Source organism: Hoyosella levis (assembly GCF_026008515.1).
GTDB classification, from domain to species: Bacteria; Actinomycetota; Actinomycetes; order Mycobacteriales; family Mycobacteriaceae; genus Lolliginicoccus; species Lolliginicoccus levis.
This window is the reverse complement of sequence record NZ_BQYM01000016.1, coordinates 1-57671: the sequence shown is the minus strand read 5'-3', so window position 1 is coordinate 57671 and position 57671 is coordinate 1. Positions and strand designations below refer to the sequence as shown.

The 57671-nt window shown below is 67.3% G+C and carries 51 protein-coding genes and 1 tRNA gene (1 of these 52 running past the window's edge); 33 read left to right on the top strand and 19 right to left on the bottom strand.

Annotation, left to right across the window (positions count from 1 at the left end):
* The 5 genes from QC765_RS15500 to QC765_RS15480 form a co-directional block, all read right to left on the bottom strand.
* A protein-coding gene (locus QC765_RS15500) for a multifunctional oxoglutarate decarboxylase/oxoglutarate dehydrogenase thiamine pyrophosphate-binding subunit/dihydrolipoyllysine-residue succinyltransferase subunit (RefSeq protein WP_278315338.1) crosses the window boundary here: on the bottom strand, positions 1 to 1959 show its 5' portion. It extends 1707 nt beyond the left edge of the window; the window shows 1959 of its 3666 coding nt (coding positions 1-1959); it begins with the start codon at positions 1957 to 1959; the stop codon falls past the left edge of the window.
* Between the two features lie 131 nt (positions 1960 to 2090).
* Positions 2091 to 5825 carry an ABC transporter ATP-binding protein gene (locus QC765_RS15495; protein WP_278315337.1) on the bottom strand — a complete coding sequence of 1245 codons (3735 nt, stop codon included), beginning with the start codon at positions 5823 to 5825 and terminating at the stop codon, positions 2091 to 2093.
* A 53-nt stretch (positions 5826 to 5878) separates the two neighbouring features.
* Positions 5879 to 6895 (bottom strand): glutathione S-transferase family protein, encoded by a 1017-nt coding sequence (locus QC765_RS15490; RefSeq protein ID WP_373876775.1) that lies wholly within the window; start codon positions 6893 to 6895, stop codon positions 5879 to 5881.
* Between the two features lie 123 nt (positions 6896 to 7018).
* A complete protein-coding gene (locus tag QC765_RS15485) occupies positions 7019 to 7726 on the bottom strand; it encodes a GNAT family N-acetyltransferase (RefSeq protein WP_278315335.1) in 708 nt (235 codons plus the stop codon).
* 13 nt (positions 7727 to 7739) lie between these two features.
* On the bottom strand, positions 7740 to 8885 hold the full coding sequence (locus tag QC765_RS15480) for an acyl-CoA dehydrogenase family protein (protein ID WP_278315334.1): 1146 nt from the start codon (positions 8883 to 8885) through the stop codon (positions 7740 to 7742).
* A 61-nt stretch (positions 8886 to 8946) separates the two neighbouring features.
* Between QC765_RS15480 and QC765_RS15475 the strand changes: the two genes are divergently transcribed.
* Positions 8947 to 9750, top strand: coding sequence for an enoyl-CoA hydratase/isomerase family protein (locus QC765_RS15475; RefSeq protein WP_278315333.1), 804 nt, complete (start codon positions 8947 to 8949; stop codon positions 9748 to 9750).
* On the opposite strand, the gene QC765_RS15470 is transcribed toward QC765_RS15475, so the two are convergent.
* From QC765_RS15470 to QC765_RS15455, 4 genes are all read right to left on the bottom strand, one after another.
* On the bottom strand, positions 9733 to 10521 hold the full coding sequence (locus QC765_RS15470; protein WP_278315332.1) for a hypothetical protein: 789 nt from the start codon (positions 10519 to 10521) through the stop codon (positions 9733 to 9735). The two genes, QC765_RS15475 and QC765_RS15470, sit on opposite strands and share 18 nt — an antisense overlap.
* Positions 10522 to 10625: 104 nt before the next feature.
* The gene (locus QC765_RS15465) at positions 10626 to 11555 is read right to left on the bottom strand and encodes a patatin-like phospholipase family protein (RefSeq protein WP_278315331.1); all 930 of its coding nucleotides are present in this window, start codon (positions 11553 to 11555) and stop codon (positions 10626 to 10628) included.
* Between the two features lie 110 nt (positions 11556 to 11665).
* On the bottom strand, positions 11666 to 12331 hold the full coding sequence (locus QC765_RS15460) for a phosphoribosyltransferase (protein ID WP_278315330.1): 666 nt from the start codon (positions 12329 to 12331) through the stop codon (positions 11666 to 11668).
* Between the two features lie 116 nt (positions 12332 to 12447).
* Positions 12448 to 13203 (bottom strand): DUF8548 family protein, encoded by a 756-nt coding sequence (locus QC765_RS15455; RefSeq protein WP_278315329.1) that lies wholly within the window; start codon positions 13201 to 13203, stop codon positions 12448 to 12450.
* Between the two features lie 202 nt (positions 13204 to 13405).
* On the opposite strand from QC765_RS15455, the gene QC765_RS15450 reads away from it, so the two are divergent.
* Positions 13406 to 15163 carry a DEAD/DEAH box helicase gene (locus QC765_RS15450; RefSeq protein ID WP_278315328.1) on the top strand — a complete coding sequence of 586 codons (1758 nt, stop codon included), beginning with the start codon at positions 13406 to 13408 and terminating at the stop codon, positions 15161 to 15163.
* Between the two features lie 37 nt (positions 15164 to 15200).
* On the opposite strand, the gene QC765_RS15445 is transcribed toward QC765_RS15450, so the two are convergent.
* Both QC765_RS15445 and QC765_RS15440 read right to left on the bottom strand, forming a co-directional pair.
* A complete protein-coding gene (locus QC765_RS15445) occupies positions 15201 to 16340 on the bottom strand; it encodes a glycosyltransferase (RefSeq protein WP_278315351.1) in 1140 nt (379 codons plus the stop codon).
* Positions 16341 to 16429: 89 nt separating this feature from the next.
* On the bottom strand, positions 16430 to 17212 hold the full coding sequence (locus QC765_RS15440; protein ID WP_278315327.1) for a DUF8548 family protein: 783 nt from the start codon (positions 17210 to 17212) through the stop codon (positions 16430 to 16432).
* Positions 17213 to 17365: 153 nt separating this feature from the next.
* Here QC765_RS15440 and QC765_RS15435 point away from each other — a divergent pair, with 153 nt between their 5' ends.
* Positions 17366 to 19060, top strand: coding sequence for a cell wall-binding repeat-containing protein (locus QC765_RS15435; RefSeq protein ID WP_278315326.1), 1695 nt, complete (start codon positions 17366 to 17368; stop codon positions 19058 to 19060).
* Positions 19061 to 19125: 65 nt separating this feature from the next.
* Here the strand turns inward: QC765_RS15435 and QC765_RS15430 are convergent, their stop codons facing one another.
* The 3 genes from QC765_RS15430 to QC765_RS15420 all read right to left on the bottom strand — a co-directional run bounded on the left by QC765_RS15430 (position 19126) and on the right by QC765_RS15420 (position 21448).
* Positions 19126 to 19788, bottom strand: coding sequence for a Type 1 glutamine amidotransferase-like domain-containing protein (locus QC765_RS15430; RefSeq protein ID WP_278315325.1), 663 nt, complete (start codon positions 19786 to 19788; stop codon positions 19126 to 19128).
* A 3-nt stretch (positions 19789 to 19791) separates the two neighbouring features.
* Positions 19792 to 20508, bottom strand: coding sequence for an AMIN-like domain-containing (lipo)protein (locus QC765_RS15425; protein ID WP_278315324.1), 717 nt, complete (start codon positions 20506 to 20508; stop codon positions 19792 to 19794).
* A 76-nt stretch (positions 20509 to 20584) separates the two neighbouring features.
* The gene (locus tag QC765_RS15420) at positions 20585 to 21448 is read right to left on the bottom strand and encodes a DUF4349 domain-containing protein (protein ID WP_278315323.1); all 864 of its coding nucleotides are present in this window, start codon (positions 21446 to 21448) and stop codon (positions 20585 to 20587) included.
* A gap of 106 nt (positions 21449 to 21554) precedes the next feature.
* Between QC765_RS15420 and QC765_RS15415 the strand changes: the two genes are divergently transcribed.
* From QC765_RS15415 to QC765_RS15385, 7 genes are all read left to right on the top strand, one after another.
* Entirely contained in the window at positions 21555 to 22619 is a 1065-nt protein-coding gene (locus QC765_RS15415; protein ID WP_278315322.1) for a CobW family GTP-binding protein, read from the top strand.
* Entirely contained in the window at positions 22616 to 24136 is a 1521-nt protein-coding gene (locus QC765_RS15410; protein WP_278315321.1) for a hypothetical protein, read from the top strand. Before QC765_RS15415 ends, QC765_RS15410 begins: the two co-directional genes overlap by 4 nt.
* 550 nt (positions 24137 to 24686) lie before the next feature.
* Positions 24687 to 25022 (top strand): hypothetical protein, encoded by a 336-nt coding sequence (locus QC765_RS15405; RefSeq protein ID WP_278315320.1) that lies wholly within the window; start codon positions 24687 to 24689, stop codon positions 25020 to 25022.
* 249 nt (positions 25023 to 25271) lie between these two features.
* Positions 25272 to 26405, top strand: coding sequence for a Re/Si-specific NAD(P)(+) transhydrogenase subunit alpha (locus tag QC765_RS15400; RefSeq protein ID WP_278315319.1), 1134 nt, complete (start codon positions 25272 to 25274; stop codon positions 26403 to 26405).
* Positions 26406 to 26418: 13 nt separating this feature from the next.
* Entirely contained in the window at positions 26419 to 26736 is a 318-nt protein-coding gene (locus tag QC765_RS15395; RefSeq protein ID WP_149361983.1) for an NAD(P) transhydrogenase subunit alpha part 2, read from the top strand.
* Complete coding sequence (locus QC765_RS15390) at positions 26736 to 28169, top strand: NAD(P)(+) transhydrogenase (Re/Si-specific) subunit beta (RefSeq protein WP_278315318.1); 1434 nt, start codon at positions 26736 to 26738, stop codon at positions 28167 to 28169. Before QC765_RS15395 ends, QC765_RS15390 begins: the two co-directional genes overlap by 1 nt.
* Before the next feature lie 40 nt (positions 28170 to 28209).
* The gene (locus tag QC765_RS15385; RefSeq protein ID WP_309297310.1) at positions 28210 to 29469 is read left to right on the top strand and encodes an MFS transporter; all 1260 of its coding nucleotides are present in this window, start codon (positions 28210 to 28212) and stop codon (positions 29467 to 29469) included.
* A 27-nt stretch (positions 29470 to 29496) separates the two neighbouring features.
* Here the strand turns inward: QC765_RS15385 and QC765_RS15380 are convergent.
* The 3 genes from QC765_RS15380 to QC765_RS15370 all read right to left on the bottom strand — a co-directional run bounded on the left by QC765_RS15380 (position 29497) and on the right by QC765_RS15370 (position 31304).
* A tRNA-Arg gene (locus QC765_RS15380) sits at positions 29497 to 29569 on the bottom strand.
* A 116-nt stretch (positions 29570 to 29685) separates the two neighbouring features.
* Positions 29686 to 30378 (bottom strand): DUF305 domain-containing protein, encoded by a 693-nt coding sequence (locus QC765_RS15375; RefSeq protein WP_278315317.1) that lies wholly within the window; start codon positions 30376 to 30378, stop codon positions 29686 to 29688.
* On the bottom strand, positions 30375 to 31304 hold the full coding sequence (locus QC765_RS15370) for a thioredoxin-like domain-containing protein (RefSeq protein ID WP_278315316.1): 930 nt from the start codon (positions 31302 to 31304) through the stop codon (positions 30375 to 30377). The genes QC765_RS15375 and QC765_RS15370 overlap by 4 nt, the downstream gene beginning before the upstream one ends.
* A gap of 243 nt (positions 31305 to 31547) precedes the next feature.
* Between QC765_RS15370 and argS the strand changes: the two genes are divergently transcribed.
* The 8 genes from argS (at position 31548) to prfA (ending at position 42029) form a co-directional block, all read left to right on the top strand.
* Positions 31548 to 33200, top strand: coding sequence for an arginine--tRNA ligase (argS, locus tag QC765_RS15365; RefSeq protein WP_278315315.1), 1653 nt, complete (start codon positions 31548 to 31550; stop codon positions 33198 to 33200).
* Complete coding sequence (gene lysA / locus QC765_RS15360) at positions 33197 to 34618, top strand: diaminopimelate decarboxylase (protein ID WP_278315314.1); 1422 nt, start codon at positions 33197 to 33199, stop codon at positions 34616 to 34618. The genes argS and lysA overlap by 4 nt, the downstream gene beginning before the upstream one ends.
* Positions 34615 to 35943, top strand: coding sequence for a homoserine dehydrogenase (locus tag QC765_RS15355; protein WP_278315313.1), 1329 nt, complete (start codon positions 34615 to 34617; stop codon positions 35941 to 35943). The genes lysA and QC765_RS15355 overlap by 4 nt, the downstream gene beginning before the upstream one ends.
* Positions 35943 to 37043: a threonine synthase gene (thrC, locus tag QC765_RS15350; RefSeq protein WP_278315312.1), complete on the top strand. Its 1101-nt coding sequence runs from the start codon at positions 35943 to 35945 to the stop codon at positions 37041 to 37043. The genes QC765_RS15355 and thrC overlap by 1 nt, the downstream gene beginning before the upstream one ends.
* Before the next feature lie 8 nt (positions 37044 to 37051).
* Positions 37052 to 37999: a homoserine kinase gene (gene thrB, locus QC765_RS15345; protein WP_278315311.1), complete on the top strand. Its 948-nt coding sequence runs from the start codon at positions 37052 to 37054 to the stop codon at positions 37997 to 37999.
* 393 nt (positions 38000 to 38392) lie between these two features.
* The gene (gene rho, locus QC765_RS15340; RefSeq protein ID WP_278315310.1) at positions 38393 to 40471 is read left to right on the top strand and encodes a transcription termination factor Rho; all 2079 of its coding nucleotides are present in this window, start codon (positions 38393 to 38395) and stop codon (positions 40469 to 40471) included.
* A gap of 130 nt (positions 40472 to 40601) precedes the next feature.
* Positions 40602 to 40829: a 50S ribosomal protein L31 gene (rpmE, locus tag QC765_RS15335; RefSeq protein ID WP_278315309.1), complete on the top strand. Its 228-nt coding sequence runs from the start codon at positions 40602 to 40604 to the stop codon at positions 40827 to 40829.
* Between the two features lie 120 nt (positions 40830 to 40949).
* A complete protein-coding gene (gene prfA / locus QC765_RS15330; RefSeq protein WP_278315308.1) occupies positions 40950 to 42029 on the top strand; it encodes a peptide chain release factor 1 in 1080 nt (359 codons plus the stop codon).
* Positions 42030 to 42208: 179 nt separating this feature from the next.
* Here prfA and QC765_RS15325 read toward each other — a convergent pair whose 3' ends face one another.
* Entirely contained in the window at positions 42209 to 42691 is a 483-nt protein-coding gene (locus QC765_RS15325) for a hypothetical protein (RefSeq protein ID WP_278315307.1), read from the bottom strand.
* Positions 42692 to 42799: 108 nt separating this feature from the next.
* Here QC765_RS15325 and prmC point away from each other — a divergent pair, with 108 nt between their 5' ends.
* The 14 genes from prmC to QC765_RS15255 all read left to right on the top strand — a co-directional run bounded on the left by prmC (position 42800) and on the right by QC765_RS15255 (position 55442).
* Positions 42800 to 43684, top strand: a complete 885-nt coding sequence (gene prmC, locus QC765_RS15320) for a peptide chain release factor N(5)-glutamine methyltransferase (RefSeq protein ID WP_278315306.1) — start codon at positions 42800 to 42802, stop codon at positions 43682 to 43684.
* A gap of 50 nt (positions 43685 to 43734) precedes the next feature.
* Positions 43735 to 44400, top strand: a complete 666-nt coding sequence (locus QC765_RS15315) for an L-threonylcarbamoyladenylate synthase (RefSeq protein ID WP_278315305.1) — start codon at positions 43735 to 43737, stop codon at positions 44398 to 44400.
* A 16-nt stretch (positions 44401 to 44416) separates the two neighbouring features.
* Positions 44417 to 45736, top strand: a complete 1320-nt coding sequence (gene glyA / locus QC765_RS15310; protein ID WP_278315304.1) for a serine hydroxymethyltransferase — start codon at positions 44417 to 44419, stop codon at positions 45734 to 45736.
* A gap of 26 nt (positions 45737 to 45762) precedes the next feature.
* A complete protein-coding gene (locus QC765_RS15305) occupies positions 45763 to 46929 on the top strand; it encodes a glycosyltransferase family 4 protein (RefSeq protein WP_278315303.1) in 1167 nt (388 codons plus the stop codon).
* Between the two features lie 43 nt (positions 46930 to 46972).
* Positions 46973 to 47518, top strand: coding sequence for a Cg1360 family ATP-synthase-associated protein (locus tag QC765_RS15300; RefSeq protein ID WP_309297309.1), 546 nt, complete (start codon positions 46973 to 46975; stop codon positions 47516 to 47518).
* A 291-nt stretch (positions 47519 to 47809) separates the two neighbouring features.
* Entirely contained in the window at positions 47810 to 48595 is a 786-nt protein-coding gene (gene atpB, locus QC765_RS15295) for a F0F1 ATP synthase subunit A (protein ID WP_278315302.1), read from the top strand.
* 99 nt (positions 48596 to 48694) lie between these two features.
* Positions 48695 to 48937 carry an ATP synthase F0 subunit C gene (locus tag QC765_RS15290; protein ID WP_192040335.1) on the top strand — a complete coding sequence of 81 codons (243 nt, stop codon included), beginning with the start codon at positions 48695 to 48697 and terminating at the stop codon, positions 48935 to 48937.
* Between the two features lie 2 nt (positions 48938 to 48939).
* Complete coding sequence (locus QC765_RS15285) at positions 48940 to 49500, top strand: F0F1 ATP synthase subunit B (protein ID WP_278315301.1); 561 nt, start codon at positions 48940 to 48942, stop codon at positions 49498 to 49500.
* Between the two features lie 5 nt (positions 49501 to 49505).
* Positions 49506 to 50324 (top strand): F0F1 ATP synthase subunit delta, encoded by an 819-nt coding sequence (locus QC765_RS15280; RefSeq protein ID WP_278315300.1) that lies wholly within the window; start codon positions 49506 to 49508, stop codon positions 50322 to 50324.
* Positions 50325 to 50436: 112 nt separating this feature from the next.
* Positions 50437 to 52077 (top strand): F0F1 ATP synthase subunit alpha, encoded by a 1641-nt coding sequence (gene atpA / locus QC765_RS15275; protein ID WP_278315299.1) that lies wholly within the window; start codon positions 50437 to 50439, stop codon positions 52075 to 52077.
* Between the two features lie 47 nt (positions 52078 to 52124).
* Positions 52125 to 53099, top strand: coding sequence for a F0F1 ATP synthase subunit gamma (locus QC765_RS15270; RefSeq protein WP_278315298.1), 975 nt, complete (start codon positions 52125 to 52127; stop codon positions 53097 to 53099).
* A 5-nt stretch (positions 53100 to 53104) separates the two neighbouring features.
* Positions 53105 to 54553 (top strand): F0F1 ATP synthase subunit beta, encoded by a 1449-nt coding sequence (atpD, locus tag QC765_RS15265; protein WP_278315297.1) that lies wholly within the window; start codon positions 53105 to 53107, stop codon positions 54551 to 54553.
* A 6-nt stretch (positions 54554 to 54559) separates the two neighbouring features.
* Positions 54560 to 54928, top strand: coding sequence for a F0F1 ATP synthase subunit epsilon (locus QC765_RS15260; protein ID WP_278315296.1), 369 nt, complete (start codon positions 54560 to 54562; stop codon positions 54926 to 54928).
* 67 nt (positions 54929 to 54995) lie between these two features.
* Positions 54996 to 55442: a DUF2550 domain-containing protein gene (locus QC765_RS15255; RefSeq protein ID WP_278315295.1), complete on the top strand. Its 447-nt coding sequence runs from the start codon at positions 54996 to 54998 to the stop codon at positions 55440 to 55442.
* Positions 55443 to 55445: 3 nt separating this feature from the next.
* Here the strand turns inward: QC765_RS15255 and QC765_RS15250 are convergent, their stop codons facing one another.
* Positions 55446 to 56060 carry a cob(I)yrinic acid a,c-diamide adenosyltransferase gene (locus QC765_RS15250; protein WP_278315294.1) on the bottom strand — a complete coding sequence of 205 codons (615 nt, stop codon included), beginning with the start codon at positions 56058 to 56060 and terminating at the stop codon, positions 55446 to 55448.
* A 50-nt stretch (positions 56061 to 56110) separates the two neighbouring features.
* On the opposite strand from QC765_RS15250, the gene murA reads away from it, so the two are divergent.
* The gene (murA, locus tag QC765_RS15245; RefSeq protein ID WP_278315293.1) at positions 56111 to 57367 is read left to right on the top strand and encodes a UDP-N-acetylglucosamine 1-carboxyvinyltransferase; all 1257 of its coding nucleotides are present in this window, start codon (positions 56111 to 56113) and stop codon (positions 57365 to 57367) included.
* The last annotated feature ends 304 nt before the right edge of the window (positions 57368 to 57671 follow it).

The window sequence follows — 57671 nt, the reverse complement described above, 5'->3', positions numbered from 1 at the left end:
AGTTTCCGCCACGACACCCTGGCCAGCGAAAGCGGCATCGCCGTGGAGCATCAGCGGCACGACGGAGAAATTGTCCGACGACTCGCCCCCATTGATCAGGTCCTGCTTCGCTCGCACGATGCCCTCTACCACGGGGTTCACCGCTTCGAGGTGCGAGGGGTTCGCGGTGAGGGAGACGGTGATGTCGTTCTCGCCGAACATCTGGATGTAGGTGCCTGATGCGCCGAGGTGGTACTTCACATCGCCGGAGCCGTGCGCCTGCGCGGGGTTCATGTTGCCCTCGAACTCGGTGAAGATCTTCGAGTAGGGCTTGCCGACGATGTTGGCGAGGACGTTGAGCCGACCGCGGTGCGGCATGCCGACAACGACCTCGTCGAGCGCGTGCTCCGCGGACTGATCGATCACCGCGTCCATCATCGGGATCACCGACTCGGCGCCCTCGAGGGAGAAGCGCTTCTGGCCGACGTACTTGGTCTGCAGGAATGTCTCGAATGCCTCGGCGGCATTGAGCTTCGACAGGATGTATTTCTGCTCGGCGACCGAAGGCTTCTGGTGCTTGATCTCCACGCGGTCCTGCAGCCACTGCATCTGGTCGGGCTCGAGGATGTGCATGTACTCGACGCCGATCTTGCGGCAGTACGAGTCGCGCAGCACCCCGAGGACCTCGCGGAGCTTCATCTTCTCCTTGCCGGCGAACCCGCCGACAGTGAAGTCCCGGTCAAGGTCCCACAGGGTGAGGCCGTGGGTGCGCACGTTGAGGTCGGGGTGGCTCTCGAGCGACTCGACGTTGTAGCGCAGCGGATCGGTATCGGCCATCAGGTGCCCGCGATGCCGGTAGGCGCCGATCAGCTGCAGCACGCGGGTGTTCTTGTCGATCGCGCCGGGCGGGATGTCGCGGCTCCACCGTACCGGCTCGTACGGGATGCCGAGCGAGGTGAAGATCTCGTCGTAGAACTCGTCGGCGAGCATCAGATGGTGGATCTTCCGCAGGAACTCGCCGGATTCGGCGCCCTGGATGATCCGGTGATCGTAGGTGGAGGTCAGTGTCATCAGCTTGCCGACACCGACCTCGGCGATCTTCTCCTCGCTGGCGCCCTGGAACTCCGCCGGGTACTCCATCGCGCCGGCGCCGATGATCGCGCCCTGGCCCTCCATGAGGCGTGGTACCGAGTGCACGGTGCCGATGCCGCCCGGGTTGGTCAGCGAGATCGTGACGCCCTGGAAGTCCTCGGCGGTGAGCTTGCCGTCCCTGGCGCGCCGTACGAGATCCTCGTACGCATGCCAGAACTGCAGGAAGTTCATCGTCTCGCACTTCTTGATCGCCGCGACGACGAGGGTGCGGTTGCCATCCTTGCCGGGCAGGTCGATGGCAAGGCCGAGGTTCGTGTGCGCCGGAGTGACCAGGTTCGGCTTGCCGTCGGTCTCCTCGTAATGGCGGTTCATGCTCGGGTAGCTCTTGACCGCCTGGATGATGGCGTAGCCGAGCAGGTGCGTGAAGGAGATCTTGCCACCGCGGGTGCGGGCGAGATGATTGTTGATCACCAGGCGGTTATCGATCATCGCCTTGGCCGGCACCGCGCGCACGCTCGTGGCGGTCGGCATCGTCAGCGAGGAGTTCATGTTGCGCGCCACGGCTGCCGCGGCGCCACGCAGGGGCTTGGTCTCCGGTCCGGACTCGGAGGGCTTCGACGCAGCTGGCTTGGATGCGGCGGGCTTCTTCGACTCTGTCTTCTTCGGCTCGGCGGGCTTCGAGGGAGCGGGCTTGGCTGGCTTGGAGGGAGCCGGGGACGAGCTGCTGGAGGAGCTTGGTGCGTCCTTGTTGTTGTCGCCTGGCTTGTAGTCCTTGAGGATGTCATGCCAGGCCGGGTCGACCGAGGAGGGATCGTCCTGGAATCGCTGGTACATCTCCTCGACCAACCACTCGTTCTGGCCGAACTGTGATAGTGAACTGCTGGTCACGGCCGTGCTCGCCTCGTTTCCCTTGTGATCGCCGAACTCGTCGCCCCCTGTATGGAGGGTAGTACCTTGCCGGGGCGCCTGCCCGATGGGCCCGCTGTTCGTGCCGTGCTGCGCACGCTAGTCCTTCCGTGCTACGCCGGGGTTACCGACTCCTCGATCGCATTGTCGTCTGCTGGTGAGCTTCGTGCGGTTGAATGCGCGGATTGCCAAAGATCAGCGTAGTAGCCATTCCCCTGCAGGAGTTCGTGGTGGGTACCGGACTCGACGATCCGTCCGTCGTGGATCACCACGATCCGGTCCGCTCGCGCGGCTGTCTCGAGGCGGTGCGCCACGATGACGGATGTCCTCTCCGAGGTTAGCTGCTTGCTCGCAGTGATGACGAGGTGTTCGCTCGCTGGATCGAGGGAGGCGGTGGCTTCGTCGAGCAGCATCAGGTCGGGCCGGGCGAGGGCCGCGCGGGCGAGCGCGAGCAACTGCCGCTCTCCGGCCGATAGCCCGCGCCCCCGCTCGCCCACGGGCTCGCGCATGCCGCGGGGCAAGGTAGAGATGAAGCCGAGCGCGCCGACCTCCGCGGCAGCTGCCTCGATCTCCGCCGAGGATGCCCCAGGCCGCGCGAACGCGATATTGGCGGCGATGTCCCCGGCGAACAGGTGTGGTTCCTGGGGGACGATCCCGATCCGCGACCGGTACTCGGTGGCATCGAACTCGCGGATGCTGGTGCCGCTGGCGCGCACCGTGCCCGTGGTGGGGTCATGGAACCGCGCGAGCAGCTTGACGATCGTGGACTTGCCCGCGCCCGTGGGACCGACCAGCGCCACGGTGGAGCCGGGGGCGATCGCGAGGTCGATATCGTGGAGGACCTCGATGGGAGGATCGCTGCCGCTGTAGGAGAAGCTCGCATGATCTAGCTCGAGGGCGCCCGCCAGGGCCCGCCCGACAGGCCGCGCCTGTCCGGGTGATCGCATCGGCACCGACGGCACGGTGGCCAGCAGGTCCCGGATGCGCAGGAGGCCCACGCGAGCCTGCTGGTAGCTATCGAACACCTGCGACAGTTGCTGGATCGGCCCGAACAGCAGGTTGAGGTACAGCACGAAAGCGGCGAGCGCGCCCGCGCTGAGGCTGGCGTCGGCAACGCGCTGCGCCCCGACGAGCAGGACCACGGCGAGCGCGATATCGCTGAGGAAGGCGATGCCGGGGAAGTAGGTGGCGATGGCCCGCTGCGCACGCATGCGCGACTCCACGTAGGCCCGCGACGACTGCTCGAACCGGGCGGCGGCAGCTTCCTCCTGCTGGTATGCCTGCGCGGTGCGGATGCCCATGATGTTCTCCTGGAACTCCGCATTGACCCGGGCGATGCGCTCCCGCGAGACGCTGTACGCGGCGGAGGAGATGCGCCGGAACACGACCGTCGCGGCGATCACCACGGGAAGGACGAGCAGCACGAGCCCAGCGAGCGAGGCGTCCGTGAGCACCAGCGCTACCGAGACCCCGCCGAGGGTCAGCAGGCTGACCGCCGCGGTGACCAGGCTCGTCTGCAGGAACGAGGAGAGCGCATCGATATCAGTGGTCATGCGGGTCATGATCCGGCCGGAGCGCTCCCGCTCGTAGAAGTCGAGCCCGAGCCGCTGCAAGTGCGCGTAGCTCCGTACCCGCAGCCCATAGAGCACGCTTTCCCCGGCCCGTGCAGCGAGCCGGGCGACCGCGTGCCCGGCAGCCCAGCCGATGCCCACGAGCACGGATGCCGCGAGCGCGATGGCCAGCACCGTGGATGTGCTGCCCGCGATGATGCCCTCGTCGATGGTCAGCCGGGCGACTGTCGGCAGCAGCATCGTCGCTGCCGAATCGACAGCGAGGGCGACCGCGGCCGCGGCGAGCAGCCACTGCACAGGCTTGAGCTGGTTCGCCAGGCGGAACGGGGGCTCCGTCGCGGTCACCTCGCCCAGCTGGGCCGGGAGCGGGGGTGGCGGGTCGGTGGCGGGCGGCAGCGTGGCGAGCGCGGAGGCGAGCTCGGGCCGGATGCGCGTGGTCTCCGCGCCGATGATCGGTTCGGGCCAGAGCTGGTGGTCGCGGGAGGGGCTGCTCGGCTCGTCGGCCAGCTCATGCGCCATGAGCTGGCGATAGCGGGCGCAGCGGGCCTCGAGCTCCGCGGTGGTGCCCACGTCGAGCAGCCGACCCTGATCCAGCACCGCTATGCGGTCGGCGAGGCGCAGCGAGGAGCGTCGGTGCGTGATCGTCACCACGGTCCGCTGGCTGCCCCTGGTGTCGAGCTGGTCGAGGATCTCCCGCTCGGTGACGGCATCCACGGCAGAGAGCGCGTCATCGAGGACGAGGATGCGGGGCTTCGCGAGGAGCGCGCGGGCGAGAGCGATGCGCTGGCGCTGCCCGCCGGAGAGGGTGAGCCCGCGCTCGCCGATGGTGGTGCCGTAGCCCTCCGGTAGCTCCCGGATGAACGCGTCGGCCCTCGCGAGCCGCGCGGCGGCGATGATGTCCTCGTCGGAGGCTTCAGGATCGCCCAGGCCGATATTGCGACCGACCGTGTCGGAGAACAGGAAGGGCTCATCGAACACGATCGCCATGCGCTCGCGGAGATCGCTCGTGGCGACCTCCGTCAGCCTGGCTCCCTGCTCATCCGAGCCGATCAGCGTGATGGCGCCACTAGTGGGGTCGTAGAACCGTGGCAGCAGGGCGGCAAGCGCGGACTTGCCCGAGCCCGAGGCGCCGATGATCGCGAGGGTCTCGCCGGGCCTGGCGTCCAGGGTGATGCCGTGCAGCACCGGCCGCCGGGGATCGAAGCCAAACGTCACCCCCTCCATCCTGATGCCGAGGGGGCCGTCGGGAAGCGGCACGGGCCGCTCGGGCTCCACGACGTGGGGCGCGGTATCGATGACGTCGAGCACGCGCTCGATGGCGGCGCGGGAGAGATGGACCATCACGAGGAAGCCGCCGAGCAAGCGCGCGATGCCCGCGAGCGCGGAGAGGTATGCGGCGAAGGCGATGAGGGTGCCGATGGTGAGCGCTCCCGTGGCCGCTAGCAGGCCGCCGACCGCGAGCACCGCGACCAGCCCGAGCTGCGGGATCGCGGCGACGGTGGGGGAGAGGCGCGCGTTGAGCCGGGCCGCCCGCATCCGTTCGCCGTAGAGCTGGCCACTGATGCCGCGGAGCTCGTCGACCATGCGTTGTTCCTGGCCGAAGCCCTTGACGACACGGACCCCGGTGACGGTCTCCTCGACGTGCTGGGCCACGTCGGCGGCGCGCTGCTGGGCCGACCATGTCGCCGCGTAGAGCCGCAGCCGGTAGGCGCGGATGGCCAGCCAGGTCGCGGGCAGGATCGCGACTGCCACGAGCGTGAGGGGGATGGAGAGGTAGACCATCGCGCCGATCGAGAGGACGAGCTGCAGGAGCGCCCCGCCGGAGAGCGGTGCCATCGCGAGCAGCCCCTGCACCTGCTGGAGATCGCTGATCGAGCGGGAGACGAGCTGGCCCGTGCGGACCTCGTCCTGGCGCTTGCCGTCGAAGCGCTGGATGCTGCCGAGCAGATCACGGCGGAAGTCCTGCTGGACCTCCAGCGACAGGCGGCCGGCGAGCACCCGGCGGACGAACTGGGCGGCGAAGCGGACAGTGGCGAGCAGCAGCAGCGCCACGACGAACGTGCCCAGCATCGCCACCGTGCCATCGACGGCACGATCAATGACGGTCTTGGCCACGAGGGGCACCGCGACCTCGATGGCGGTGGAGATAGCGGTGGCAGCGACCGCGCCCGCGACCAGGCGCGGATGCTCGAGGCACTGGCGCAGCAGGCGCCGCAGCCAGCCGGGGACAGCGCCGGGCGCGGTGCCGCGCGCGGGGGGTGCAGTTGTGGTGCCCATGTCTGGATCAAGGCTATCGGGGAGGGCTGACATTCCCCGCGTGCCGAGAATGCCTAGCCGATTGCCGGAACGCGCTCGGCCGCGCGTGGCGGTGGCGGCGGGGTGCCATCGCCGAAGGGACGGCCGCCGAGCTGCTCGCGGTGGTGCGGCGACAGCCAGGAAGCCAGCTCGGGCCCCTTCGGAACGATCCGGGTGGGATTGATGTCGGAGTGGACGATGTAGTAGTGATCCTTGATCTGGCCAAAATCGATGGTGTCGCCGAAGCCGGGGGTCTGGAAGAGGTCTCGCGTGTATGCCCACAGGGCGGGCATCTCGGTGAGCTTGCTGCGGTTGCACTTGAAGTGCCCGTGGTAGACGGGATCGAAGCGAACGAGCGTGGTGAATAGCCGCACGTCGGCTTCGGTGATGGTGTCGCCCACGAGGTAGCGCTGCCGCGCCAGGCGGTCCTCGAGCCAGTCGAGGCGGGCGAACAGGCGATCATAGGCCTTGTCATAGGCTTCCTGCGTGCCGGCGAAGCCACTGCGATAGACGCCGTTGTTGACGTCGCGGAAGACGAGATCCATGACTTCCTCGAGCTCGTCCGCGCGCGCGGCGGGCAGCAGGTCGGGAGCCCCTTCGCGGTGGTGGGCCGTCCATTCGCGGGAGAAGTCGAGGGTGATGGTGGGGAAGTCGTTGGTGACGACCTGGCCACTGGTGGTGTCGACGATGGCGGGGACGGTGATGCCCCGGTCGTAGTCGGGATAGCGCGCGAAATAGGCTTCCTGGAGCCGCTCGATGCCGAGCACGGGGTCGATGCCGCCGGGGTCGAGATCGAAGGTCCAGCTGCGGGCGTCGTGGGTGGGGCCGCACAGGCCGAGGGAGAGCGCGTCCTCGAGGCCGAGGAGGCGGCGCACGATGATGGCGCGGTTTGCCCAGGGGCACGCTCGTGCGGCGACGAGCCGGTAGCGCCCGGGCTCGACGGGGTATCCGCTGCTTCCATCGGCGGTGATGCGCGTGGCGATGTAGCGCATGTCGCGGCTGAACTCCTGGCCATCGACGACGTATGTCGCGGCTGGTTCGTCGGTGTGCATCGAGGTGCTGGCTGGTTCCGTACCCATTGCTGGACCTCTAACTGGTTGAGCGGTCAACTAATTGAATGGTACTAGGGAACCCGCCACGACGTCGACCCTCGAGCCTTGCCTCGCGCCCTTCGGCTAGCCCAGCTCGACGGTTGCCAGCGTCCCGAACTTGTCGTAGCCGAGCGCCTCGGCAAGATGCCATGCGTTCGCGTTGGTCCGGTGCGCGCGCCATTGCGGCACGAGCCCAGCATCGAGCGCCACGTTCGTCGCGATCAACGACACCGTCTTGCTATAGCCACGCTGCCGGGCCTCAGGGATGGTCAGCGACGTCATGTTGGCCACGAAGCCCTGCCACTCCTCGTATGCCGCGCACGAGACGGGGTTCATCTCGTTGTCGAGCAACGTGAACCATTCCGAATGCTCGGAGAGCTCGGCTGCCTCGACGTCATCCGGCGGGCACGCCCGCACGACCTCGTTCACCATCTCCCGATCGCGCGAGATCAATGGCGCCTCGCTCGGATGCATCGGCGGTGGCGGCAGGTAGTCCGGCGTGAACAGCAGGGTCTCCGCCCGTGCGCGCCGCGCCCCGCGATCCTTCGCGATCGACAACATGCCCCGTTCGCTGCCAAGCTGCTCGTCGCTGAGCCCGCGGGCCCGCTCGACAGCCCATTCCGGGCCGAGGAAGACGCTCTCCCCGAACACCGAGAGGAACGTCAAGGATTTGGTGCCCGATGGCAGTGCGACATGCTCGCGCCCGGGCGCGAGATCGCGATCACCGATGCCCAGCGATCGCGCCCACGCCACTTTCAGGATCGAGGCAACGTGTGCAGAGGTAGCGTCCATTGCTTCCATATGATCACAACCCGATGTCCCGTCCGATGAGTTCCTTCATGATCTCGTTGGTCCCGGCCCAGATCTTCGTGACGCGCGCATCCATCCACGCCCGCGCCACCCGATACTCGCGCATGAACCCGTACCCACCGTACAACTGCACGCAGTGATCGAGGACCTCGTTCTGGATTTCCGCCGACCACCACTTCGCCTTCGCCGCATCGATCGGCGTCAGCTCGCGCCGGGTATGCGCGTCCACGCAGGAATCCACGAACGCCTGGGTGACCTCCAGCTTCGTGGTGATCTCCGCGAGCAGGAACTTGTTGTGCTGGAAATGCCCGATTGGCTGCCCGAACGCCTTGCGCTCCTTGACATACTCCAGGGTCTCGTCATAGATGCCCTTGGCGTGCGCGGTGTTGCACACCGCCGCGCTCAGCCGTTCCTGCGGCAGCAACTGCATCATGTGGATGAAGCCATTGTCGACCTCGCCGATGACGTTCGCCGACGGCACTCGCACATTGTCGAAGAAAAGCTCCGCGGTATCGGACTCGGCCTGTCCCACCTTGTCGAGCTTGCGGCCTCGCTCGAATCCCGCCATTCCCGACTCCACGCCGAACAAAGTGATGCCGCGCGCCTTTTTCTCCGGGCTTGTCCGCGCTGCCACGATCACCAGGTCCGCGCTGTAGCCATTGGTGATGAAGGTCTTCGAGCCGTTGACGATCCAGTCATCGCCATCGCGCACGGCAGTGGTCTTCAGCGCCGCGAGATCCGAGCCACCCGAGGGCTCCGTCATGCCGATCGCCGTCACCATCTCGCCCGTGCAGAACCGAGGCAGCCAGCGCTCCTTCTGCTCATCGGTGGTCAGCTCCACCAGGTACGGCGCGCAGATATCGGAGTGGATCCCGAAGCACGAGGCCATCGCCGCGCTATGCCGGCTCAGCTCCTCGCCCAGGACCGCGTTGAAGCGGAAATCGCCCGCCTCGCCGCCGCCGTACTGCTCCGGCACCTCGAGGCCCAGCAGACCGGCCTTGCCCGCCTCGAGCCACATCTCCCGCGGGATGGCCTTGTTCTCGATGAGCTCCTCGCTGCGAGGCTGGACATGGCGGGCCACGAACTCCCGCGCTGACTCGCGGAAAGCCTGATGGTCCTCGTTATAGATCGTGCGCTTCATCTGAGTCCTCCGTGCGGCTATGCTGCCGCCCACTCTACCCAAGGCGTGCGACGATCAAGCGATGAGTGATCATTCCCCGCAGCCCGGAGTCCGGCTGACGATCGAGCACACCGCGCACGGCGCGCCCGTCGCCGTGCTGTTCCTCGACAACCCGCCCCTCAACCTGTTCTCGCAGCAGGTTTTCGACGACCTCGCGGCACACATCGCGCAGCTCGCCGCCAGCCCGCCCCGAGCCGTCCTCATCCATGCCGAGGGCAAGGTCGTCTCCGCTGGGGTGGACGTGCACCTGTTCGACGGACTGTCGCCGGACGAGGCCGAGCAGCTCTGGACCCGTAGCTTCGCCAGGCTCTCGGCGCCGCTCGAGGCGCTGCCGTGCCCCGTGGTGTTCTGCGCCCACGGGCTCACCCTTACCGCAGCGTTCGAGATCGCGCTCGCCTGCGACCTCATCGTCGCGGGCCCGCGCGCGAAGTTCGGCCTCGTCGAGAAGGTCGTGGGCCTCACCCCCTCGATGGGCGGACCGCAGCGCATCGCGGAGCGTGCCGGATCCGGTCGTGCCCGCGAGCTCGTCATGACCGGCGATCTCTACCCCGCGGCGACGCTCGCCGACTGGGGCGTGGTGAACATCATCGACGAGGACCCGCTACAGCGTGCCCGCGAGCTCGCGCACCAGCTCGCCGACGGCCCCACCCGCGCGCATGCAGCGACCAAGCAGATCATTGCTGCCTGGCGCGACCGCGGCCTCGAGCACGCCGACGCTGTCACCCCGCGAGTCTCGGGGGAGCTGTTCGCGACCACGGACCTGCGCTCAGCCGTGCGCAGCTTCCTCGAGGAGGGGCCGGGAAAGGCGTCATTCGTCGGCGAGTAGCTCCTTGAGCGCCTCGTCGTCCACGTCCTCCATATCGATCACCACGTCGCCGGGGGGCGAAGGCCAGTGGCGCGGTGCCGCGCCGAAAGCGCGATGCGCGTGCACCACCAGCGATTTGCCGAGCGTCCGGTTCGTTGCCGCGCCGATCGCTGCACCGATGCCGAAGGGCGCGACGCGGCCGATCGTCATGAAGCCCCGCGTCTGCGCGAGGCGCAGCAGCAGCCGCCGCGCCAGCGCCGCGTTGAGCTTCCCGATCGACGGGGCCGGGATGTAGTTCGCCACCGAGTCCGCCCACGAGCGGCCCTTGCGGACCGCCGCCTTCTCCGCGAGGACCGAGGACGTATTGCCCAGCGCGATGCTCATCACCAGCGCGCGGCGCCGCTCGATGTCCTCGATCGGCATGCCGTGCACCTCCGCGAGCGCGAGCGTGTAGAAGGCGCTCGTCGCGAAGAACACCGCTGTCTCCCCGCCCGCGGCGGCCAGGGCGGCGATAGTGCCTACCCCGGGAACGGCCGCCGTCGCGCCCACGGCAGCGCCGGTGCCTGTCACCGTCCGCAGATAGTGCCGGTCTATCCTGCCGATGATCTGCGCGGGGGTCTCCTCGGGATGCCGCTTGCGCAGGGAATTGACGAAGCTGGTCACCACAGGCCCCGGGACGTGCACGCCCTTGTCGACGACCTTCATGGCGATGCGCCCCGTGATTCCGTCCGGCTTCCCCGGCGGCTCGATCGCATCGGGCAGGCGATCAGTGCGATCAGCACGGTCTCTCACCGTTGCTGCTCCTTCCATCCCAGGCCATCACCAGCAGTGCCTACACGGTATGCCAGCGCTTGCGTTGCCGCGAGCAGAACTGTCGCGCGGCAGCTCCGCCCGGCTCAAGCGCTCGGAGGTCCAGCGGCCGTGGAGTCCGCTCCAGCCCGTTCCGGGGCGGTCGGCTCGGTAGTGCTCGGCCCCGCGATGCCCGCGAGCGCCCGGATCTCATCCGCGACAGCCTCGGTGGCCTCCCGGCCCGCAGCGATCAACGCGGGCACCCCTGCGGCCTTCCATCGCGAGAACTTCGTTGTATCTGGCATGATCAAAACGTCTGGTACCTCGTCGTCGAAGCCGCCCATCGCCTGCCGCAGCAACGCCATCGGCCGCATCGTGCGTTCCGGGGTCAGGCGCACCGTGATCACCCGGTCCGCGCCAAGGAGCCGGGCGCCCCAGGTTGGCACGTTCGAGCTGAATGCACCGTCGATCAGCAGCGCCTCCCCGGCCCGTACCGGCGGGAACAGGCCGGGAACAGCAATGGTGGCCAACAGCGCCGTAGGCACCGGACCGGTATCGAGCAGATACGGGGCGAGCGTGCGCAGGTCCGTCGCCACGGCGGCGAAGCGTCGGGGCAGCGCCTCGATGTCGCGGTCCTCGGCGAAGCGCGCAATGGTGCGCTCGAGCACCTCCGGATCGAGGACGCCAAGCTTGCGGGGCACCGTGACCCGGCCGAAGTCCCGCCAGACCGCGCTGCGGATGATCTTGTCGATCACTGACACCGGCAGGCCTGCCGCGTAGCCCGCGCCGATCAGTGCCCCCGCGCTCGTGCCCACGACCACATCGATCTGCACGCCCATGTCCTCGAGCGCGGCGAGGACCCCGACGTGCGCTGCCCCGAAAGCGGCTCCGCCACCGAGCGCGAGGCCGATCACCGGGGCGGAACCGGGGGATCGCGCTGCCGCGCGATGCGGCACGGTGCGCGGCAGCGCGGCCCGGTGCGAGCGCTCGGCGGCGCCAAACGGTGCCGGCCAGGCCGCAGGGATCGGATCGCTCATGGTGGTTTCTTGCCTGTCCAGGTCGGGGGTTCGGACTGGCCACCCCGCTAGCGCGGTGTCGACCGCCCCGCGGAAATGGCACTACCAAGCCTAGTGCGTTGGCCTGCCCGCTAGGGACCGCCTCGCGCCAGCACACGCTGCACCTCGTGCTCCGGTACCTGATCGAACCGGTCATACCATGCGCCCACCGCATCAAGATGATCCGTTACCAGGGGACTCACTACCTCTGCCCCGGCGCGCTCGAGGAGCGGAAGGGCCTGGGAGGCGGCCACGGGCGCGGCGGCGATCACGCGCCGTGCACCACGATGCACAGCCACCTGGCATGCCGCGAGCATCGTCGCACCCGTCGCGATCCCGTCATCCACGATGATCACGCACTGCCCATCGATGCCGGGCATCCCGGATCCATTGCCGCCGGCCGGGTCCCCACCGGCTGGTTGGCGGAACAGCGCGGCCCGTCGCGAAAGCTCGGCGAGCTCCCTCGCCCGCACGGCATCGATATCGCTGCTGGCAAGGCCCTCCCGGTCGATCAGCTCCTCGTTGAGGACGATCGTCCCGTCCTCGCCGAGGGCTCCGAACGCGAGCTCGGGATGGCGGGGAAGGGCAAGCTTGCGGACCATGAGGATATCGAGTGGCCTGCTGGCGCGCTCCGCCACGATCGCCGCTACGGGCACACCACCGCGCGGCAGGGCCAGCACGATCGAGGCTTCCTCGAGAAGAGGACCGAGGGCATGGGCAAGGACGTGCCCTGCATGCTCGCGATCGCGGTACCGCATGACCACTTCCTCGCCCGGCTTGGGCTCGATTGCTCCTGCTGCTTCCACCGTACCGCCGTGCTGATCGTCGCTCCAGGGGCGGCGCGGGCTCCTGGCAGCAGCGGCGCGGGACGCAGCTAGCTGCGGACTGAGCGCGCGTGCCACCGGACCAGCGCGTGATCGAGGCGGTCGGGCGCGACGCCAAGCTCGGCGGCGACCTCCCCTGTCATGGCGCCGAACCTGAGGCCGTCGGTCCCGGGCGCGCAGGAGGCCCGGAATGCTTCGCGTGCCCGTGCCAGGGAATCCGGTGCTGGGGAAGCCAGGGCGAGGCAATGCGCGAGCGCCTGCTGCCCTGGGGCGCCGAGCTCGGCGAGCCAGATCGCGGCGAGGGGCTCTGGTCCGTGCGACGAGCTGGAGGCCCGGAGAAGGTCGGTGCTGGAGTCGATGCGGCATGCGTGCAGCGCATGGGCGAGGTGCATGATCTCCGCCGCGCGGACATCGATGCTGCCGGTATACCGCCGTCGGTAGTGCCCGACCTTGCCGATCCAGATGGCGGGCCCGCCGACCAGGTCGAAGGTGGCGAGCAGTTCCGCGAGGCCGTCGCGCGCGAGCGGGGCGGGGGGCATCGCTGTGGCGTTGCGGAACGCCTGGTACCGGGCGACAAGGCCCGCGGTCGGGACGAAGTCGCTGCCGGAGGCCTGGACAGCCTCGATGAGGCAGAGCGCCAGGCTGCCGGAGTGGTCCTGGGCGCCGATCCAGCACGCTGGGTCGCCAAGGTGATGGAGGCATGCGCTGATGAGCCCCTCTGCGCTGCCGGCCGCGCTGCTGGAGACCGCGCGCGGGGCTTGCTCGCCGATGCGCGATTGGTGCTCTAGGACAGGTGCGGCGCTCATGGTTCCTCCCCGGTCGCGTGCTGCGAAGCGCTCTTAGTGATGTATCGCACCCCGAGGTAAGAGTGTTGCAGGTATCACCTGCTAGGGAAAGATAATTTCTCCTCGCCGCTCGCGAATTGCGCCGGTGAACCGCAGTGGTCGGCTCCGGACCTGGGGGAGCGTGGTCATCTGGGCGCGCGGGAGGCAGTAGACTATGGCGATAATGAGTAACAATGAACCCGGCGATACCACGTTCGCCGGTCTGGGAATCGACGACCGTGTGCTGCGCGCATTGAGTGACGTCGGATATGAAACGCCATCGCCAATCCAGTTGGCGACGATCCCGCACCTCATCGAGGGGCGGGATGTGGTCGGCCTGGCACAGACCGGGACCGGCAAGACTGCAGCATTCGCGACCCCGATTCTGTCTCGGATCGTTGAAGACGATGCCTTCCCCCAGGCTCTCGTGCTGACCCCGACCCGTGAACTAGCGATCCAGGTCGCTGAGGCCTTTGGCCGCTACTCCACGCACCTGCCCGGTGTGCGGGTGCTGCCGATCTATGGCGGCCAGGCATACGGCGTCCAGCTAGCGGGCCTGCGCCGGGGCGCGCAGATCATCGTTGGCACTCCGGGCCGGGTCATCGATCACCTGACGCGAGGCACCCTGGACGTCTCCCGGCTGCGCTTCGTCGTGCTCGACGAGGCCGACGAGATGCTGAAGATGGGCTTCCAGGAGGATGTCGAGCGCATCCTGTCGATGGCACCGCGCGAGCGCCAGTCCGCGCTCTTCTCGGCCACCATCCCCCGCGCCATCCGCGACATCTCCCGCAAGTACTTGAACGAGCCCGCCGAGGTCACGATCAAGTCGACGACGAAGACTTCCGACACGATCAGCCAGCGCTGGGTGCTCGTTTCCCATCAGCGCAAGCTTGATGCCTTGACGCGCTTCCTCGAGGTCGAGCCGTTCGACGCGATGCTCGTCTTCGTCCGCACCAAGCAGGCCACGGATGATCTTGCCGAGCGGCTGCGGTCGCGAGGATTCGCGGCGACCTCGCTCAACGGCGACATCCCGCAGAACGTGCGAGAGCGAATCGTCGGCGAGCTGCGGGCTGGCAAGATCGACATCCTGGTAGCGACCGATGTCGTGGCGCGCGGACTCGACGTCGAGCGGATCTCGCATGTCGTGAACTTCGACATTCCCACCGATAACGACTCCTACGTGCACCGCATCGGGCGCACGGGCCGTGCTGGCCGCAGCGGCGAGGCATTGCTCTTCGTCACGCCGCGCGAGCGTCGCTTGCTCAAGTCGATCGAGCGCTCCACCGGGCAGCCGATCGAGGAGACGCGGGTCCCGACGGTCGAGGACGTGAACGCGCAGCGCGTCTCGCGGTTCGAGGAATCGATCACCGAGCATCTCTCGTCGCCCGATGTCGCCGTGTTCCGGCGCCTGATCGAGAGCTACGAGAGCGAGCACGATGTGTGCCTCGCCGACATTGCTGCCGCGCTCGCCGTGCAGAATGTCGACGGCGACAACTTCTTCCTCAAGGCAGATCCGGTGGAGAAGAAGGTCCGCGAGGAGCGCTTCGATGACCGGGGCGATCGCCGTGATCGCGATGACCGGCCCCGCAGCAAGCCGCGCGGGGACCGTCGCTCGAGCGGTGGAGGGGATTTCGCCACCTACCGCATCAATGTGGGACGCAAGAACAAGATCGCGCCCGGCGCGATCGTGGGCGCCCTCGCCAACGAGGGCGGGCTCCAGCGTGGCGACTTCGGATACATCGATATCCGGCAGGACTTCAGCCTCGTTGAACTGCCCGCCGACCTACCGCGGGACGTCTTCGACGCCCTGCGCGATACCCGCATCGCTGGAGTCAAGATCGGCCTTCGTCGCGACGAGGGTGGATCCGCAGGTGGCGGCCAGGACCGGCCGCCGAAGCGCGCGGGCCGGGATGACCGGCCAGCGCGCCGCTTCCGCGACTAGGAATCATCAGCAGGAACCACCACAGGTCCCCGTGCAGCTAGGGCATGCTCCCGAGCGGCACGGGGATCAGTGCGTCCAGCATGGCGCTCGCTGATCGGGACCACGTGAACTCCTCGGCGCGCTCCCGTGCCCGGGCTCGCGACGCGGCGTGATCTGGCCCCGGGCGGTTCAGTCCGAGCAGGGCCCCGAGCGCCGTGGCGAACGCGGCGTCATCATCGGCGGCAATCATGCCGCTGCCCCCGGTGAGGATCTCCCGGAGCGCCGAGGACTCGGAGGCGACGACGGGGGTCCCCGAGGCGAGCGACTCCAGCGCGGAGAGGCAGAACGTCTCATGAGGCCCGGGCGCGACCGTGGCATCGGCGGTCGCGAGCAGCGCGGCGAGCCGCTCCGGGTCGGCGACGAACCCGAGGAACTGGATGGGGAGGCCCCGCGCCCGTCGTTCCAGGGCGGCGCGCCGCGGACCGTCGCCTGCCACGACGAGTCGAGCGTTCACGCCCGCGCCGAGCAGGATGCGCAAGGCCTCGATGCTGCGCTCGGCATGCTTCTCGATCGAGAGCCGTCCGCTGTGCACGAGCAGGATCTCGTTGCCGGGAGCAAGCTGCGCGCGCAACCCTGGATCGTGCTTGCGAGGGTGGAACCGCTCGAGATCGACCCCGAGCGGGATGCGCCGCACATTGCGGGCACCGATCCGATCGAACTCGCTCGCGGCGAAAGCTGTCGTGCATACCACTGTGTCGAAGCTTCGCGCCATCGCGCGGTTTCCGGCATCCGCGACGCGCTGCGCGGGCACCGCGGGGAGGACCTGGCCGACGAGTCGATCGAGCCGCTCGTGCGAGACCACGACGCTCGGTATTCCGCGGTCGCGAGCCCACCGTCCGAATCCTCGCAGGGTGAGCCGGTCCGAGACCTCTATGGCACTGGGACCGAGCCCGGCCAGCACGTCGGCGACACGGCGTGGGTCCGCGAGCCGGTACCCGCCGGATCCGGGCAGCCGGAGCGAGGCGAGGGTGATGCGGCGTACCCCGTTCTCGAGGAGCTCCTGCGCATCGTGGGCCCCGGGAACGACGAGCGCGACATCGAGCCCAGCGGCCCGGTACTCGCTGCCCCATTGGTGCAATGCGGTGCGGAGCCCGCCGGACCGGGGACCGTAGAAGTTCGCGAGCTGAGCGATGAGCACACGGGGCAGCATGCCATCACCAGGCAACGCGCGGGCAACGGCTGGGCGCGCGTGATCCAAACTCCTGGGGAACTGCCTTTGGGAATCGATCAGTTGGATGCGTGCTCGGCCCATCCGGCATCAGCAGCGGGTACTGCGAACGCGCGATGCCCGGTGCCCCAGCGATTGATGGCAATCACCAGCGCATCGGTGGAGGTATCGAGTCGCTCGGCGAGGATCTCCAGGAGCGGCAGCACCATGCCCGGGTGCCGCGCCCGCATCGCCACTTCGTTTCCCTGCGGCGGGAGGGCCCCGGCGAGGAAGCGATGGCAGTGGCGCAGGGCGCTGGGCTCGTCGGCGGCATGAATCCCGGACAGCAGCAGGAGATAGTCCCAGCTCTCGGCAAAGCTGTGGCTCGCGACCCCCCGCCATGCGTTGACCACGAGCGACCGGGTCGCCGGGTGCGGGATCATCGCGGCGAGATCCTCGGTCCCGTCGATGCGCAGTTCATGGAACGCGGAAGCGGCCCGATGGATGGAGCGGGCCTTCACTGCCTGCGCGGGGCTCGCGTGGCGCGTCCGGTACATCGCGACCTTCCCTGACCAGGCCGTTGCTCCGCCGCACTCCTCGAAGGTGCGCAGCAATGCGCGCGTCCCGTCGGGAAGGCCCGGGCGGCAGTGGCCGGTGGCCTGCTGCCGGGCCCGGTAGGCGCTGAAGTGATCCGTCACCGCCAGCGTGGTGGGGTAGTGGCCGGCCGTGCATTGCACAGCGTCGATCACGCACAGGGCGAGGCTCGACCGGAACCTCGCCGGCGCTGTCCATCGCGACGGCGACCCCAGCCGCGACGTGCAGGCGAGCTCGAGATGCTCGAGCGCCACTGCGGGGATCTCCATGCGGCCTCGCTCTCCAGTGATCGGGACGTTTCCTCCAGAGTACGGGGATCGGGCAATAGCTGGGGACGGGCAGAAAGCGCGCGCTTTCCCGCGGGGCGGGGCCGTGGTGTGTCCCTGACGTTCCCGCAGCGCGTAGCGCGGTAGTTTGAGCGCGTGCATGTGAGAAGAGGCCTCGTCCGGTCCGTTGCGATAGTCGCCGCCAGCGCTGTTGGCCTGGGTGCAGCGGCTGGTTGCACGGTCAACCCCGATGAGGACGATTCCCCTGCTGGGATCGTGCAGCCCCGGTCGCAGCCCGATGAGGCTGATCCAGGCCGCTCGCTGCCCATTGTTGTCGAGGACACCGAGGCCGGGATCTCTCTCGGTACCGCTCAGCAGTTCTTCGCCCGGGCTCCGTTCGTCGTGACCGCGCCGATCGATGATGCGGCCGCGCTGGTGCGCGCGGCATCGCTGGCGGTAGCAACATCCGTGCCGATGCTTCCCGTCGATCCGGCCGATGGGGCCGCGGTGCTCGAGGAGATCGACCGGCTCGGCGCGAGCAGCGTGCTCGCGGTCGGGGCCGTGCCCGATCTCGGTGCTGTGTCCATCATCCCGGCACCCGCGGGACGGGCCGAGATCGAGGAGATGATCGACCGCGACCTCGACGAGCGCGAGGTTGCCGGGAAGACCGATGCCCTCGGTGCGATCGCCACCATCGGTGGCGAGGATTCCACGCTGCTCTCGGTTCCCGGTGCGCCCCTTCCCGAGCCAGGACCTGCCCTCGAGGCAGAGACCTTGCCAGAGTTCGGCCGGGCGGAGCTCGATCCACCCGTGCTTGCCCTTGTCGCGAGCCCGGCCAGCGAGGATGACCGTGAGTGGGCCGAGCACATCGCTGCCGCGGCGACCGCTCGCGCAGCAGGCGCGACCGTGGTGCCGCTCGCTGTGCCCGACCCACGGGCGACAGCCGATTCCGTCTCGGCGATCCGTGACCACGAGGACGCCACGGTGGTCGCGCTGGGCAGCAAGTTTGGCACGGTAGCCGATCTCAACGAGCGCGTGCGCGCTGCGGTCTCGGTACCAGAGCTTCCCGGCGGCGGGCAACTGGTGTATCCCGGCAGGCGGATGATCGCGCTCTACGGCCACCCCGGGGTGCCGGCAATGGGATTGCTGGGCGAGCAGCCAGTCGATGAGGCGATCGCGCGCGCCAAGGAGCTTGCCGAGCAGTACGAGCCGTTCTCCTCCGAGCCGGTCATCCCTGCGTTCGAGCTCATCGTCACGGTCGCTTCCGTCTCGCCGGGTGCCGATGGCAACTACTCGAACATCGCTGAGGTCGAGATGGTGCGGCCATGGATCGAGGCCGCGGAGGAGGCGGGCGTCTACGTGGTGCTCGACCTGCAGCCGGGCCACACCGACTTCCTTACCCAGGCAAAAATATACGAGGAGCTCCTGCGCGAGCCGCACGTCGGGCTCGCCCTCGATCCCGAGTGGCGGCTCAAGCCGGGCCAGGTCCACCTGCAGCAGATCGGACAGGTCGATGCGGCCGAGGTCAACGAGGTCACCGACTGGCTCGCGGACCTCACCGCCCGCCATGACCTGCCCCAGAAGCTGCTCATCCTCCACCAGTTCCAGCAACGCATGATCACTGATCGCGAGAGCCTCGATACCAGCCGCGAGGAAGTGGCGCTGCTGATCCACGCTGATGGTCATGGCGGACCGGGCGAGAAGATGAGCACCTGGAACGCATTGAAGACCGAACTTCCCGACGGTGTCTGGCTGGGATGGAAGAACTTCATCGACGAGGATTTCCCCACCTTCACGCCGGAGCGGACAATGCAGATCGGTCCGGCGCCCTGGTTCGTCTCCTACCAGTAGCGAGGGCGTGGCAGCCCTGTGGGCGGCCGGGCGACGGCCGAGGCGACCGCTCCACAGGGCGGCCCCTAGTCGTCGATGATGATGACATCCGAGTCGGTCAGGGCGCGGAAGCTGGTGCCCGCGCGGGAATACTGCTGCACGAGGCCGTCGATGCGCTCCGGATGCTCATGGCCGGGGGATCGGTAGTGCGGCACGATGCGGAATGGCACCAGGCCCAGGCCCGACCATGCCGCTGGGATTCCGCATTCCTGCAGCGATTCAGCAGGATCGTCGCACCATTCGAGGCCGTCGAGCGATGGCGCGGCGATCGCTGCGCCGGCGCTGTATCCGCCGTAGACGAGGCTTCCCTCGCGGACCAGATCGGTGATGATGCCATCCGCGCCGCTCTGCGCGAGCCGTGATCGCAGCACGAAGGTGTTTCCCCCGCGCAGCCACACCAGGTCGGACCGGGCCAGGATCTCCCGCACGCCGTCGGGATCGCCGCGATGCTCTCGCAGGTCTAGCTCGCGCGCAGTGATCCCTATGTCGGCCAGCATGTCGATCTCGCTGCGGACGGCCCATTCGCGCGCTGCGGCGGGCCATGCGTCCGCGGCATTCGCTACCACCGTGGCACGACGGGGCGCGGGCACAAGGCGTGCGAGCCCGGTGCCCGCGCCGCCGAGCCGGTACGAGGCGAGGAAGAGCTTCATCGGGGGCGCGGCGGCACGTCCAGCGCGCGCCGCCGGCAAGGCCTAGTCGCTGATGTCGAGGACAACGCGGGGCGGATTCGTCAGGGTCATGGCGGTGAACTCGCGCTGGCCGCCACGCACTCCCACGAACATCTGCGCGATGCCCTCGTTGAACGTGCCGACCTCGATCTCGGCGACCGATCCGCTGCCGGGCCCGCCGATGGTCTTGGGCCCGGAGTAGGGGTCGACGCCCGTATCGAAGGGGTAGCCCCAGCCCGTGACGTTGAACGAGAGGATGGCGTCGCCGCTGACAGCGATGGGGTCCCCGGAGCCGCCCGCGTACGCCGCATCGACGTAGCGGATGTCATAGCCGGGCTGGTTGCCCTGGCCCGCGAGGTCGACGACGATGCGCGTGTATCCATCGTGCTCGCCCACCCGGATGCCGGTGACGCTGAGGAAGGTGCCGCTGCCGGCTTGCTGGGACGCAGGTCCGAGCGTGCCCGAGAAGCTGCTGCCCGATCCGCCGGCCGAGCTATTCTCCGGCGGGCTTGGTGCTGGCTGCAGCGGGGTCTCCTCGATCTCCGGGCTCGTGGGTACGTTCTCGGTCGAGGTGGGCTCCTCGTCGGGAAGGTCCGCGCCGGTCGATGCGCTCTGCGGCGACAACCCGGGCGTGGGCACGCTAGCTGGAAAATCCGCATCGTCGCTGCCACAGCCCGCGATGCCCAGGATCAGGATCGCTGGGACCACCAGTGCGGAGCGTCGCATGTGCCGAAGGTTCATGATCCTCATCGTAGGTGCTTGCACGGGGTCGGATCCTCTCCGTATATAACGTTTTGCATCCGGTGCCGGCGCGTGGCTAGCCAGATCGACGGGATAGCAGACGGACCGCGCCATAGATGATGCCCGCCCCGATGGACAGGAAGATCACCCAGGGCAGCGCCAGCCCGATGCCGATGATCGCGGAGCGGATCGCTTCGAGCAAGGTCTCCCACCCCTCGCGGAGCCCGCCCGCGAAACCGGATGCTGGATCGGTCTCGGGGCGCTGAGCGAGATAGAGATCGAGCGTGGACAGCTCGACCTGGTCCGCGAGGTGCTCGCGCTGCGAGCGGAGGCCATCGAGCTGTGCCTGGCGCTCCGCGAGGGCGGTCTCCGCCGCGATGAGGTCCTCCGCGGAGCTCGCTGTGGCCATGATCTCCTGCAGCCGCGCGACGGAGGTGGCGAGCGCGTCGATCCGGGCATCAAGATCCACCACCTCGATGGTGACATCGCTGCTCGAGATGGTCAGCTCGCTGACGGTACCGAGCGCGCGCAGCTGCTCGATCACCCGATCGAGGCTATCGGCGGGCACGCGCATGGTCAGGCTGGCAGACCCGGCGGACTGGCCGGTAGGTGGTCGTTCAGTGCGGTGGTCGATGCGGCCGCCCGCGCGATCGACCGCCTCGGCAGCCTCCTGCGCTGCCCTGGCTGGGTCGGGGACCTGGATCGACATGGTCGCGTGGCGGATGACCTGTCGATTGGCTGCATCAGGAGCCTGCCGGGGAGCCAGGGGCATGCCAGCCACGCTGTCCTCGCGCACCTCCCCATCGCCGACCGGGAAGGGTGCTTGCGAGAATCCTTCCTCTACTGGCCCGGAGCATCCGGCGGCGAGCACTAGCAGGATCACGGCAACGAGGAGCCGCACGATTCGCGGTCGGCGCCGTGTCAGCGGACTGCTGGTCATGCCGCCTACGTTACGTCGACCATGCCGTGTTGACCACGGCGCCCGGGCCATGGCGACCGGTAGCATGCCGTATCCGGGAGAAGGTTCGGAGAGGGGAGTGGTGGGGGTGGGAGCGTCTATTCCTGTCGTGGTGGTAGCTGGGTTCCTGGGCGCGGGCAAGACGACGCTGGTCAACCACGTGCTGAGGTCGGCAGACGATCTACGGGTGGGCGTGCTGGTCAACGACTTCGGCGCGATCAACATCGATGCGTTCCTCGTCGCCGGGCAGGTCGACAACATGATGACCCTGACCAACGGGTGCATATGCTGCGAGGTCGATAGCGATGACATCGAGGAATCCCTGGCAAGCCTCGCAGGCATCACGCCTCGGCTCGACATGATCCTGGTGGAGGCAAGCGGGGTGGCCGAGCCGGCGGCGCTCGTGCAGGTGGTCCGGGCAACCGGCGACGAACGTTTCCATTGCTCGTCGGTCATCGTGGTGGTCGATGCGGCCGAGCACGAGCGGGTGGATCTCGCCCGCCAGACGGGTGTCGCCGATCTCGTCCTGCTCAACAAGGCCGATGCGCTCGCGGACGATGCGCGTGACGATCTCATGTCGAGCATCGGTGCTGCGTCGCGGGGCGCGCCGGTGATCCCCACGATTCGCTGCAGCATCGATCTGGAGCTGCTCATCGACGCGACCGAGCGGCAGGGCGCGCGGGGCGGGAGGGCCAGCCAGCGGGAGCTCCCCGTGCAGCTGACCCTCGATGCGCTGCTGCGCGAGGAATCGAGCGATCATCCCGACGCGCACGACCACGCCCCTGCTCATCAGGTGCAGAGCCTCGCGTGGACGTCGTCCGTGCCAGTGCATCCCCGGTCGTTCATGGAGCTGCTCGAGCAGCGGCCCGCGGGCGTCTACCGGGTCAAGGGCCGCATCGATTTCGGGACGTTCGGCGATGGCGAGTGCTACGTGCTGCAGGTCGTTGGGCGCAGCATCGAGATCGAGCGGCGCTCCTGGCAGGCTGGCGCGGCGCGACGGACGGAGCTAGTGCTCATCGGGCACGGGATGGACGAGGCCGCGCTGAGCGATCAGCTCGATGCGTGCGTCGCGGCCGCCCCAGGCCCCGGCGACGATCATGCGATGCTGCGGGTACTGCGCTTCATCGGCGAGAACGAGGCTGGCTGGCCATGAACGGCATCTCCGCACGATGGTGGCCCACCCATGTGCTCTCCGCGGAGGAGATCAGGACGGCATGCCTGCGGACGGTGCCGGACATCGAGCCTTTCCTGCCGCCCTCCGTGGTGCCGGGCGAGCACATGTGCCTCCCGGAGCGAGCCTTCGCGGGGCTCTGCCCGGGCGAGCTCGTCGCGCTGCGGATAGGTCCAGCCACGGTTTCCCTGGTTCCGGTCGATCGGAGCTTCCTGGTCGCGCCGCCCCCGGGACTGCGGACCACCATGCGCCGGTTCGCGCGGGACCATGCGGCCCAGCCAGGTGGGCTTGCCGCGCTCGTGGAGCATGCCAGCAAGCATGTGCCTCGCGACGCGGCCTACCGCACGCTGCCTCTCGGCGAGCTCCTGGCCCGGTACGGGATCGTGGTCGAGGGCGACCGGATCGGGCTGGAGGGTCTTGACTTCGCTGCCCACGACACCAATGAGCAGATCCGATGGCTCTCGGTGGCACACGGGCTCGCGCGGGAGGTCGCATCGGCAGTTCATGCGTTGCGATCCTGCATGCTCGGCGGCTCCCTCATTGAAGGCTCCAACGATGTCGTCGGCATCGCGGCGCTCGCCAGGATGGTCGACGAGCACGATGCGCTGGAGGCACTGATCGAGCCGTGGGTGCACGATGTCGCGCCAGGCAGCCCACGTGTAGAGGAGCGGCGCGCGATCGTGGATTCGTGCATTGCGCTGGCGCCGCTGCTCGATGACGAGGCAACCCGGGTATTGCGATGGGTCGTCGCGGTGCTGTCGGACGTCGGCGCCCCGCTGGCAGATGTGGCAATCCAGGCGGAGCGGTTGCGCATCGTGAGCCATGGCTGGGCCCCGGGCGCGCGCTGGGTAGCGGCGTGGGACATTGATCGGGGGGCGAGGGATAGGGCGCGCACCCTGATGCGCTCGCTGCGACGCAATGATCGGGCAATGATGCCGGCGATGGAGGAGCCTGGCCATGCGTCCGTGGTGGAGCGCGTTCTGGAAAAGGCGCTGCGATTCCTGGGATCAGATGGGCCAGCACGCCTGGCGCTGATGGGCGTGGTCGATGGGATCATGGCGGGCACGCTCGATGGGGCGATGGCCCGGCGCCTGGTCGATGACCGTCGCGTCCGGATGATCGCGCTATGCGAGGGCGGGGCGATGGCACGGTTCGTCGAGCGCCGGGGCGCGGTGCTGCCCCGCGAGGAGGCGGTCGTGGCCGAGGCCATGAGCCGGTCGCCGGAACACCGGATGCATTGGGCGGGCACGCATGTGCTGGGCCACGAGCGGCGCGTCACGCTCCGGGATGACGAGGGAAGCCCGGTGGAGTGCCGGGTTCCCGCGGCTGTGCCGGTGCCAGACCCCGGGACTCTGGTGCTGGCCTGGGTCGTGGGCGCGGAAGGGGCGAACTGGTCCTTGTCTCTCATCACGGTCCCGGGTGCCCTCGGTGGCGCGGTGGGGACGGTCGACGCGATCGGCGTTCTTGGCGCACAGGTGCGGTCCGCGCAATTTCTCTGATGGATTGCCGTGTTGCATTGCCTATGCCGCGGGCCCGAAATTCCAAGCCTTGTCATTCTGTTGTACTGGAATTGTGACGATCCTGTTTCCTGAAGTTCTCTTGCGCGGCATCCCTCGCGGACCGGCGGAATTGTAGTACGCGTCACCTGAATCCACTCGTGACGGTGGGCTGGACCTGGGCTGGGGGATCGGCGGGAAGCTACAGATGCGCAGGTAGTCGTGTCTGGATTGCTCCGTGTGGGGCAGGAGCGATGGGTGTGGCACAACGTTGCAGTTGTCCTTCGGGCTCAATCCCTAAAGAAACTCTAAGGCAATCATGGCGAACCTGGCGGCTTTCTTCATCGTTATCTGTGCGTTCTGTAAACATCACTAAACAGAGGTGTTTATTGGCGTCCTGCGGGGATATGATCGAAATCAATCGATCCGGGAGCGTGGTTGCTCGCAGATCGACGGGCGCATCAGCCGCGGGCCGGGACCGTCTCGTGGGCAGTCGCTCGAGCAAGCTGGCGCCCGGGCGGCCCCAGGGCTGACTGAGCAAGGGAGATGACACATGGCCACTATGACAACCGGCACGCGCGAGCTGGTCAGGGCGATCCTCGCGTACGAGCGCGCTGATAATTCCTCCGATTGGGAACTCATCGACGCGATTCGTGGCGGCGATATCGACCATTGGATGGAAGCCATCGAGGCCTCCGCGCTGTTCGCTCCCGCCGAGCTCCGTCGACTCCGCGATTCGTTCGAGGCGGATCCGGAGCAACTCGTAGCAGTGCTTCTCGAGGGCGCGGACGACGTCGCGGATCGGCGCGCTATAGCCGGGCGGCGCGGAAGCTGGGCCACCGGGATCGCCGCGCGCTCCGGGTGCACCGGCGGAAGCCTCGCTGGCTGACGCCACCAGCGCCCCGCGCTATCAGGGCGCGCTCGCGCCCGCTTGTGGGGGAGTTCACAAACCCCACGTAACAGGGATGATCTGTCCCGGTGATTCGATTCAGATGAAGGCACGCCGACGCGGAGAACCAACTCGACCGCGCATCTCGGTACGATCAGTGCGCTGTGAGCAGACGGAAATCTCCAGCGCACCGGCAAGATGCCGGTGATTCTCACCGATCAGCGAGCCGTCTCGCGGAGAGTCACATCATTGGATAGCGCACACAACACTCAGCAACGGTCCACGACCGTGGGCGTGGTTCGGGAGACTGGCGAGGGGGAGCGGCGCGTAGCCCTCGTGCCCAAGGCAGTGAAGTCACTCACTGGCCGCGGAATCAACGTCGTCGTCGAGGCCGGAGCGGGCGACCGTGCCCACATCCCTGACGACGAGTACACCCAGGCGGGCGCCACCATCGGCAACGCATGGGACTGCGAAGTGATCGTCAAGGTCGCTCCGCCGTCCCCGGCCGAGATCAAGCAGATCCCGAAGGGCGCCACGCTCATCGGATTCCTCGCCCCCCGCAACCAGGACAATTGCATCGACGCGCTCCGCGAGCGCGGCGTCCACGCATTCGCCATGGAGGCCATCCCGCGCATCTCCCGCGCGCAGGTCATGGACGCACTGTCCAGCCAGGCGAACGTCGCCGGCTACAAGGCAGTCCTGGTTGCCGCCAACGAGCTCACGCGGTTCTTCCCGATGCTCACCACCGCCGCCGGAACCGTCAAGCCCGCCACCGTGCTGGTCCTGGGCGTCGGCGTCGCGGGACTGCAGGCGCTCGCTACCGCGAAGCGGCTCGGTGGGCGCTCGACGGGATACGATGTGCGGCCCGAGGTCGCGGACCAGGTTCGCTCCGTCGGCGCGCAATGGCTCGACCTTGGCATCAGCGCCGCGGGCGAGGGTGGCTACGCGCGCGAGCTCACCGAGGAGGAGCGGGCGGAGCAGCAGCAACGCCTCGAGGACGCGATCAAGGGCTTTGACGTCGTGATCACCACCGCCCTCGTGCCCGGCCGCCCCGCCCCGCGCCTTGTCACCGCCGCGGCCGTGAAAGGCATGCGGGAGGGCAGCGTCATCGTTGACCTCGCTGGCGAGACCGGCGGGAACTGCGAGCTCACCGAGCCGGGGCAGACCGTCAACAAGCATGGTGTGACCATCGCCTCTCCGCTGAACCTCCCCGCGACGATGCCCGAGCATTCCAGCGAGCTCTACGCGAAGAACGTCACCGCGCTGCTCGATCTCATGCTGGACGACGATGCCGCGCTGGCACCGGACTTCACCGACCAGATCCTCGCCGACTCCTGCGTCACCGGCGTCCCCGAGACCGCGTCGCGCCCCGCGGCAGGATGACAAGGAACCACGCATGTACACCGAACTGCTAGCCAACCTGGCGCTGCTCGTGCTCGCCGGATTCGTTGGCTTCACCGTTATCTCCAAAGTGCCCAATACCCTCCACACCCCGCTGATGTCCGGCACCAACGCCATCCACGGCATCGTCGTGCTTGGCGCGCTCGTCGTGCTCGGCAAGGTGGAGGACCCCAGCATCGCGATGCAGGTGATCCTGTTCATCGCGGTCGTGTTCGGCACGCTCAACGTTGTCGGCGGCTTCGTCGTCACTGACCGCATGCTTGGCATGTTCAAGTCCAAGTCGCCTGCCCGCGGCAAGGGAGGAGACGCCTGATGGACACCCTCGTCAATGTTCTCTACATCATTGCTTTCTCCCTGTTCATCTATGGCCTGATGGGCCTCACCGGCCCCCGCACCGCCGTCCGCGGCAACTGGATCGCTGCGGTGGGCATGGGCATCGCGGTCGCCGCCACCCTGCTCGCGGTGCGCGACACGGGCAACTGGATCATCATCGTCGCCGGCCTCGTCGTGGGTGTCGCCCTAGGCGTTCCGCCTGCCATCCGCACCAAGATGACCCAGATGCCACAGCTCGTGGCCTTCTTCAACGGAGTGGGCGGTGGCACCGTCGCGCTCATCGCCTGGGCGGAGTTCCTCGACACCGATGGATTCACCAACTTCCACGACTACGAGGGCCCGGTCGTTCACATCATCGTCGGATCGCTGTTCGCGGCGATCGTCGGCTCGGTGTCGTTCTGGGGCTCCCTGGTGGCCTTCGCGAAGCTCCAGGAACTGCTCAACAAGAACCTTGAGAAGAAGCTGGTCGCGAACGTCAAGACCTTCCAGGTCGCCAACATCATCCTTGCTCTTGCCTCGCTGGCAATCGCGATCTACATCGGGATCAACGCCGACCCGGCAAACGACCCGACCGCGGCCATCTGGATCCTGGCGTTGCTGGTCATCGCCGGGACGATGGGCCTGTTCGTGGTGCTGCCCATCGGCGGCGCCGACATGCCAGTCGTCATCTCGCTGCTCAACGCCCTCACCGGGCTGTCCGCGGCATCGGCTGGCCTCGCGCTGAACAACACCGCGATGATCGTCGCCGGCATGATCGTCGGCGCGTCCGGCTCCATCCTCACCAACCTCATGGCCAAGGCCATGAACCGGTCGATCCCCGCGATCATCTTCGGCTCGTTCGGCGGCTCCACCAGCGCCGCCGCGGTCGACGATGCGGGCGGCACGGTCAAGTCCACGTCCGCCTCCGATGCGGCCATCCAGATGGCCTACGCGAACCAGGTGATCGTGGTGCCCGGCTACGGCCTCGCCGTCGCCCAGGCACAGCATGCGGTCAAGGAGCTCGCCGACCTGCTCGAGGAAAAGGGCGTGGAGGTCAAGTTCGCCATCCACCCCGTCGCCGGCCGCATGCCGGGGCACATGAACGTGCTGCTCGCCGAGGCCGAGGTCAGCTACGACGCCATGAAGGAGATGGACGACATCAACGGTGAGTTCAACCGCACCGATGTCACCATCGTCATCGGCGCCAACGACGTCACCAACCCGGCGGCGCGCAACGACCCGAGCTCGCCGATCCACGGCATGCCGATCCTCAACGTCGACCAGTCCAGGTCGGTCATCGTGCTCAAGCGAGGCATGTCCTCGGGCTACGCGGGCATCGAGAACCCCCTGTTCTTCGCGGACCAGACGTCGATGCTCTTCGGCGACGCCAAGAAATCCGTGAGCCACGTCATCGAGGAGCTCAAGGCACTCTAGCCAGCACGCCACCTCGCTCCAGGGTCTGTAGCCTCGAACCGTGGGCAACACCAGAGCAAGCGGCAGCCACCAGCACGCCATGAGGCAAATACATGTGCTGGTGGCTGCCGCTTTTGTCATTGCCGTCGGCTATGGGCTCATCGCCCCGGTGCTGCCCCAGTACGCGACCAGCTTCAACGTCGGCTACACCGCGGCGTCCGCGATCGTCAGCATCTTCGCGGTCGCCCGCCTGCTCTTCGCGCCCGCCAGCGGCCAGCTCGTCCAGAAGCTCGGCGAGCGGCGCGTCTACTTGAGCGGGCTCGCCATAGTCGCGATCTCCACGGGAGCGAGCGCCGCCGCGCAGAGCTACTGGCAGCTCATGATCTTCCGTGGTCTCGGGGGCATCGGCTCCACCATGTTCACGATCTCCGCGATGGCGCTCATCATCCGGCTCTCGCCCCCGGACCGGCGCGGCAAGGTCAGCAGCCTCTACAGCACCGCATTCCTGCTCGGCGGGATCACCGGGCCACTGCTCGGCGGGCTGCTCGGCCGGTTCGGGCTGCGCGTGCCGTTCATCGTCTACACCGTGGCGCTCGTCATCGCCATCATCGTCGTCCACACCAGGCTGGACAGCGAGCCTCGCGGGACCGGCGCCACGCGCTCCGCTCCGCGGCAGGAGTACCGCCTGGGCGAGGCGCTGCGAGAGCCGGCCTACCGCGCGGCGCTCCTGACCAACCTCGCCCACGGCTGGGCCACCTTTGGTGTGCGCGTGGCATTGATCCCGTTGTTCGTGACGGTCGCGTTCACCATGGGCACCGAGCTGGGCGGGTTCGCGCTCGCTGCGTTCTCCATCGGCATGGCGATCGTGCTGACGACCTCCGGCAAGCTCTCCGACCGCATCGGGCGCAAGCCGCCCACCATCATGGGACTCGCTATCACCGGATCATCCACCATGGTGCTCGGCCTCTCCGGAAATCCCGTGGTCTTCCTCGTGCTTTGCGTGATCGCCGGCGCGGGCATGGGCTTCGTGGTGCCCAGCCAGCAGGCCGCGGTGGCTGATCTGATCGGATCAGACCGCAATGGCGGCAAGGTCCTCGCGGCGTTCCAGATGACCGCCGATCTCGGCGCGATCGTGGGGCCGCTGCTCGGGGGCTGGATCGCCGAGAACTATTCGTTCGAGGTGGCGTTCCTGCTCACCGGAGCCTTGCTGCTACTAGCCGCTGTGTACTGGATCGTGGTGCCCGAGACAAGCAGGGAACAGGATGCCCGGACCTGGAACGATGGGGCGGCACGCGACGTGGCGGGAAACGACGCGGAATGAGAGGGAAATCCTGATCGGAATTGTGTGTGCCCTCGGCAGGATTCGAACCTGCGACACCTGCCTCCGGAGGGCAGTGCTCTATCCCCTGAGCTACGAGGGCTTGCCACGCCCACGCTTGCGCGGTGGGCGGAGCTAGCCTAGCGCATTAGCGCCACCAATGCGGAATCGCCAGGCCAGGCGCGTGTCTGGCGTTATCGCGCGCCCGGCCGCAGCCGACTAGTTGAACGGAAGGGGTTCCGCGCCGCGCTGGGCGAGCAGATCGGTCATCAGGTGGATCTCCTTCTTCTGCCCGTCCAGCATCTTCTGGGCGATGCCTGTCACGAGGCGCGTGCTGGCCTGGTCGATCGCGGCCCGTGCCATGGGCAGGCCCCCCTCGTGGTGCCGCAGCATCAGCTGGAGGAAGTACACGTCCTGCTCGCTGCCCTCGAGGCCGCGCAGGCGCGCCATCTCCTCGGAGGTTGCCATTCCTGGCATGAGAGCGCCCTCGGCCATGGTGCTGCCGGACATGTCGCCGCCCTCGTGCTCGCCGCCGTGCTGGCCGCCCTCATGCTGGCTGGCTGGCATCCATGCCATGCGGGCGCCGGGAGCGAACCGCGGCTCGTCCCACGCTTGCAGCCAGCCCTGCATCTGGCCGATCTGGTTCTCCTGGGCGGTCAGGATGTCGTAGGCGAGTGTCCTGATGCTGGGATCGCTGGTCGTGGTCAGCACCGCGGCGGACATCTCGACGGCCTGCAGGTGGTGCGCGGTCATGTCCTGGCTGAAGCCGATATCGGAGGCATTCGGGTCGATGCTCGCGGGCAGGCCGTCGTCATCGCCGCCGATTGCTGCTCCAAGCAGGAAGCCGATCGTCATGCCGAGCGCGGTGGCGATCACCAGCAGGGGAGCGAGGCGCCGGCCCCATGTGCTCATTCTCCGCTCTCCTCGCCCTCGGGAGCGGGCGCGGGCGCGGGCGCGGGAGCGGGAGGAACCTCGGCGGCGGGGGCGTCGCCAGCAGGCGCCTCATCCGCTGGTCCGGGGGCGGGAGGGGCATCCCCGGTCAGGGGCGCGCCCATCTCCGCCGCCTCCGCTGATGCGCCGGTTCCATCCATCGCGACCGCGTCGGGCCCGGGCGGGGCCGGATCGAACGGGGGCGGGTTCTCGGGATCGAAGTAGCCGGGAACATTCGAGCAGCTCGCGCCTGGTTCCGGGCTGTTGAACTGGTTGAGGCGCAGCGCCCCGATGAACTGGTTGATCCGCTCGTCATCGGCCGAGTCAAGCTTCAGCTGATGGCCCCAGGCCTGCAGCGAGATCGGCGATTCCTGGCCGGGGAACGGAGACATGAACATGTATGCCTGCCCGTCGACGCGGCTCTCGAGCGTGGCGATGTCGGCTTCCGACGCGCTCTCCGGGTCATAGGTGACCCAGACGGCGCCATGCTCGAGGGAATGCACGGCATTCTCCGTGCGGATGGGCTCGTCGTAGACAACACCGGTGCAGGTGGCCCAGGCCTCGTCGTGCGGCCCGCCGAACGGAGGCATCGGCTCGTAGGCGACCCGCTGGCCGGCAAGGACGTGCGCGTTGCTCATATCGTCGACGATCTCGACGCCATCGATCCGGGTGGAGGGATCGGGATCCTCGGCGGAGGGGGTCCAGCGCTCCATTGCTTGCTCATCACGGATGCTCGGCGCGACGTTCCACACGATCACGCCGATGAGGATGAGGACGCTGGCGATGGCGCCGATGCCAATCCAGGGAATGCTCGGGCCGGACTTGAGCCCGCGGGCGGTGCCGCCGCGTGATTTCTTCTTCGCGGCCCGCATGGCCTTGGCGGTTCTATCGTTCGCATTGCTTGCCATTGATGGTGGATCTTTCCGCGCCGTAGTGACAGGACCGCGTGCGCGCGCCCGCGCCGCACGCACAGAAGGGTGCGGGCGCGAACCGGAGCCGTTGTGACAGCTGCCGGTGTGACAGCGCTGGTGGCTGAGGCACGCGCCGCGCGCTGGACTCAACTGTACGTACCGTCGGGCAGCGATGCTGCTACCGGCGCGGCGAGGCTCGCATTTAGCAGTTGATCCCGCAGGGCCATAGGATAGGTGCCTGTGACCCCAGCAGACCTTTCCCAGCTGCTCCGCGACGCCACGGTTTCCGTGCTCGCGAGCCACGACCTCGATACCTCCGTTGTGCCCGATCGGCTTGTCGTCGAGCGCCCGCGGAACCCCGAGCATGGTGATTACGCCACCAACGTGGCGCTGCAGGTGGCAAAGCGCGCCGGCACCACGCCGCGCGAGCTCGCGAGCTGGATCGCGAGCGCGGTCGCTGATGATTCCCGCATCGACTCCGCCGAGATCGCGGGGCCAGGCTTCCTCAATATCCGTCTCGCCGCGGCCGCGCAGGGAAAGATCGTCGAGCATGTGCTTGCCGCCGCGGAGGCATACGGCCGCGGGGAGTCCCTGGCCGGGCTGGACATCAATCTGGAGTTCGTCTCGGCGAACCCCACGGGACCGATCCACCTCGGCGGTACACGCTGGGCCGCTGCGGGGGATTCGCTCGGTCGCGTGCTCGAGGCCCAGGGCGCAAAGGTCACCCGCGAGTACTACTTCAATGACCACGGTGCCCAGATCGATCGCTTCGCCCGCTCGCTGGTAGCCGCCGCGCTGGGCGAGCCAGCCCCCGAGGATGGCTATGCCGGCGCCTACATCACTGACATCGCCCGATCGATCGTCACCGGCTCGCCCGAGGTGATGGATCTTCCGCAGGACGCGCGGCACGAGGCATTCCGCTCCGCGGGCGTCGCCATGATGTTCGAGCACATCAAGCAGACGTTGCACGAGTTCGGCACCGATTTCGACGTCTACTTCCACGAGAACTCGCTGTTCGAGTCGGGCGCGGTCGAGGCGGCGATCGAGGAGCTCAAGGCCAACGGAAACCTCTACCACCAGGATGGGGCCTGGTGGCTGCGCAGCTCCGACTATGGCGATGACAAGGATCGCGTCGTCATCAAGTCCGACGGAAACGCTGCCTACATCGCGGGAGACATCGCCTACCTCCGCAACAAGCACGAGCGTGGCTTCGGGCTGAGCGTGTACATGCTCGGCGCGGACCACCACGGCTACATCGCTCGCTTGAAGGCTGCCGCGGCCGCCCTCGGCTACGACCCCGCTTCGGTGGAGGTGCTGATCGGCCAGATGGTCAACCTCGTGCGCGACGGCAAGCCCCTGCGGATGAGCAAGCGCGCGGGCACCGTCATCACGCTCGATGACCTTGTCGAGGCAATCGGTGTCGATGCCGCGCGATACGCCCTCATCCGCTCGTCGTTCGACAACAGCCTCGATATCGACCTCGAGCTGTGGGCCAGCGCGAGCAACGAGAACCCTGTCTACTACGTGCAGTACGCGCATGCGCGTCTCTGCTCGATCGCCCGCAACGCCGCCGACCTCGGAGTGCCTTCCACCGAGCCCCAGCTCGCGCTGCTCACGCACGACCGCGAGGGCGACCTCATCCGCACCCTCGGCGAGTTCCCGGCCGTGGTGGCGGCCGCCGCGAAGCTGCGCGAGCCGCATCGGGTCGCGCGCTACCTCGAGGACCTTGCTGGGACCTACCACCGGTTCTACGATCAGTGCCGCGTGCTGCCGCAGGGCGATGAGGAGCCCGCCCCGCTGCACACCGCGAGGCTCGCCCTGTGCGGCGCGGCCCGACAAGTCCTGTCCAACGGCCTGGCATTGCTGGGCGTGACCGCCCCGGAGCGAATGTGAGCGCCCATCCAGCCGGCCCCAAGCATGCCGAGATCCCGCACGCTCCAGGGCTCAGCGAGCGTCCCGCCTCCCCCGAGGAGCTTGCCGCGCTCGCCCCGGTGGTGTGGCCGCGCAACGCGGAGCGCGATCCCAGCAGCGGGATCGTCACCCTGGCCGGGATCCCGGTGACCGAGCTCGCTGCCGAGTACGGGACCCCGCTCTATGTCCTCGACGAGGACGATTTCCGTTCCCGCTGCCGGGAGATGGCGGAAGCGTTCGGCGCACCCGACCGTGTCCATTACGCCTCGAAGGCCTTCCTTTCGAGCCACATCGCGCGGTGGGTCGCCGAGGAGGGCCTTTCGCTTGACGTCGCTTCCGGCGGCGAGCTCGCCGTCGCCCTGCACGGTGGCTTCCCCGCCGAGCGGATCGCGCTGCACGGCAACAACAAGTCCGGGGCCGAGCTCGATGCGGCGGTTCGTCACGGCGTAGGCCACGTCGTGCTCGATTCCATGATCGAGATCGATCGGCTCGACGAGATCGCGGGCCGCCACGGCGCGGTGCAGGACGTGCTGATCCGCGTCACCGTCGGCGTCGAGGCCCACACCCACGAGTTCATCGCGACCGCGCACGAGGACCAGAAGTTCGGCTTCTCCCTCGCTGATGGATCCGCGATGGAGGCCATCCGCCGGGTCTTCGCCACCGACAATCTCCGTCTCGTGGGCCTCCACAGCCACATCGGCTCGCAGATCTTCGAGCCCGATGGCTTCGAGTTAGCCGCGCATCGTGTCATCGGGCTGCTGGGCGACGTCATCTCCGAGTTCGGAACCACGAAGACCGAGCAGCTCGGCACGGTCGATCTCGGCGGCGGCTTTGGCATCGCCTACCTGCCCAGCGATGATCCGCCCCCCATCGGGGAGCTCGCGGCCAAGCTGCTCGCGATCGTGGAGAGCGAATCGAAGCAGGTCGGCATCGCCGTGCCACGCCTCACCGTGGAACCGGGCCGGGCCATCGCGGGGCCGGGAACCGTCACCGTCTACGAGGTCGGTACCGTCAAGGATGTCCGGCTCGGCTCGGCCGCGCGGCGCAAGTACGTCAGCGTGGACGGGGGAATGAGCGATAACATCCGCACGTCGTTGTACGACGCCGAATACGATGTTCGTGTTGTGTCGCGGCGCAGCGATGCGGAGCCGACGGTCTCGCGCATCGTCGGCAAGCACTGCGAGACGGGAGACATCGTCATCAGGAACACCTGGATGCCCGCGGACATCGCGGCCGGGGACCTGCTCGCGGTCGCTGCGACGGGTGCCTATTGTTATTCGATGGCGAGCCGCTACAACATGCTTGGCCGCCCTGCGGTGGTGGCCGTGCGCGACGGACAGTCCCGGTTGCTGCTGCGACGGGAAACGGTGGAAGATCTGCTCAGCTTGGAGGTCGAATGAGTAGCGAACAGGCTAGTGGCATGGTGCCCGAGCGGACTCTCGGAATCGCCGTGCTCGGATTGGGCAACGTCGGTAGCGAGGTGGTGCGCCTGCTGTCCGAGCATGCCGACGACTTCCAGGCACGGGTGGGCGCGCGACTGGAGCTCAAGGGCATCGCCGTGCGCAACGTCACCCCGGACCGCGGCGTTCCGATCGAGCTGCTCACCGATGATCCCGCGGCGCTCGTCGCCCGCGACGATGTCGATATCGTCGTCGAGGTCTTTGGCGGGATCGAGCCCGTTCGCACGCTGATCCTCAACTCCCTCAACACCGGCAAGTCCGTGGTCACCGCGAACAAGGCCCTGCTCGCCGACTACACCGGCGAGCTTGCTGCCGTGGCCGACGCTGCGGATCTCGACCTCTACTTCGAGGCAGCGGTCGCCGGCGCGATCCCCGTTGTCCGGCCCCTCATGCAATCGCTCGCCGGGGACCGGGTGGACCGCGTCGTGGGCATCGTCAACGGCACCACCAATTACATCCTGTCCGCGATGGGCGAGACCGGGGCTGACTACTCCGAGATGCTCGCCGACGCGCGGCGGCTTGGCTACGCCGAGGCTGACCCCACCGCCGATGTCGAGGGATACGACGCCGCCGCCAAGGCCGCCATCCTCGCCTCGATCGCCTTCCACACCCGGGTGACAGCGTCCGACGTGTATCGCGAGGGGATCAGCAACATCACCTCCGAGGATCTCGCCTCCGCCGCGGACCTCGACTGCACAATCAAGCTGCTCGCTATCTGCGAGCGAGTCATCGACGACGAGGGCAAGCAGCAAGTCTCCGCCCGCGTGTACCCGGCACTGGTCCCGCTGGAGCATCCGCTCGCCGCCGTCAACGGCGCGTTCAATGCAGTAGTCGTCGAGGCCGAGGCCGCAGGGCGCCTCATGTTCTACGGGCAGGGCGCCGGGGGAGGCCCGACGGCCTCCGCCGTGCTCGGTGACCTGGTCTCCGCGGCGCGCAACAAGGTGCACGGCGGCAAGGGGCCCGACGAGTCCATCTACGCGAAGCTACCGATCCTGTCCATCGGATCCACGCCCACTCGCTACTACGTGCGCATGGAGGTCGCTGACCGCACTGGCGTCCTCGCCGCGGTCGCCCAGGAGTTCGCCAACCACGGCGTGAGCATCTCCACTGTGCGCCAGACCGGAAGCGAGGAAGCAGCCTCGCTGGTCGTCGTGACGCACCGCGCCTCGGATGATTCGTTGTCGAAGACCGTCGCAGCGTTGCAGGGCCGGGAATTCGTCCATGCTGTGACCAGCGTGATCCGACTGGAAGGTACTTCTGAATAATGACCGGAGCAATCACCGACGCATCTACCGGCCCCGTGCATAGCGGCTGGCCCGGGCTCATCGCGGCATACCGGGACCGGCTCGCGGTCGGGGACGACTGGCAGGCAGTGACCCTCCAGGAGGGTGGCACCCCGCTGCTGCCCGCCGAGCATCTCTCCGAGATCACCGGGTGCGAGGTGTACCTGAAGGTCGAGGGCCTCAACCCGACCGGCTCCTTCAAGGACCGTGGCATGACCATGGCCGTCACCGACGCCGTCGCGCGCGGCCAGCGGGCGGTGCTGTGCGCCTCCACCGGCAACACGTCGGCGTCCGCCGCTGCCTACGCGGCCAAGGCCGGGATCACCTGCGCGGTTCTCATTCCTGCGGGCAAGATCGCCATGGGCAAGCTCGCGCAGTCAGTCATCTATGGCGCCACCATCATCCAGGTCGATGGCAACTTCGACGACTGCCTCGAGCTCGCGCGCAAGGCCACCAGCGAGTTCCCGGAGATCGCTCTCGTCAACTCGGTCAACCCCGCCCGCATCGAGGGGCAGAAGACCGCCGCGTTCGAGATCTGCGACGTCCTGGGCAAGGCGCCGGACGTGCACGCGCTGCCCGTTGGCAATGCCGGAAACATCACTGCCTACTGGCGGGGCTACAAGGAGTACCACGCGGACGGGATCACGAGCAGCCTGCCCCGGATGCTGGGCGTTCAGGCAGCCGGAGCCGCGCCGCTGGTTAATGGCGCCCCCGTGAAGAACCCCGAGACCATCGCTACCGCCATCCGGATCGGCGCCCCGGCCTCGTGGAACGCCGCGGTGGCCGCGCGCGACGAATCGAACGGCCAGTTCCGGGCCGCTACTGACGAGAAGCTCCTCGAGGCGTACAGGCTGATCGCATCGCGGGAAGGCGTGTTCGTCGAGCCAGCCTCGGCAGCCAGCGTGGCAGGCCTGCTCGCGGCCCGCGAGGATGGCTGGCTCGAGCCCGGCCAGACCGTCGTCTGCACCGTCACCGGGAATGGGCTGAAGGATCCTGATACGGCACTGCTGGGCATGCCCGAGGTCAAGGCCATCCCGGTCGATCCCGTCGCGGTTGCGCGTGCGCTCGGACTGGCCGAATGATCCGAGCCGTGACGCCGCCACAGGCATGCGTGGAACTGCCCGAGGGCACCACGGCGACAATCCGGGTGCCGGCTTCGAGCGCGAACCTGGGACCTGGCTTCGACTCGCTCGGCCTCGCGCTGGGCATGCACGACCAGATATCCGTGACCGTGGCGCACTCCGGCCTGGCGATCACCGTTGACGGCGCCGGCCATGGCGAGGTTCCCCTGGACGGGAGCCATCTGGTCGTTCGCGCGGTCAGGAAGGGCCTTGATGCCGCAGGGGTCGCTGCGAGCGGTCTGCGGATCCATTGCGCGAACACGATTCCGCACTCGCGGGGCCTCGGCTCCTCGGCATCCGCGGCGGTCGGCGGCCTCGCGGCGGCCAATGGCCTCATCGCGCAGATCGCGCCCGATCGGGTGCTGAGCGTTGACTCGCTCGTCCAGCTCTCCGCGGAGTTCGAGGGCCACCCCGACAATGCCTCGGCGAGCGTCCTGGGCGGTGCGGTGGTCTCCTGGACCGATGCACCCGCTGATGGGGACGGGAACTGCCGCTACTACGCCACGAGGCTTGACGTGCACCCTGATATCCGCGCGTTCGCTCTGGTACCGGAGACGCGATCCTCGACCTCGCAGACTCGCGGTCTGCTGCCCATGCATGTGACGCACAGCGACGCTGTGTTCAACGTCAGCAGGGCCGCGCTCGCCGTCGTCGCCCTGACCCGGCACCCCGAGCTGTTGATGGCCGCCACGGAGGATCGCCTGCACCAGCACCAGCGTGCCTCAGCGATCCCGATGACGAGCCGATGGGTCGCGGAGCTGCGCGCCGCGGGGATTCCAGCGATGGTCTCGGGCGCGGGCCCCGCTGTCCTGGCGCTAACCGTCGACGAGATTCCACCGGGACTGGCCCGCAAGGCGGGGGACGAGGGCATGGTCGTGGCTGAGCTTGGCATTTCCGAGGGTGCATCGCTCGTGTGACCGCCGGTGAGTCCGGTTTCGGGGCCTGTACTGATCTGTTATTGTTCGAAGAGGATTCACCTCGCACATCGCCGCTCGGGAATAGGTTCCCTGCGCATGTGTGTTGCTAGCAAGGTAATCGCCTGCACGCTCTCTGTGGCATGTGGGGCAGAGGCCCGTCGCCTGAGCGCGAGTGCTGTGCGGTCTGCCCGGAAGCCCAGGCATGGCGATGGTGATGACAGCACGTCCTTCCCAAGCGCGCACGAGATGTGACCGCGAATCAGCAGGAATTTCCACATGGTGAACGTGTGGCACCTCGGATCCCAGATCACACGCTGGGTTTCGGGAAGAACCTCCACGACCCTGCCGGGCGTTTGGAGGAACGAAAGGAACTCCGTGACAGAAACGGACCTCATGACCAGTCCAGAAACCGATGCCGCCGTTGCTGCCGCGACCAAACGAGCCCAGTCCAGGCGCAAGGAAGGACTATCCGGCATGTTGCTTGCCGAACTGCGCGCGCTTGCCGGAAGCCTAGGGATCCGGGGCACCTCGGGCATGCGCAAGGGCGAACTGATCGCCGCCATCGAGGAACGCCAGCGCGCGGGCTCGGGCCCGGCAGCATCGAAGACTCCCGAGGACAAGCCGGGAAAGCAGGACAAGCCCGAGGGCCAGGACAAGGCCAGCCCGGACGCGGTAGCGCCGAGCGGACCTGATGCTCCCGCGGGCGGCGAGAACGATTCCGGCCGGGGAAGGTCGCGGCGCGCGACCAAGGCACCTGCGGCGGAATCCTCTCCGGCCCCCACCGCCGACCAAGCAACGCCGCGCGCGGATGCTGGCGGAGGTGCTCCGCGGGAGGCGAACGAGAAGAATCCTTCCGGTCAGTCCCGCGATCAGGACGGTGCCTCGCAGCGTTCAAGCGACTCGCAGCGCTCGGGGGAATCCCAGCGCTCGGGTGACCCGCAGCAACGCCCTGCTGACCAGGGCGGGGAGCGTGGCGATTCCGGGTCCCGTCGTCGGCAGCGCGGGGGAGACCGCCGCGACTCGGACCAGAACCAGCGATCCGACCAGAACCAGCGCCAGGGCGGCCAGCAGGATGGCTCGCGCCAGGGCGACAACCAGCAGCGCGGCGACAACCAGCAGCGCGAGGATGGCCAGCAGCGCGGCGGCAACCAGCAGCGGGGCGGCAACCAGGGCCAGAACCGGGACCGCGACAACGGCCCGCGCGACCAGGATGATGATGAGTCCGGGCGCGGCGGGCGGCGCGGCCGCAGGTTCCGCGAGCGGCGCCGGAACCGTGGCAGCGATCGCGGCCCCGACTCGAACGATACCGAGGTCCGCGAGGACGATGTCCTGCAGCCGGTCGCCGGTATTCTCGACGTGCTCGACAACTATGCCTTCGTGCGCACCTCGGGCTACCTCGCGGGTCAGAACGACGTCTACGTCTCGATGAACATGGTGCGCAAGAATGGCTTGCGCCGGGGCGATGCGATCACCGGTGCCGTCCGCCTCCCCAAGGATGGCGAGCAGGGCAGCCAGCGGCAGAAGTTCAATCCGCTCGTCCGGCTTGACACCGTCAACGGCGTCTCGCCGGAGCAGGCGCGCAAGCGTCCCGACTTCAGCAAGCTCACGCCGCTCTACCCGAACCAGCGGCTGCGCCTCGAGACAACTCCGAATATCCTGACCACGCGCATCATCGATCTGATCATGCCGATCGGCAAGGGGCAGCGCGCGCTCATCGTCAGTCCGCCGAAGGCTGGCAAGACGACGATCCTGCAGGATGTCGCGAACGCGATCGCGGTCAACAACCCCGAGTGCTACCTGATGGTCGTCCTGGTCGACGAGCGGCCCGAGGAAGTCACGGACATGCAGCGCTCGGTCAAGGGCGAGGTCATTGCCTCGACCTTCGACCGTCCGCCGTCGGATCACACGTCGGTGGCGGAACTGGCGATCGAGCGGGCCAAGCGCCTGGTGGAGATCGGCAAGGACGTCGTTGTGCTGCTCGACTCGATCACCAGGCTCGGGCGTGCCTACAACAACTCCTCGCCTGCCTCTGGCCGGATCCTCTCCGGCGGTGTCGATTCGACCGCGCTGTATCCACCGAAGCGGTTCCTCGGCGCGGCGCGCAACATCGAGGAGGGCGGTTCGCTCACGATCATCGCGACCGCGATGGTCGAGACTGGTTCCCAGGGCGACACGGTCATCTTCGAGGAGTTCAAGGGCACTGGCAACGCCGAGCTCAAGCTTGATCGGCGCATCGCTGAGCGCCGGGTGTTCCCGGCGGTGGATGTGATCCCGTCCGGCACGCGGCGCGACGACCTGCTCCTCGGAGCGGACGAGTTCGCTGTTCTGCACAAGCTGAGGCGAGTGCTGTCCGGGCTCGACTCCCACCAGGCCATCGACCTGCTTGTTGATCGTCTGCGCAAGACGAAGAACAATGTCGAGTTCCTCATGCAGGTAGCAAAGACCGCTCCCGGCATGGGAGACACCGACTAGGCCGGGACTAGAATCGCCAGATTCCTTGTTGACGGAACTGTCTGGCATACTTGGTCGACCCCGATGAGTTCCGGTTCACGGTTCCACCCCCGGTGGATCCGACCCGGCGGCTCGAGACGAAAGAGGAACAATGAAGAAGGATATCCATCCCGAGTACTCCGACACCACCGTCCTGTGTGGTTGTGGAAACACCTTCGAGACCCGCAGTGCCGCAGGTCGCCCGCAGATCACGGTCGAAGTGTGCTCCGAGTGCCACCCGTTCTACACGGGCAAGCAGAAGATCCTCGACACCGGTGGTCGCGTCGCCCGCTTCGAGGCTCGCTACGGCAAGCGCCAGCGCAAGACCGCAGCAAACTAGCTCTCCCCACCACGCCCGTTCCGTGCCGATGCATGGATCGGGCGTGGTGCTTTTGATAGGACCACTTCCCCAGATCGACCGCGCTGCAGCAGCGGCCGCGGAACGGACCACGGTGAGGCAATGAGCACGGTGAACAAGCCATCGGCGGTCGACGACGTCATCGCCGAGTACGAGGGCCTCGAGCAGCAACTGGCCGACCCATCCCTGCACGACGACGCCGCGGCCGCGCGCAAGGCGGCCAAGCGCTATGCCCAGCTCGGCCCGATCATGGCGACATACCGGAAGCTCGCTGCGGCCGAGGGCGATCTCGCGGTCGCGCGGGAGCTCGCTCGCGATGATTCCAGCTTTGCCGGCGAGGTCGTCGAGCTCGAGGAAGTGGTCGGCGCGCTCCAGCACGACCTCACCGACATGCTCGCGCCCCGAGACCCCCACGATGCCGACGACATCGTGCTCGAGGTCAAGTCGGGGGAGGGAGGCGAGGAATCCGCGCTGTTCGCAGCAGATCTCGCGCGGATGTATCTCAAGTATGCCGAGCGCCAGGGCTGGAAGACAGAGATCCTCGATTCCGTCGAATCAGACCTCGGCGGTTTCAAGGACATCACCCTCTCCATCAAGTCCCGTGGTGACGCGCCAGACGGCGTCTGGTCCCGGCTCAAGTTCGAGGGTGGAGTGCATCGCGTCCAGCGGGTGCCGGTCACCGAGTCGCAGGGCCGGATCCACACCTCCGCCGCCGGGGTCTATGTGATCCCGGAGCCCGAGGAGGCGGAAGCGGTACAGATCGACGAGGGCGACGTGCGCCTCGACGTGTTCCGCGCGTCAGGCAAGGGCGGGCAGGGTGTCAACACCACGGATTCCGCGGTGCGGCTGACCCACCTGCCGACTGGCATCGTGGTGAGCTGCCAGAACGAGCGATCCCAGCTGCAGAACAAGAACCGTGCCATGCACGTCCTTGCGGCAAGGCTGCAAGCGCTCGCCGAGGAGGAAGCTGTCGCCGAGGCATCGGCAGGACGCAAGAGCCAGGTACGTACCGTCGACCGGTCAGAGCGGATCCGCACCTACAACTTCCCCGAGAACCGGATCGCGGACCACCGCATCGGTTTCAAGGCACACAATCTCGATACCGTGCTCAGCGGTGAGCTTGATGCTGTCGTCGAGGCGCTGCGCGAAGCCGACCGGCAAGCACGGCTCCAGGCTGAATGAGCCCGTGACCTGGAATTCCGGCTCGCCCCGCTTGCTGTCGCCTCGCTCTCCAGCACGGTAGGCATTGGCGCGGCAACAAATAGGGTGAGGCAGTCGCGACAAGCAAACCGCCCCGGGGCACGACAAGCCATCGGGGCGGGCTGCTCGATCAGCAAACGGAGCGCGATCTCCTCGTCGGTTTAAGCGCTGGGCTCGACCTCGGCTGCGGCGCCGGGCACGTCATCGCTGGTGAAACCAGGCAGCAGGATGCATGTCTCGCCCTGGGCGTTCTCGTATGCCCCGAGCATCGCCGACAGGACTGTTCCCTCGCCGGTCTCGACCACGGCGATCGGGGCCAGGGCATCGTCGCCGATCGGGGTGGGCTCGAGCTCAGCGGTGCCGAAGCGCACCTGCCCCGTCTGGACGCTGTCCACGTTGACCCAGGCCACCATCGCGCCGGGGCCGCCCTGCTCGTTGATCACGTAGGTGATCGTGCCCGGCGGCAGCGAGTTGGCCGCGTCCTCCACGAACGTCTGCGGGACGGCGAGGCCGCTGGCGCAGAGCGCGGGAGTCGGTGGCGTGTCGAAGGGCTTGGCAGTGGCGCCCTGCGCCGCCGCGACCGCAACGATCGTGGCGCCGGTGAGTGCTAGTCCGGCGCGTCGTGCTGGTGCCTGGAGCGTCATGTGTACCTCCCGTAGATGTGCGTCCGTGCCTAGGCTATCCGAGACACGTCGAGAAATTGAGAGTGTCATCGTTCTGTTGCGCAACTCCTCGCGTGCGAACCTAGAGAGGTGACTCGACAACCTGTTCGTTCCGTTATCTCCTCCACTGCCGCGACGCTTGCTTGTGCTGGTGTGCCAAGCCCCCGGGTCGATGCCGAGCTCCTCGTTGCGCATGTGCTCGAGGTGGATCGGGGGAGGATAGCGTTCATCCCGTTCCTCACGGACGATCAGGCCTCGAGGCTGCAGGAGCTCGTGGCGCAGCGGTCGGAACGGGTCCCGCTGCAATACCTCACCGGGACCGCCCTGATGGGCGAGGTCGATCTAGCCGTCGGGCCGGGGGTGTTCATCCCGCGCCCCGAGACGGAACTAATGTATGCCTGGGCGCTCGGCTACCTCGAGATGTGCGGCATGCATCCGCCAGTGGTAGTGGATCTCTGCGCCGGGTCCGGGGCGCTGGCACTGGCGATAGCGCACGCGCGCCCCGACGCCCGGGTTCATGCTGTGGAGATCGACAAAGGCGCATTGCCGTGGCTGCAGCGCAATGCCGGTGCCCGGCAGGCCGCCGGCGATACGGCGATCACGCTGCACGAGGCCGACGCCACTGCACCGGACCTGCTCAAGGGGCTCTCCGGCATTGTTGACCTGGTGATCTCGAATCCACCGTATGTGCCCGAGCGCAGTGAGGTGGCGGCGGAGGTGGCGCGGCACGAGCCCCGCCGTGCGGTGTTCGCGGGCGAGGACGGGCTCGACGTCATCAGGCCCTTGGTGCGCACCGCCGAGCGCCTGCTTCGCCCCGGCGGCGGCCTGGCGATCGAGCATGACGACAGCAACGGTCCCGGGGCGATCGGTATCGTGGAGGCCACCAAGGGCTTCCGCGAGATCGAGCAGCATCTCGACCTCGCCGGCCGACCACGGTTCATCTCGGCCATCCGTACGATCGGGACAACGAGTTGAACTACCAGGCATGCCTGTCCGGGGCATGGCGCGGCGGGAGATGAGGGATCGTGCGTACGGTGTTTGATTGCGGCAGGGCCGATTCCCGGTCGGCGGGCATCGAGGCCGCGGTGCAGGCCGTCAAGGCCGGGCGCCTCGTGGTGATGCCAACAGACACGGTGTATGGCATCGGCTGCGATGCGTTCGACTCGCACGCGGTGGGATCGCTCCTCGAGGCGAAGGGGCGCGGGCGGGAGATGCCGGTTCCCGTGCTCGTGGGCTCATGGAACACCATCGACGGACTGGTGTACTCCGTGCCGCCGAGGATGCGCTCGCTCGTCGAGGCATTCTGGCCGGGTGGGCTCAGCCTCGTCGTGGAGCATGCCCCGTCGCTGTCGTGGGACCTGGGCTACACCAGGGGGACCGTGATGCTCAGGATGCCCCTGCATCCGGTGGCGCTCGAGGTGCTCGGCGAGGTCGGCCCGATGGGCGTCTCCAGCGCGAACCGGTCCGGGCAGCCTGCTGCCACCAACGCCGCGGATGCCGAGGAGCAGCTCGGGGACGCGGTCTCGGTGTATCTCGATGGCGGAGACTCGCCGCGCGGGGAGGCATCGACGATCGTTGACCTCACCGGGACCAGGCCAAGGGTCCTGCGCGCGGGGGCCGTTCGCGTGGAGGAGGTCGCGGAGGTGCTCGGCATGAAACCGGGCGAACTCGCCCCCTCGGATGCACCGTGATGAAAGGATCTCGCCCGTGAGCACAACACCGTCCTGGGTGCCGGAATGGGATGATCTCGCCGCTGCCGATCCCGAGATCGCCGAGATAGCTGATCGGGAAGCGGCACGCCTGGCCGCGGGCCTGCAACTGATCGCGAGCGAGAACCACGCTAGCCCTGCGGTACGGGCGGCGCTGTCGAGCCCGCTGTCCATGAAGTACGCCGAGGGCTTCGTGGGCAAGCGGTTCTACCCCGGCTGCGAGCAAGTCGATCGGGCCGAGGACCTTGCGGTGCAACGCGCCCGGGCGCTGTTTGGCGCTGAGCATGCCAACGTGCAGCCGCACTCGGGGACGAGCGCCAATCTCGCGGTGTACGCGGCTTTTGCCAAGCCTGATGATCCCGTGATGGCGCTGAGCCTCGCGCACGGCGGCCACCTTACGCACGGCGCGCGCATCAGCTTCTCGGGCGCTTGGTTCACGCCCGTGCCCTACGAGGTGGACCGGGCGACCGAGCAGATCGACTACGAGGCCGTCCGCGAGATCGCGCGCATCCATGCGCCCCGCATCATTGTCTGCGGCGCGACGGCCTATCCGCGCAACATTGACTACCAGGCGTTCCGAGAGATCGCGGACGAGATCGAAGCAATCCTGTGGGTCGATGCGGCGCACATCATGGGCCTGGTCGCTGGCGGTGCGGTTCCTAATCCCGTGCCGTTCGCCGATGTCGTGACAACGACGACACACAAGAGCCTGCGGGGCCCGCGCGGCGGCATGATCCTGTGTCGCAGCGAGCATGCGCGTGCCATTGACCGGGCAGTTTTCCCGTTCAGCCAGAGCGGGCCCTCGATGCACGCGATCGCCGCGAAGGCCGTCGCGCTGCGCGAGGCCTCGCAACCTCCCTTCAAGGACTACGCCCAAGGAATGATCGAGAACGCACGCGCTCTCGCGGAGGCGCTGGCGGGGCACGGCGCGCGGCTCGTCAGCGGGGGAACGGACACGCACCTGGTGGTGGCGGACATGCAGCCTCTCGGCGTGGACGGTGCGCGGGCCGAGGAACTGTGCGCGAGCGCGGGGATCTACCTGAACAAGTGTGCCGTCCCGTTCGATCCCATGCCGCCGCGCACGCCTTCTGGAATACGGGTGGGGACGGCGGCCGTGACAACGCAGGGCTTTCGCACTGCGGACATGGCCGAGATCGCGGGCCTGATCGCGCGCGCCTGCCGGGGCGAGGATCCTGGCCGGATCGCTGCTGATGTTGCTGGGCTTGTCGCGCGCTATCCAGCGTTTCCCGATAGGCGCGCCGAGCCTGGAGGACGTGATCCGGGCAGCAGGACACGTCGTGGCGGTTCGCCAGCCTGAGTCCGGCCACGGTAGCGTTGCCGACTGTGAGCGTGCCTGACCCAACGATCCTGCTCCTCGCGCAAGATCCGCGGGGCGCGGGCGTGCCGATCCGTGAGCTCATGCTCATTTGCCTCACGGCGGCAGTGATCACCTTCCTGGCCACGGGCCTTGTCCGGGTGCTCGCCATACGATTCGGCGCGGTCGCGTATCCGCGCGATCGGGATGTTCACGTGGCACCGACGCCCCGGCTCGGCGGTGTCGGCATGTTCCTCGGACTGCTCGCTGCGCTGTACCTCGCTGGACAGTTGCCCGCGCTGACCCGGGGGTTCGAGTTCTCCTCGGATGTGCAGGCCGCGTTGCTCGCGGGGGCGGTCATCGTCGTGGTCGGCGTGATCGATGACCGATGGGGCCTCGACGCGCTCACGAAGTTCGTCGGCCAGATAACCGCGGCGGGGATGCTCGTCCTGCTGGGTGTCTCTTGGTATGTGCTTTATCTTCCGGGCACGACGCTAGTGCTTGACCAGTTGCAGTCGGCAGGGCTGACCGTGTTCCTGACGGTGCTCATCGTCAATGCGATGAACTTCGTCGATGGGCTCGATGGGCTCGCCGCGGGACTCGGCCTGATCGCCGCGGTCGCGCTGGCCGCGTTCTCGGTGGGCCTGCTGCTGGACCAGGGCGGGGACGTCAGCGTGTATCCGCCGGCGATGCTGGCGGCCGCCCTCGCGGGGGCATGCCTCGGGTTCCTGCCGCACAACTTCCAGCCCGCCCGCATCTTCATGGGGGATTCCGGCTCGATGCTGATCGGGGTCATGCTCGCGGCCATCTCGACGAGCGCGTCGGGGAAGATCAGCCTGGATCTCTATGGCCCGCGCGATCTGCTGGGGCTCTACGCCCCGCTCATCCTGGTGCTCGCGGTGTTGTTCGTTCCTTTCCTGGACCTCCTGCTCGCGGTGATCAGGCGGACTCGCGCGGGACGCAGCCCCTTCAGTCCCGACAAGATGCACCTGCACCACCGGCTGCTCGAGATCGGTCACACCCATCGCCGGGTAGTGCTCGTGATCTACAGCTGGGTCGCGCTGCTCGCGTTCACCGCGGTGGGCAGCTCCCTGCTGGACTGGCACCTCGTGGTGCCAGTGGCCGGGATCATCGCTCTCGTGCTGGTGGTGCTGACGTTCGTGCCACGGTTCTCGCGCCGGGCCCGGTCGTTGTAGCTGGCTAGGCGTGGTGGCATGGTTACCGCTACCCTCGGTGGCTGTGACTTCTCCGATGGATGATGACTTCAGCCCCGTGCCAGAGCGGGGGAGCGGCAGCTCCACCGACCCTGGGGTCGAGGGCGAGCCACGCTTGACCAACCCTCCGGTGGAACCGTCGGAGCCCTTGCGCGCCGCGGTGCGCTACGGGGCGTATGGCCTCGTTGTCCTCGCGATCGTCGGCGTCGTCGCGGGTTTTCTCTTCGCTGGCCTGCCGGGCGTGTGGGGAGCGCTGCTCGGGGCAGCCCTGGGCGGGGGATTCATCCTCTTCACCGCAGTGAGCGTGCTGTTCTCGGAGCGGCTCCCCATGGTGACCGGTGGCGCGGTGGTCCTCGGGGGCTGGGCGATCAAGATGCTCCTCGCTCTGATCGTGTTCGCGACGTTGTCGCGGTTCACCTTCTACAGCCAGCCGGTGATGGCGCTCGTGGTGATCGGTGCGCTCGTGCTCGTGCTGGGCGCGGAGACCTATGGGGTGCTCAAGCATCGGGTCCCGTACGTGCAGCCCGAGGAAGAGCCTGTGAATCCAGCCACAAAATACGACGATGAGTAGTACTACACCAGGTCATTAACAGCTGAATGCGCGCCCTGCTTGCACGAACCTGGCAAGAAGTTGATAGTGTCACCGACTAGCAGGAGCGGTGTGGCTGCCAGTGCAAACCCACGACCAGTCGGCCGCGATCTGCAGGATCTCGGGTCGATGCACTGCCCACCGGCAAAGTTGCGCCCAGAGAGCCGGGCTGTGTGATGCAATTGGGCATCGAGAGTCGCAGCTCCGAGATCGTTACTGTCCGATCACGCCGCGCACAGCGTGGCCAAACAACGGAAGAGACCGCTGAGCGTCATGAACCTGGCTGCCGGTGAATTCCATCCGCCGTCGCTGAAAGACTTCTTCCCGCCCGCGATCCTGTTCGAGGGCACCCCGTTCGAGCTTGACCGGCTGATGCTGATTCGCATCGTTGTTGCCGTGCTCATCGCGGTCTTCTTCGCGTTTGCCATGCGCAGCCCGAAGATCGTTCCCCGGGGCGTCCAGAACTTCGCCGAGGTCGCCCTCGACTTCGTCCGGATCCACATCGCCGAAGAGATCCTCGGCAAGACACAAGGCAAGAGATTCCTGCCGCTCCTCGCGACGATCTTCATACTTGTTCTCGGGCTCAACATGACGGGAATCATCCCGTTCCTGAACATCTCGTCGAACGCGCGGATCGGAATGCCCCTCGTCCTCGCTGTGCTCGCCTACATCGTGTTCAACTATGTCGGCATCAAGAAGTACGGCCCGTTCCGCTACGTGAAGAGCAGCATCGTCGTCCCAGGCGTGCCGTGGGCCCTCCACTTCCTGCTCATCCCTATCGAGTTCATCTCCACCTTCGTGCTCCGGCCGTTCACGCTCATGGTGCGACTCATGGCCAACATGCTCGCCGGGCACGTCATGCTCGTGCTGTTCTTCAGCGCGACACAATACTTCCTCTTCAGCAGCGAAGGCATCATGAAGGTGTTCAGCCTCCCCGCGCTCATCGTGGGAATCGGCTTCACCTTCTTCGAGATCCTCGTGGTGTTCCTGCAGGCGTACATCTTCGCTCTGCTGACCGCTGTCTACATCGATCTCGCCCTGCACGCTGAAGAGCACTAGAGCCACCGGTTCCCGTGCTGCGCTAGCAGGGCGGGACGCTCCTGAACACGACCTGACCCGCCACGATCGTGGCAGGGCCAACAGAAAGGGAACACAACCATGAGCATTGCTTACCTGGCGCAGGAAGCATCCGAGGTCACCGGCTCCGGATACGGCGCGATCGGCTACGGCCTCGCCGCTATCGGCCCCGGCATCGGCGTGGGCATCGTCGTCGGCAAGGCGATCGAGGGAATCGCTCGCCAGCCTGAGATGGCCGGCCAGCTCCGGACCCTCATGTTCCTCGGTATCGCCTTCACCGAGGCCCTTGCCCTCATCGGCATCGTCGCCGGCTTCATCTTCTGATCATGATTACAGCGAACATCGTCCTTCTGGCCCAGGAGGAGGAGCCTAATCCGCTCCTCCCCGCGGTCTATGACATCGTCTGGTCGATCGTCGCTCTCGCTGTTGTCGGCCTCGTCTTCTGGAAGTACGTCATCCCGCGCTTCCAGGAGCTCCTCGAGCGCCGGACGGACGAGATCGAGGGCGGCATCAAGCGGGCAGAGGCCCTGCAGGCCGACGCCAAGGAAGCGCTCGAGCAGTACCGCGCGCAGCTGGCCGAGGCTCGTTCCGAGGCCGCGAAGATCCGGGAGGAAGCCCGCGGCCAGGGGCAGCAGATCATCGACGAGATGAAGCAGCAGGCACAGGTGGAGTCCGACCGCATCGTTGCCAACGGGCAGTCGCAGCTCGAGGCCCAGCGCCAGCACATCGTCGCCGACCTGCGAAGCGACCTCGGTCGCACCGCTGTCGATCTCGCCGAGAAGATCATCGGCCAGTCCGTCGCTGACGACGCCAAGCGCGCCGCCACGGTCGACCAGTTCCTCAACGAACTTGAATCGGTCAACGCCGACACGGCGACAGGAAAGTGAGCAGCATGTACGCAGCGAGTCGTGAGGCGCTAGCACGCACCAGGTCAGCGCTGGATTCCAGCCTTGGCGAGGGCGGTGGCAACGCCGGTGCAGCGGCGCAGGCAGGCGAGCAGTTGTTTGCCGTGGTTGATCTGCTTGATACCAACCGGGAGCTCCGGGTCCAGTTCACAGATACCTCAGCCACGGCCGAGCGCCGCGCCAGCTTGGTCGACAAGGTCTTCGCGGGCAAGCTTTCCCGCGAAGCGCTCGACATCCTCAAGGCCGCAGTGAGCCAGGATTGGTCATCCACGTCCGATCTCCTCAGCTCGCTCGTCCACGTCGGCCGGATCGCCTTGCTGCGTGCAGCTGCTGAACAAGACCAGCTCCAGACGGTGGAGGATGAGCTCTTCCGCCTGGGACGGATCACCGCGGCCAACCCGGAGCTGGAGCAAGCCCTCTCCGACCGGACGCGCCCCGCCTCAGCAACACGTGATCTCTTGCGTCGTCTGCTCTACGGCAAGGTCACCGCCACCACCGAGGCGCTCGCGGCGCAGGCCGTCAGCCGTCGTCGCCAGGCTCCTGCTGACGAGTTCGCGGACCTTTCGCAGCTCGCTGCCGAGCAAAGCGATCGCACGGTCGCGCACGTTCGCAGCGCGGCACCGCTGACAGACAGCCAGCAGGAGAGGCTCGAGAGCGCGTTGACGCGAATCTATGACAAGCCCATCGCCATTCACACCGAGGTCGAGCCAGGACTGCTCGGCGGGCTTGTTGTCAGCGTCGGTGACGAAGTGATCGACGGAAGCGCGCAAGGGCGCCTAACCCAGCTGCGCAAGGCTCTAAAGTAAGTCACCGAAGGATCTTCGGCGACCTCGCACAGCGCACCGCGCGGCCAATCCACACAGACCACGAGAGGCTATCCCCAGCGATAGCCCGCAGACGACCGAGAGCAGGAACAACATGGCGGAGCTGACGATCTCCTCCGAAGAGATCCGTAGCGCGATCCAGAACTACACCGAGAGCTTCACACCGGAATCCTCCCGCGAGGAGGTCGGCCAGGTCATCGATGCGAGCGACGGCATCGCCCACGTATCCGGCCTTCCCTCAGCAATGGCAAACGAGCTCCTTGAGTTTGCCGGGGGCGTGCTCGGTGTGGCCCTGAACCTCGATGACCGCCAGATCGGCGCCGTCATCCTGGGCGATTTCGACAAGATCGAGGAAGGCCAGCAGGTCAAGCGCACCGGCGACGTGCTTTCTGTTCCCATTGGCGATGGATACCTCGGTCGTGTCATCAACCCGCTCGGCGAGCCCATCGACGGTCTCGGCGAGATCGAGTCCACCGGGACCCGCGCGCTCGAGCTCCAGGCCGCATCGGTCCTCGAGCGCCAGCCCGTCGGTGAGCCGCTGCAGACCGGCATCAAGGCCGTCGACGCGATGACCCCGATCGGCCGCGGACAGCGCCAGCTGATCATTGGTGACCGCAAGACCGGCAAGACCGCGGTCTGCGTGGACGCGATCCTCAACCAGAAGTCCAACTGGGAGTCCGGCGACCCCGACAAGCAGGTGCGCTGCATCTACGTGGCGATCGGCCAGAAGGGCTCGACCATCGCTGGCGTCAAGACCGCCCTCGAAGAGCGCGGCGCCATGGACTACACCACCATCGTCGCTGCCCCTGCCTCGGATTCCGCCGGCTTCAAGTGGCTCGCTCCCTACACCGGCTCCGCCATCGGCCAGCACTGGATGTACGAGGGCAAGCACGTCCTCATCGTGTTCGACGACCTCACCAAGCAGGCCGAGGCGTACCGCGCGATCTCCCTGCTGCTGCGTCGCCCGCCGGGCCGCGAGGCATACCCCGGTGACGTCTTCTACCTGCACTCCCGCCTCCTCGAGCGCTGCGCCAAGCTCTCCGACGAGCTCGGAGCAGGGTCGATGACCGGCCTGCCGATCATCGAGACCAAGGCCAACGACGTCTCGGCCTACATCCCGACCAACGTCATCTCCATCACCGACGGACAGGTCTTCCTCGAGTCCGACCTGTTCAACAAGGGCATCCGCCCGGCGATCAACGTCGGCATCTCGGTGTCCCGCGTTGGTGGCGCCGCGCAGACCAAGGGCATGAAGAAGGTCGCAGGCACCCTGCGCCTCGAGCTTGCCCAGTTCCGCGAGCTCGAGTCGTTCGCGGCCTTCGCCTCCGACCTCGATGCGGCATCCCGGTCGCAGCTCGAGCGTGGACAGCGTCTCGTCGAGCTGCTCAAGCAGGACGAGTACTCGCCCGTCCCCGTCGAGGACCAGATCATCACGATCTTCGTCGCGGGCCAGGGAGTCTACGACAGCGTCCCCGTGGGCGACGTCCGTCGCTTCGACACCGAGATGCTCGAGGACCTGCACCGCAACGCGAAGTCGGTGTACGAATCCATCGATGGGGGCAAGGCGCTCTCCGACGATGACATCTCCACGTTGATGGACGCGGTGAACAACTTCAAGGAGGGCTTCATCGCCTCCGACGGCAGCCGCGTGGTCAACGAGGCCGAGGCTGACCCGCTCTCGGAGGACGAGGTGGACCAGGAGCAGCTGACCGTCAAGCGCAAGGTTCGCCGATGACGCAGACCTCCGCTGTCCCACTATCGATGAAGGAGCGTGACTGATCGATGGGAAGCCTGAGAGAGATTCGGTCACGAATCAAATCGGTCAACTCGACCAAGAAGATCACCAAGGCCCAGGAGCTCATCGCGACCTCCCGGATCGTCAAGGCACAGGCTCGCGTCACCGCGCACACCCCGTACGCGGCAGAGATCACCAAGGTGATCAGTGAGCTGGCCAGCGCCTCCCAGTCGCTGGACCACCCTTTGCTGTCCGAGCGCAGCAACCCCACCCGAGCCGCAGTGCTCGTCGTGACCAGTGACCGTGGAATGTGCGGCGGCTACAACTCCAACGTTCTCAAGGAAGCAGAAGAGCTCATTCAACTGCTGCGCCGTCAGGGGAAGACTCCAGTCCTCTACGTGCTCGGCAACAAGGGCCTCATCTACTACACCTTCCGCGAGCGTGAGGTGGCCGGAGCGTGGAACGGATTCTCCCAGGCCCCCGGATACAGTGACGCCGCCAAGGCGAGCAAGCACCTCGTCGAGCTGTTCACGGCTGGCTCGGGCTCCGAGGTTGCCGCGCCGAACGGGGAGGGAACCGTCGAAGGCGTCGACGAGCTCCACATCGTCTTCACTCGGTTCGTGTCGATGCTCACCCAGACTCCAGTGGTGCGCCGCATGGCGCCGATCGAGGTCGACATCGAGGAGGAGGAGCTCCAGCTTGGCGATGACATGCTGAGCACCTCACCCGAGGCAGAAACATCCAAGGCCGGATGGAGCTTCGAGCCTGACGCCGATTCACTGCTTGCCGCGCTTCTGCCGAAGTACCTGAGCACCCGCATCTACGCGGCACTGCTCGAAGCGGCAGCGTCTGAATCGGCTTCTCGCCGCACGGCGATGAAGGCGGCCACGGACAACGCCAATGAACTGGCAAACTCCCTCACCCGGCAGATGAACCAGGCCCGCCAGGCCATGATCACCCAGGAAATCAGCGAAATCGTCGGCGGCGCGAACGCGCTGGCCTCGAGTTCAGGAAGTGACTGATCCACATGACCGCCGCAGTAAATGAAGCAACCAAGAACGGCGCATCCACAAGCGACGGCCGTGTAGTTCGAGTCATCGGCCCCGTCGTCGACGTCGAGTTCCCCCGCGGAGCCGTCCCGAGCCTGTTCAACGCGCTGAACAGTGACATCACCCTGAAGACCGTCGCCAAGACGCTCACCCTCGAGGTGGCACAGCACCTCGGTGACAACCTCGTGCGCACCATCTCGATGCAGCCGACCGACGGACTCGTCCGCGGCACCACGGTGCGCGACACGGGCAAGCCCATCTCGGTGCCCGTCGGTGATGTCGTCAAGGGGCACGTGTTCAACGCGCTCGGCGATTGCCTCGACGCACCCGGAACCGGGCGCGATGGCGAGCAGTGGGGCATCCACCGCAAGCCACCCGCGTTCGACGAGCTCGAGGGCAAGACCGAGATCCTCGAGACCGGCATCAAGGTCATCGACCTTCTCACCCCGTACGTCAAGGGTGGAAAGATCGGTCTCTTCGGTGGTGCCGGCGTTGGCAAGACCGTGCTCATCCAGGAGATGATCACCCGTATTGCCCGCGAGTTCTCCGGCACCTCGGTGTTCGCTGGCGTCGGTGAGCGCACCCGTGAGGGCACCGATCTCCACCTCGAGATGGAGGAGATGGGCGTGCTGCAGGACACCGCGCTGGTGTTCGGGCAGATGGATGAGCCGCCAGGAACTCGTATGCGCGTGGCCCTGTCGGCCCTGACCATGGCGGAGTACTTCCGCGATGTGCAGAAGCAGGACGTGTTGCTCTTCATCGACAACATCTTCCGCTTCACCCAGGCCGGCTCCGAGGTCTCCACGCTGCTCGGCCGCATGCCGTCCGCCGTGGGCTACCAGCCCACCCTCGCGGACGAGATGGGCGAGCTGCAGGAGCGCATCACCTCGACGCGTGGCCGCTCCATCACCTCGATGCAGGCCATCTACGTGCCCGCCGATGACTACACCGACCCCGCGCCGGCAACCACCTTCGCCCACCTTGATGCGACGACCGAGCTTTCCCGCCCGATCTCGCAGATGGGCATCTACCCAGCCGTGGATCCTCTGACCTCGACGTCGCGGATCCTTGAGCCGTCAGTCGTGGGTGCCGAGCACTTCCGGGTCGCCAACCAGGTCAAGCAGATCCTCCAGAAGTACAAGGAGCTGCAGGACATCATCGCCATCCTCGGCATGGACGAGCTCTCCGAGGAGGACAAGATCACGGTTGGCCGTGCTCGCCGCATCCAGAAGTTCCTCGGCCAGAACTTCATCGTGGCCGAGAAGTTCACCGGCGAGAAGGGCTCGGTCGTTCCGCTCACCGACACCATCGAGGCATTCGACAAGGTGTGCAAGGGCGAGTACGACCACCTTCCCGAGCAGGCCTTCAACAGCTGTGGCGGACTCGACGATGTCGAGAAGGCCGCCGAGAAGCTCGCTGGGAAGTGATGACGCGTGTCTGAGATGTCAGTGGACCTCGTGGCTGTCGAGCAGCGGTTCTGGTCTGGGAAGGCCAAGCTCGTTGTCGCGCAGACCACGGAGGGCGAGATTGGTGTGATGCCTGGTCACGAGCCCGTCCTCGGCCAGCTCATCGAAGGCGGCATCGTTGCCATCACCACGACCAATGACGAGCGATTTGTCGCTGCGGTCGACGGCGGATTCTTGTCGGTGACCGCGAACTCGGTCACCGTGCTCGCGGAAACCGCTGAATGGGCCCAGGACGTCGATGCCGATGCGGCCCGGAGCCAGCTGGAATCAGCGGGCGACGATGCTGAAGCAGCCGCACGTGCACGCGGACGGCTCCGCGCGATCGACCGCATGTGATCGAGGCACAACAAAACACGCTAGGCTAAGCAAGTCTGAAGGCCGCGACAGCGAAGGATGGTCCCGAGTGGACGGTGGAATGGTGCTCGCGCTCATTCTGCTGCTACTCATCCTCGCTGTCGCGGCTTTTGCGTACCGGCTGTTCCAGTTGCGCGCAGCCGGTGCTGGAGCCGTGATCCGAGCCCTTCCCGCGCGGGAAGGGCTCGGCTGGCGCTATGGGGTCATCCGCTACCGGGATGAAGACCTGCATTTCTATCGGCTGTCCAGAATGATTCCCGGTCCCAGCCTGCGGATTGACCGGCAGGATGCCGAGGTCAGCGCGCGGCGCTCACCCACCAAGGGGGAGCGGGACCTCCTTGAGCCAGGGAGCACCGTGCTCAGGGTCAGCGTCGGGGAGGACGACTACGAGTTCGCGTTCGACCGCGACACCCTGACGGCGTTCCTGTCCTGGCTCGAGTCCAGGCCGCCGCGTCGCGCTCGGCGCCGCACGAGATGGACGCCCCGCAAGCGATAGTGGCTAGGAATCCTGCTGCGGGGATTCCTGCTGCGGGCGGGCAGCGCGCGATCCGCCGCCCGGTGCCCACAGCACATCACTGCCGCCATTCGCCGCGCGCGACAGGATGAACAGAAGATCCGAAAGCCGGTTCAGGTAGCGAGCGGGCAGTACCGACGTACTCTCGGCCTGCTCATCCAGCAACTGCCACACCGAGCGCTCCGCTCTCCGCGCCACAGTCCGCGCCACATGCAACTGCGCCGACATAGGCGAGCCGCCCGGCAGGATGAACGAATGCAGTGGCTCCAGGCCGTCGTTGAACTCGTCGCACCATGCTTCGAGCTGGTCGATGTACGAGCCATCGATCCGCAGCGGGGGGTGCTCGGGATCGGGCAGCACGGGCGTGCAGAGGTCAGCACCGACATCGAAGAGGTCATTCTGTACCTGCCGCAGCACGTCGAGAATGCGCTCGGAGGACTCGGTCGTCGCGACTGCGACCCCGATGACGGCGTTGGTCTCGTCGACGTCGGCATAGGCAGCGATCCGCGCGGAGTTCTTCGGCACCCGGGAGAAATCACCGAGGCCAGTCGTGCCATCGTCGCCGGTCCGTGTGTAGATTCTCGTCAGATGCACGCTCATGTGAGCACCGTACCCGCGAAACCCACGGTCTACCGATAGGCTGATGCACTGTGAGCGAGAGATTTGTCGTAACTGGTGGTGGTCGGCTCGAGGGCGAAGTCGTGGTTGGTGGCGCCAAGAACAGCGTGCTCAAGCTGATGGCTGCGGCGTTGCTCGCGGAGGGCACGACAACGTTGACGAACTGCCCCGATATCCTCGATGTCCCGTTGATGGGCGATGTGCTCACGGGCCTCGGGTGCGAGGTCGAGCGAGACGGCAGCACCGTGCGGATCACGACGCCCGCTGAGCTGAAGTATCACGCGGATTTCCCAGCAGTCCGGCAGTTCCGCGCCTCGGTCTGCGTGCTCGGGCCACTCGTGGCCCGGTGCCACAAGGCCATCGTTGCGCTGCCCGGGGGCGATGCGATCGGTTCGCGGCCGCTGGACATGCACCAGGCAGGATTGCGACTGCTCGGAGCGACAAGCACGATCGAGCATGGCTGTGTGGTAGCGGAGGCCACGGAACTCCATGGCGCGGACATCCGATTGGCGTTCCCCTCCGTTGGCGCGACCGAGAACATCCTCATGGCGGCAGTGCTCTCCAAGGGCCGGACGATCCTGGATAACGCGGCGCGCGAGCCCGAGATCGTGGATCTGTGCATCATGCTGAATCACATGGGCGCACGCATCGAAGGCGCGGGATCGAGCACGCTTACCGTGACCGGTGTCGAAGCGCTGAGGCCGGTAGAGCATCGGGTGATCGGCGACCGGATCGTCGCGGCCACCTGGGGCGTCGCCGCTGCCATGACACGGGGGGACGTGACCGTGAGGGGCATCAATCCGGCCCACCTGCAGCTCGTGCTCGACAAGCTGCGGGAAGCCGGCGGCGAAGTCACGCATGGCAAGGACTGGTTCCGTGTCGTGCAGCGGGAGCGCCCGAGAGCAGTGAACTTCGCGACCTTGCCGTATCCAGGCTTTCCAACAGACCTGCAACCGATGGCGATCGGCCTGGCCGCGGTCGCCGATGGAACCTCGATGATCACCGAGAACGTGTTCGAGGCTCGTTTCCGTTTCGTGGAAGAGATGGTCCGGCTGGGCGCCGATGCCAAGACCGATGGGCACCATGCGGTCATCCGGGGCGTCGAGCAGTTGTCGAGCGCGCCAGTGTGGTCCTCGGACATCCGTGCGGGTGCGGGACTCGTCCTGGCGGGGCTTCTCGCTGATGGCCAGACTGAGGTCTACGACGTGTACCACATCGATCGCGGCTACCCGTCCTTCATCGACGACATCCAGGGGCTCGGCGGCGACGTGCAGCGGGTCAAGGACTAGTCGCTGGGATTTCCCTTTGTGAGCTGGGGGTTTGTGCTGGGGGCGCGGGGGGTGTAGGTTTTGTCCTCGCTGCCGGGAACGGTCGGCGGGATCGGCGGGGCCCCGGGAACGGGGCGGCGCGGTCCGGTGCCGGCTGGTCTGGCCTGGCCGCCGCGGGCGTGGGATTTGACGCGCTGGTGGTGGTGGGGTTAGTCTTGGTGGCTGTGCCTGGGGGAGCTTCCCCGCCTTGTGGCGGGGTGCCTGGTGGGCGTGTTGCTTGAGAACTCAACAGTGTGCCAGTTTTTGTGAATGGATCCTGGCCGTC

Coding starts and splice junctions, on each gene's coding strand:
- QC765_RS15495 (WP_278315337.1), bottom strand. CDS start 5,825: ATGGGCACCACAACTGCACCCCCCGCGCGCGGCACCGCGCCCGGCGCT.
- QC765_RS15325 (WP_278315307.1), bottom strand. CDS start 42,691: ATGACGCTCCAGGCACCAGCACGACGCGCCGGACTAGCACTCACCGGC.
- QC765_RS15420 (WP_278315323.1), bottom strand. CDS start 21,448: ATGACCAGCAGTCCGCTGACACGGCGCCGACCGCGAATCGTGCGGCTC.
- atpA (WP_278315299.1), top strand. CDS start 50,437: ATGGCGGAGCTGACGATCTCCTCCGAAGAGATCCGTAGCGCGATCCAG.
- QC765_RS15270 (WP_278315298.1), top strand. CDS start 52,125: ATGGGAAGCCTGAGAGAGATTCGGTCACGAATCAAATCGGTCAACTCG.
- QC765_RS15455 (WP_278315329.1), bottom strand. CDS start 13,203: ATGAGCGCCGCACCTGTCCTAGAGCACCAATCGCGCATCGGCGAGCAA.
- QC765_RS15450 (WP_278315328.1), top strand. CDS start 13,406: ATGAGTAACAATGAACCCGGCGATACCACGTTCGCCGGTCTGGGAATC.
- QC765_RS15355 (WP_278315313.1), top strand. CDS start 34,615: ATGAGTAGCGAACAGGCTAGTGGCATGGTGCCCGAGCGGACTCTCGGA.
- QC765_RS15460 (WP_278315330.1), bottom strand. CDS start 12,331: ATGCGGTACCGCGATCGCGAGCATGCAGGGCACGTCCTTGCCCATGCC.
- QC765_RS15425 (WP_278315324.1), bottom strand. CDS start 20,508: ATGAACCTTCGGCACATGCGACGCTCCGCACTGGTGGTCCCAGCGATC.
- QC765_RS15395 (WP_149361983.1), top strand. CDS start 26,419: ATGTACACCGAACTGCTAGCCAACCTGGCGCTGCTCGTGCTCGCCGGA.
- QC765_RS15280 (WP_278315300.1), top strand. CDS start 49,506: ATGTACGCAGCGAGTCGTGAGGCGCTAGCACGCACCAGGTCAGCGCTG.
- QC765_RS15250 (WP_278315294.1), bottom strand. CDS start 56,060: ATGAGCGTGCATCTGACGAGAATCTACACACGGACCGGCGACGATGGC.
- QC765_RS15285 (WP_278315301.1), top strand. CDS start 48,940: ATGATTACAGCGAACATCGTCCTTCTGGCCCAGGAGGAGGAGCCTAAT.
- atpD (WP_278315297.1), top strand. CDS start 53,105: ATGACCGCCGCAGTAAATGAAGCAACCAAGAACGGCGCATCCACAAGC.
- QC765_RS15375 (WP_278315317.1), bottom strand. CDS start 30,378: ATGAGCACATGGGGCCGGCGCCTCGCTCCCCTGCTGGTGATCGCCACC.
- QC765_RS15405 (WP_278315320.1), top strand. CDS start 24,687: ATGGCCACTATGACAACCGGCACGCGCGAGCTGGTCAGGGCGATCCTC.
- QC765_RS15370 (WP_278315316.1), bottom strand. CDS start 31,304: ATGGCAAGCAATGCGAACGATAGAACCGCCAAGGCCATGCGGGCCGCG.
- QC765_RS15465 (WP_278315331.1), bottom strand. CDS start 11,555: ATGAGCGATCCGATCCCTGCGGCCTGGCCGGCACCGTTTGGCGCCGCC.
- QC765_RS15410 (WP_278315321.1), top strand. CDS start 22,616: ATGAACGGCATCTCCGCACGATGGTGGCCCACCCATGTGCTCTCCGCG.
- rho (WP_278315310.1), top strand. CDS start 38,393: ATGACCAGTCCAGAAACCGATGCCGCCGTTGCTGCCGCGACCAAACGA.
- QC765_RS15290 (WP_192040335.1), top strand. CDS start 48,695: ATGAGCATTGCTTACCTGGCGCAGGAAGCATCCGAGGTCACCGGCTCC.
- prfA (WP_278315308.1), top strand. CDS start 40,950: ATGAGCACGGTGAACAAGCCATCGGCGGTCGACGACGTCATCGCCGAG.
- QC765_RS15390 (WP_278315318.1), top strand. CDS start 26,736: ATGGACACCCTCGTCAATGTTCTCTACATCATTGCTTTCTCCCTGTTC.
- QC765_RS15440 (WP_278315327.1), bottom strand. CDS start 17,212: ATGGAGATCCCCGCAGTGGCGCTCGAGCATCTCGAGCTCGCCTGCACG.
- QC765_RS15475 (WP_278315333.1), top strand. CDS start 8,947: ATGAGTGATCATTCCCCGCAGCCCGGAGTCCGGCTGACGATCGAGCAC.
- QC765_RS15490 (WP_373876775.1), bottom strand. CDS start 6,895: ATGCACACCGACGAACCAGCCGCGACATACGTCGTCGATGGCCAGGAG.
- atpB (WP_278315302.1), top strand. CDS start 47,810: ATGAACCTGGCTGCCGGTGAATTCCATCCGCCGTCGCTGAAAGACTTC.
- thrC (WP_278315312.1), top strand. CDS start 35,943: ATGACCGGAGCAATCACCGACGCATCTACCGGCCCCGTGCATAGCGGC.
- rpmE (WP_278315309.1), top strand. CDS start 40,602: ATGAAGAAGGATATCCATCCCGAGTACTCCGACACCACCGTCCTGTGT.
- QC765_RS15485 (WP_278315335.1), bottom strand. CDS start 7,726: ATGGACGCTACCTCTGCACACGTTGCCTCGATCCTGAAAGTGGCGTGG.
- QC765_RS15480 (WP_278315334.1), bottom strand. CDS start 8,885: ATGAAGCGCACGATCTATAACGAGGACCATCAGGCTTTCCGCGAGTCA.